Origin of the sequence: Photobacterium gaetbulicola, from assembly GCF_003025515.1 — a bacterium.
Lineage (GTDB): Bacteria > Pseudomonadota > Gammaproteobacteria > Enterobacterales > Vibrionaceae > Photobacterium > Photobacterium gaetbulicola.
Map to the genome: position 1 here is coordinate 57672 of NZ_PYME01000013.1, position 57671 is coordinate 115342.

Annotated in this window: 49 protein-coding genes and 1 pseudogene (2 of these 50 cut by a window edge); 22 read left to right on the forward strand and 28 right to left on the reverse strand. The window is 48.8% G+C overall.

Annotation, left to right across the window (positions count from 1 at the left end; translation table 11 throughout):
- From C9J03_RS12890 to C9J03_RS12905, 4 genes are all read right to left on the reverse strand, one after another.
- A protein-coding gene (locus C9J03_RS12890) for an efflux RND transporter permease subunit (protein ID WP_044623075.1) crosses the window boundary here: on the reverse strand, positions 1–3194 show its 5' portion. The gene continues 241 nt to the left of window position 1, outside the view; 3194 of the gene's 3435 nt are visible here — the first part of the coding sequence; it begins with the start codon at positions 3192–3194; its stop codon lies beyond the left edge, outside the window.
- A gap of 118 nt (positions 3195–3312) precedes the next feature.
- Positions 3313–3774, reverse strand: coding sequence for a YeeE/YedE family protein (locus tag C9J03_RS12895; RefSeq protein WP_044623074.1), 462 nt, complete (start codon positions 3772–3774; stop codon positions 3313–3315).
- A 9-nt stretch (positions 3775–3783) separates the two neighbouring features.
- Positions 3784–4200, reverse strand: a complete 417-nt coding sequence (locus C9J03_RS12900; protein ID WP_044623073.1) for a YeeE/YedE family protein — start codon at positions 4198–4200, stop codon at positions 3784–3786.
- Entirely contained in the window at positions 4197–4520 is a 324-nt protein-coding gene (locus tag C9J03_RS12905) for an ArsR/SmtB family transcription factor (protein WP_044623072.1), read from the reverse strand. Before C9J03_RS12905 ends, C9J03_RS12900 begins: the two co-directional genes overlap by 4 nt.
- Before the next feature lie 164 nt (positions 4521–4684).
- Between C9J03_RS12905 and C9J03_RS12910 the strand changes: the two genes are divergently transcribed.
- Positions 4685–4870, forward strand: a complete 186-nt coding sequence (locus C9J03_RS12910; RefSeq protein WP_044623071.1) for a YgaP family membrane protein — start codon at positions 4685–4687, stop codon at positions 4868–4870.
- A gap of 77 nt (positions 4871–4947) precedes the next feature.
- Positions 4948–6651 carry an FAD-dependent oxidoreductase gene (locus C9J03_RS12915; RefSeq protein WP_044623070.1) on the forward strand — a complete coding sequence of 568 codons (1704 nt, stop codon included), beginning with the start codon at positions 4948–4950 and terminating at the stop codon, positions 6649–6651.
- Positions 6652–6739: 88 nt separating this feature from the next.
- Here C9J03_RS12915 and C9J03_RS26895 read toward each other — a convergent pair whose 3' ends face one another.
- Entirely contained in the window at positions 6740–7699 is a 960-nt protein-coding gene (locus C9J03_RS26895; RefSeq protein ID WP_197078621.1) for a hypothetical protein, read from the reverse strand.
- Between the two features lie 315 nt (positions 7700–8014).
- On the reverse strand, positions 8015–8401 hold the full coding sequence (locus C9J03_RS12925; RefSeq protein WP_044623069.1) for a DUF805 domain-containing protein: 387 nt from the start codon (positions 8399–8401) through the stop codon (positions 8015–8017).
- Positions 8402–8560: 159 nt separating this feature from the next.
- On the opposite strand from C9J03_RS12925, the gene C9J03_RS12930 reads away from it, so the two are divergent.
- Positions 8561–8917 (forward strand): YcgJ family protein, encoded by a 357-nt coding sequence (locus C9J03_RS12930; protein WP_082060591.1) that lies wholly within the window; start codon positions 8561–8563, stop codon positions 8915–8917.
- A gap of 29 nt (positions 8918–8946) precedes the next feature.
- Here the strand turns inward: C9J03_RS12930 and C9J03_RS12935 are convergent, their stop codons facing one another.
- Entirely contained in the window at positions 8947–9849 is a 903-nt protein-coding gene (locus C9J03_RS12935) for a LysR family transcriptional regulator (RefSeq protein WP_044623068.1), read from the reverse strand.
- 167 nt (positions 9850–10016) lie between these two features.
- On the opposite strand from C9J03_RS12935, the gene C9J03_RS12940 reads away from it, so the two are divergent.
- Positions 10017–11705, forward strand: coding sequence for an L-lactate permease (locus C9J03_RS12940; protein ID WP_044623067.1), 1689 nt, complete (start codon positions 10017–10019; stop codon positions 11703–11705).
- Positions 11706–11908: 203 nt separating this feature from the next.
- A complete protein-coding gene (locus C9J03_RS12945) occupies positions 11909–14758 on the forward strand; it encodes an FAD-binding and (Fe-S)-binding domain-containing protein (protein WP_044623066.1) in 2850 nt (949 codons plus the stop codon).
- Between the two features lie 84 nt (positions 14759–14842).
- On the opposite strand, the gene C9J03_RS12950 is transcribed toward C9J03_RS12945, so the two are convergent.
- The 12 genes from C9J03_RS12950 to C9J03_RS13005 all read right to left on the reverse strand — a co-directional run bounded on the left by C9J03_RS12950 (position 14843) and on the right by C9J03_RS13005 (position 30614).
- Complete coding sequence (locus tag C9J03_RS12950; RefSeq protein ID WP_249031110.1) at positions 14843–15856, reverse strand: glycosyltransferase; 1014 nt, start codon at positions 15854–15856, stop codon at positions 14843–14845.
- 474 nt (positions 15857–16330) lie between these two features.
- Positions 16331–17557 (reverse strand): hypothetical protein, encoded by a 1227-nt coding sequence (locus C9J03_RS12955; protein ID WP_052829742.1) that lies wholly within the window; start codon positions 17555–17557, stop codon positions 16331–16333.
- Complete coding sequence (locus tag C9J03_RS12960) at positions 17554–18936, reverse strand: DUF3131 domain-containing protein (RefSeq protein ID WP_044623064.1); 1383 nt, start codon at positions 18934–18936, stop codon at positions 17554–17556. The genes C9J03_RS12955 and C9J03_RS12960 overlap by 4 nt, the downstream gene beginning before the upstream one ends.
- Positions 18937–18953: 17 nt before the next feature.
- Positions 18954–20360 (reverse strand): DUF3131 domain-containing protein, encoded by a 1407-nt coding sequence (locus C9J03_RS12965; protein WP_039462535.1) that lies wholly within the window; start codon positions 20358–20360, stop codon positions 18954–18956.
- 26 nt (positions 20361–20386) lie between these two features.
- Positions 20387–21709, reverse strand: coding sequence for a DUF3131 domain-containing protein (locus C9J03_RS12970; RefSeq protein ID WP_044623063.1), 1323 nt, complete (start codon positions 21707–21709; stop codon positions 20387–20389).
- A complete protein-coding gene (locus tag C9J03_RS12975; protein WP_044623062.1) occupies positions 21699–23564 on the reverse strand; it encodes a glycosyltransferase family 2 protein in 1866 nt (621 codons plus the stop codon). The genes C9J03_RS12970 and C9J03_RS12975 overlap by 11 nt, the downstream gene beginning before the upstream one ends.
- Positions 23565–23579: 15 nt before the next feature.
- Positions 23580–25247, reverse strand: coding sequence for a glycoside hydrolase family 9 protein (locus C9J03_RS12980; protein WP_044623061.1), 1668 nt, complete (start codon positions 25245–25247; stop codon positions 23580–23582).
- A 3-nt stretch (positions 25248–25250) separates the two neighbouring features.
- Positions 25251–27383, reverse strand: a complete 2133-nt coding sequence (locus tag C9J03_RS12985; protein WP_249031111.1) for a glycoside hydrolase family 2 protein — start codon at positions 27381–27383, stop codon at positions 25251–25253.
- 26 nt (positions 27384–27409) lie between these two features.
- On the reverse strand, positions 27410–27859 hold the full coding sequence (locus tag C9J03_RS12990; RefSeq protein WP_044623059.1) for an ATP-binding protein: 450 nt from the start codon (positions 27857–27859) through the stop codon (positions 27410–27412).
- Positions 27860–27877: 18 nt separating this feature from the next.
- Entirely contained in the window at positions 27878–29059 is a 1182-nt protein-coding gene (locus C9J03_RS12995) for a nucleotidyltransferase family protein (protein WP_082060590.1), read from the reverse strand.
- 11 nt (positions 29060–29070) lie between these two features.
- Complete coding sequence (locus C9J03_RS13000; RefSeq protein WP_039462549.1) at positions 29071–29403, reverse strand: STAS domain-containing protein; 333 nt, start codon at positions 29401–29403, stop codon at positions 29071–29073.
- Positions 29355–30614, reverse strand: coding sequence for a SpoIIE family protein phosphatase (locus tag C9J03_RS13005; RefSeq protein ID WP_044623058.1), 1260 nt, complete (start codon positions 30612–30614; stop codon positions 29355–29357). Before C9J03_RS13005 ends, C9J03_RS13000 begins: the two co-directional genes overlap by 49 nt.
- Before the next feature lie 309 nt (positions 30615–30923).
- Between C9J03_RS13005 and C9J03_RS13010 the strand changes: the two genes are divergently transcribed.
- Both C9J03_RS13010 and C9J03_RS13015 read left to right on the forward strand, forming a co-directional pair.
- On the forward strand, positions 30924–31853 hold the full coding sequence (locus C9J03_RS13010) for a hypothetical protein (protein ID WP_231580716.1): 930 nt from the start codon (positions 30924–30926) through the stop codon (positions 31851–31853).
- 77 nt (positions 31854–31930) lie between these two features.
- Positions 31931–32812, forward strand: a complete 882-nt coding sequence (locus C9J03_RS13015) for an EamA family transporter (RefSeq protein WP_039462553.1) — start codon at positions 31931–31933, stop codon at positions 32810–32812.
- 211 nt (positions 32813–33023) lie between these two features.
- On the opposite strand, the gene C9J03_RS13020 is transcribed toward C9J03_RS13015, so the two are convergent.
- Positions 33024–33944, reverse strand: coding sequence for a hypothetical protein (locus tag C9J03_RS13020; protein WP_044623056.1), 921 nt, complete (start codon positions 33942–33944; stop codon positions 33024–33026).
- Position 33945: 1 nt separating this feature from the next.
- Complete coding sequence (locus C9J03_RS13025; protein WP_039462560.1) at positions 33946–34215, reverse strand: hypothetical protein; 270 nt, start codon at positions 34213–34215, stop codon at positions 33946–33948.
- 264 nt (positions 34216–34479) lie between these two features.
- Between C9J03_RS13025 and C9J03_RS13030 the strand changes: the two genes are divergently transcribed.
- Together C9J03_RS13030 and C9J03_RS13035 are read left to right on the forward strand one after the other, a co-directional pair.
- Entirely contained in the window at positions 34480–35937 is a 1458-nt protein-coding gene (locus tag C9J03_RS13030) for a DUF3131 domain-containing protein (protein ID WP_107291716.1), read from the forward strand.
- Between the two features lie 128 nt (positions 35938–36065).
- On the forward strand, positions 36066–36863 hold the full coding sequence (locus C9J03_RS13035; RefSeq protein ID WP_052829741.1) for a family 16 glycosylhydrolase: 798 nt from the start codon (positions 36066–36068) through the stop codon (positions 36861–36863).
- 19 nt (positions 36864–36882) lie between these two features.
- On the opposite strand, the gene C9J03_RS13040 is transcribed toward C9J03_RS13035, so the two are convergent.
- From C9J03_RS13040 to C9J03_RS13050, 3 genes are all read right to left on the reverse strand, one after another.
- Positions 36883–37158, reverse strand: a complete 276-nt coding sequence (locus C9J03_RS13040) for a hypothetical protein (protein WP_044623054.1) — start codon at positions 37156–37158, stop codon at positions 36883–36885.
- A gap of 185 nt (positions 37159–37343) precedes the next feature.
- Complete coding sequence (locus C9J03_RS13045) at positions 37344–38561, reverse strand: NupC/NupG family nucleoside CNT transporter (RefSeq protein WP_039462568.1); 1218 nt, start codon at positions 38559–38561, stop codon at positions 37344–37346.
- Positions 38562–38813: 252 nt separating this feature from the next.
- The gene (locus C9J03_RS13050) at positions 38814–39731 is read right to left on the reverse strand and encodes a LysR family transcriptional regulator (RefSeq protein ID WP_044623053.1); all 918 of its coding nucleotides are present in this window, start codon (positions 39729–39731) and stop codon (positions 38814–38816) included.
- Between the two features lie 491 nt (positions 39732–40222).
- On the opposite strand from C9J03_RS13050, the gene C9J03_RS13055 reads away from it, so the two are divergent.
- The 8 genes from C9J03_RS13055 to C9J03_RS13090 all read left to right on the forward strand — a co-directional run bounded on the left by C9J03_RS13055 (position 40223) and on the right by C9J03_RS13090 (position 47769).
- Positions 40223–41041: a phosphate ABC transporter substrate-binding protein gene (locus C9J03_RS13055; RefSeq protein ID WP_044623052.1), complete on the forward strand. Its 819-nt coding sequence runs from the start codon at positions 40223–40225 to the stop codon at positions 41039–41041.
- A 102-nt stretch (positions 41042–41143) separates the two neighbouring features.
- Positions 41144–42055, forward strand: a complete 912-nt coding sequence (gene pstC, locus C9J03_RS13060) for a phosphate ABC transporter permease subunit PstC (RefSeq protein ID WP_044623051.1) — start codon at positions 41144–41146, stop codon at positions 42053–42055.
- Between the two features lie 5 nt (positions 42056–42060).
- Positions 42061–42927 carry a phosphate ABC transporter permease PstA gene (gene pstA, locus C9J03_RS13065; protein ID WP_044623050.1) on the forward strand — a complete coding sequence of 289 codons (867 nt, stop codon included), beginning with the start codon at positions 42061–42063 and terminating at the stop codon, positions 42925–42927.
- A gap of 18 nt (positions 42928–42945) precedes the next feature.
- On the forward strand, positions 42946–43695 hold the full coding sequence (gene pstB, locus C9J03_RS13070) for a phosphate ABC transporter ATP-binding protein PstB (protein WP_044623049.1): 750 nt from the start codon (positions 42946–42948) through the stop codon (positions 43693–43695).
- 199 nt (positions 43696–43894) lie between these two features.
- Positions 43895–45541: a mechanosensitive ion channel family protein gene (locus tag C9J03_RS13075; protein WP_044623048.1), complete on the forward strand. Its 1647-nt coding sequence runs from the start codon at positions 43895–43897 to the stop codon at positions 45539–45541.
- A 311-nt stretch (positions 45542–45852) separates the two neighbouring features.
- The gene (locus tag C9J03_RS13080; RefSeq protein ID WP_044623047.1) at positions 45853–46296 is read left to right on the forward strand and encodes an META domain-containing protein; all 444 of its coding nucleotides are present in this window, start codon (positions 45853–45855) and stop codon (positions 46294–46296) included.
- Positions 46297–46440: 144 nt separating this feature from the next.
- Entirely contained in the window at positions 46441–47184 is a 744-nt protein-coding gene (locus C9J03_RS13085) for a ParA family protein (protein ID WP_231580730.1), read from the forward strand.
- A gap of 333 nt (positions 47185–47517) precedes the next feature.
- Positions 47518–47769: a hypothetical protein gene (locus C9J03_RS13090; protein ID WP_107291717.1), complete on the forward strand. Its 252-nt coding sequence runs from the start codon at positions 47518–47520 to the stop codon at positions 47767–47769.
- Between the two features lie 33 nt (positions 47770–47802).
- Here C9J03_RS13090 and metE read toward each other — a convergent pair.
- Positions 47803–49878: pseudogene (gene metE / locus C9J03_RS13095) on the reverse strand (5-methyltetrahydropteroyltriglutamate--homocysteine S-methyltransferase); the annotation flags it as partial.
- Between the two features lie 234 nt (positions 49879–50112).
- Between metE and metR the strand changes: the two are divergent.
- Positions 50113–51024 carry an HTH-type transcriptional regulator MetR gene (metR, locus tag C9J03_RS13100; protein WP_044623046.1) on the forward strand — a complete coding sequence of 304 codons (912 nt, stop codon included), beginning with the start codon at positions 50113–50115 and terminating at the stop codon, positions 51022–51024.
- 44 nt (positions 51025–51068) lie between these two features.
- Here the strand turns inward: metR and C9J03_RS13105 are convergent, their stop codons facing one another.
- Positions 51069–51257 carry a DUF4250 domain-containing protein gene (locus tag C9J03_RS13105; RefSeq protein WP_044623045.1) on the reverse strand — a complete coding sequence of 63 codons (189 nt, stop codon included), beginning with the start codon at positions 51255–51257 and terminating at the stop codon, positions 51069–51071.
- A 115-nt stretch (positions 51258–51372) separates the two neighbouring features.
- Positions 51373–52041: a hypothetical protein gene (locus C9J03_RS13110; protein ID WP_044623044.1), complete on the reverse strand. Its 669-nt coding sequence runs from the start codon at positions 52039–52041 to the stop codon at positions 51373–51375.
- A gap of 260 nt (positions 52042–52301) precedes the next feature.
- Between C9J03_RS13110 and C9J03_RS13115 the strand changes: the two genes are divergently transcribed.
- Positions 52302–53474 carry a GGDEF domain-containing protein gene (locus C9J03_RS13115; RefSeq protein WP_044623043.1) on the forward strand — a complete coding sequence of 391 codons (1173 nt, stop codon included), beginning with the start codon at positions 52302–52304 and terminating at the stop codon, positions 53472–53474.
- A gap of 70 nt (positions 53475–53544) precedes the next feature.
- Here the strand turns inward: C9J03_RS13115 and C9J03_RS13120 are convergent, their stop codons facing one another.
- A complete protein-coding gene (locus tag C9J03_RS13120) occupies positions 53545–53727 on the reverse strand; it encodes a hypothetical protein (protein ID WP_146149082.1) in 183 nt (60 codons plus the stop codon).
- 40 nt (positions 53728–53767) lie between these two features.
- Here C9J03_RS13120 and glpA point away from each other — a divergent pair, with 40 nt between their 5' ends.
- The 3 genes in view from glpA to glpC are tightly spaced (each overlapping or abutting the next) and all read left to right on the forward strand, a layout consistent with a single transcriptional unit that may run on beyond the window.
- Positions 53768–55447 (forward strand): anaerobic glycerol-3-phosphate dehydrogenase subunit A, encoded by a 1680-nt coding sequence (gene glpA / locus C9J03_RS13125; protein WP_044623041.1) that lies wholly within the window; start codon positions 53768–53770, stop codon positions 55445–55447.
- Positions 55444–56778: a glycerol-3-phosphate dehydrogenase subunit GlpB gene (gene glpB, locus C9J03_RS13130; protein WP_044623040.1), complete on the forward strand. Its 1335-nt coding sequence runs from the start codon at positions 55444–55446 to the stop codon at positions 56776–56778. Before glpA ends, glpB begins: the two co-directional genes overlap by 4 nt.
- Positions 56775–57671, forward strand: partial view of an anaerobic glycerol-3-phosphate dehydrogenase subunit GlpC gene (gene glpC / locus C9J03_RS13135; RefSeq protein ID WP_044623039.1) — the 5' portion only. Its footprint extends 315 nt past the window's final position; only the first 897 of its 1212 coding nucleotides appear in the window; the start codon lies at positions 56775–56777; the stop codon falls past the right edge of the window. The genes glpB and glpC overlap by 4 nt, the downstream gene beginning before the upstream one ends.

Genomic DNA, 57671 nt, shown 5'->3' on the forward strand with positions numbered 1-57671 from the left:
ATCACCACGTTACCCAGCAACGTGGTACCGGCCGTAAGCAAGATAGGCCGCATTCTCACAGCGCCCGCTTTGACCAACGCGGGTTTCAGCGACTCGCCGTCACGCAGCGACTGATGTATAAACTGGATCAGCACCAATGAATTGCGTACCACAATCCCGGCCAGGGCAATCATGCCGATCATGGCCGTGGCGGTGAACAGCGACGGATTGGGTATCCCGTTGATTTCTGTTGTTCCAACCACATTAAGTAGCCAGAAGCCGGGCATGATCCCAATCACCGTCAGCGGGATCGCCAACATAATGATACCGGAGACCGCAGGCAAGCCGGTTTGCAGTATCATCACCACAAACACCCCGAGCAAGGCTGCACCGTAAGCAATCCCGAGATCGCGAAATACATCCAGGGTGATCTTCCACTCTCCTTCACCGCTCCAGACAACATTGATGCCCGGCGGCAGATGCCAGGGATCCCCTCCGCCGTTGTTGAGGTAAGTACGCCCACTTAGCGGCCTGACCTGACCAGTTTGCCTCGCACCATCCCACTGGCTGGCCTGTAGATCAGCAGCGACATCGGCAATCACCTCAGCAGGAACGCGCCCCGTCGCCTCGGCAAAGACGTACACCACTTGGCGCAAGTTCTTGCGCATGATCGGTTGCGGCGCATCGATTAGTTCAAAGCGTCCCAGCTCAGACAACGGCACCAACGGCTGGCCGGCATCAACAACCCGCCCTTGCTCAACCCGCTTAGCGATCCCTGGCATGCCGCGGACATACAAATTCTCCAGCGCCGCCAGATCATCTCGCTGCTGACTTGGCAAACGAATGGTTATTGGCAAAGGATTAAGTTCATGCTCATCGTATAAGTAGCTAACGACCAGACCTTGGTTTGCTGCCGCCAGGGTGTGGTTAATATCCTGAACCGATATCCCTGACAACGCCGCTTTTTCACTGTCCACCACAAACCGCCAGCTGTGCCGTCCCCCCTCTTGGGAGGTATCGGTTTCCGCCACGAAGGGCTCCCGTCGCAAACGTTGCGCCACCTTATCGGCCGCCTGTTGTAACTGGTGGTAAGGGGTCTGCGGCTGGCCGTAGACTTCGGCCACTATAGTGGCAATAACAGGTGGCCCCGGCGGCGTTTCCACCAGCTGAATATCTGCGCCCACCCCTTCCGCTATGCGAGTGAGATCAGCCCGAAGCCGAGTAACCATCTCGTGTGACTGTTGCTGACGTTGATCCTTTTGCGCCAGAACGACCCGAAGCTCTCCCTGATACGGCATCGAGCGCATAAAGTAATGCCTGACCATCCCGTTGAAATCCATGGGCGAAGCAATGCCGGCAAAGCCGGAAACCGAGACCACCTCGGGCACACGCTGCAGGTAATCGGCAAAGCTACTCAACGCATTTGACGTCTGCTCGACACTACTGGTCTCAGGCATGTTCAGCACCAGCTGGAACTCATTTTTGTTGTCATAAGGCAGCAGTTTCAGCGGTACAATCCGCAAGGCTGGCAGCATTGCCGCGGCAACAAAAGCCAGTGCGACTACTGACAGAAAAATCACACTATTGCGCTTGCGTGCCAGCAGCGGCGTCAGCATTTTATTGTAGATTTTATACAGCAGTGACTGCTCGACCCGGTAATGCCCGGAGCCATCAGCCCGCTTAAGGATTTTCTTGGCAAGCCAGGGAGTAATGAGGAAAGCCACAACCGTACTGAATACCACACTGACCGGCACGTTAAATGCCAACGGTGCCATATAGGGTCCCATCATCCCGGTGATGAAAAACATCGGCGTAAAGACAATCACAATCGCTACGGTCGACATCAGCAGCGCGCTGCGGATTTCTGCCATTGCCATGACGATAGCCGTCGAAGTGGACATGCCCTTGCGCTTTAGAAAGCGCTCTATGTTATCGATACTGGCGATGGGATCATCGACGATCAGGCCCAGCGCCAAGATCAAGGCAAACAGTGTTACCCTGTTAATCGTATAGCCAAAGGCGAAGTCCATCCCCAACGCCGCACCGTAGCTGATTGGAATAGCGATCCCAACCACCAGCGCCGCACGCCAGTTTAGAAAGACCCCGACAAAAACCACCACCGTCAGGATCGACAGACCGAGGCTGGAAACCAGATTGCCCACTTTCTCGTTGGCGGTTTCGCCATAGTTACGGATCACTGTCATTTTGACATGCGGCGGAAACTGGTTCTGTACCATCTCGTCCAGCAACGCAATAGCATCATTGGCAACCCAAACCGCATTGCTGCCTTTTTGTTTTGCAACCGAGAGAAACACCGCGGGATAGGGTTCGCGGGCTTGTTGGTTGCCAGCACCGGCTGCCGCCCCCCAACGGAACCATGTCTGGTCGGATGCTTCATCGGGGCCGTCGGTCACCGTGGCAATATCTTGCAAATAGACAGGCTGGCCATTGACCACATTCACCACAGTATGTGCCACTTCCTGGGCGTTACGGAAAAACTGGCCGCTTTCCAGCTGGAAAACCTGCCCTTGCTGGTGAATATCGCCCAATTGGCGGTGCTGGTTAGTCAGGGAGAAAGCCTGTTGGATATCATCCACCGTGGTCATGCGACTTGCCATCGCCACGGTATCGAGGGAAATTTGGATCAACCGGGGATTGCCCCCGACAACCGCTACCTTGTTGGTATTATCCAGCGCCTGTAGCTGGTTCACCGCCTGCTCGGCAATGCGCCGCAACTGCGCATTACCGGTCAGTTCAGGATCTGTACTGTAGAGCGCGGCAACCACTATCGGCACGTCATCAATTTCAACCGGCTTGACAGCCCATTGCGTCACCGAGGCAGGTACCAGATCCAGGTTCGAGTAGATCTTGTTGTACAGTTTGATCAGGGCATCTTCACGCTGCTCTCCGACATAAAAACGTACGATGACCTGAGCCGCGCCTTTCATCGACGTCGAGTAGACATCTTCCACGCCATCGATCTGGGTCAGCAATTTTTCCAGCGGCTGGGTAACCTGATTTTCGACTTGCCTGGGTGACAAACCCGGAGCCTGAATCAGCACATCAGCCATAGGTACGATGATTTGGGGATCTTCTTCCCTCGGGGTCAGGAGCAGAGCAGACATCCCAACCGCCAAGGCCAAAAAGATAAGCACTGGCGGGAAAAAACTGTTGAGGAATTTTGCTACCAAGCCCTGTCTGACGTTCGCTGTCATAACACTCCCCCCTTTCCTGTTGTTAAGCAACAGAATCACATATGCGCAAGTTTATTCAGGGTGCTGGATAATGGCGGCAGGCTCTTACCTGCCGCCGTGCTGAGGTTCGCTATCCAGATTAGTTCATCTGCGCATGACTAACTTTGAGCTGGTCATCACTTTCTAGCTTGCTCTGGAGCTGGCAGCCAAGCCAAATTCCTGCCAGCATGCTAGCCACAAACAACAGCAGGCCAAAGTTGCCTCCAGACAACGAGGTGACAGCGGGTCCCGGACAGATCCCAGCCATCCCCCAGCCGATACCAAACAAAATCGAACCGCCAACTAAAGGCGCATCGATCGATTTCTTCTGGCTCAAGCGAAAATCCGTCTCACAAACCGGCTTTTCCATCTTGCGTACCACCAACAAATACACCGGCATAAACACCGCGATGGCTCCGCCCATCACAAAGGCAAGGCTTGGATCCCATTGGCCGGCAAAATCAAGAAAGCCTATCACCCTGACAGGATCTACCATCCCGGACACCATCATGCCAAGACCAAACAACAATCCAGAAATTAAAGCTACAACACGAGTTATCATTTTTGCCTCTTAAACATGAAGACGGATAAAGACAGTAATAATGGCAGAGGCCATAAAAATGCAGGTTGCAACAATCGAGCGCTTGGACAAACGCCCCATTCCGCAAATGCCGTGGCCACTGGTGCACCCGTTAGCCAACTTGGTGCCAATCCCGACCAGCAACCCTGCCAAGCTCAACCACACCGCTCCATTTACCGGTAGCGTTTGAGGCAGTTCAAAACCCAGCCAAGGGGCTACCAGGCTCGCGGCCACCATGCCGACAACAAACAAGAGACGCCAGGTAAACTCCCCCTTGATAGGTTTGAGCAACCCGGCCAGTACCCCGCTAATTCCGGCCACTCGGCCGTTAACCGCCAGTAGCAATGAAGCGGATAACCCCAGCAACACACCGCCAAGCAAAGCATCCCATGGAATTACAAACATTATTTTTTCATCTCCGTTTTCTTCTCATCGGCACAGCAAATATTCTGCAATGCCTCAATTAACCGTTGGACTTTTTCATCAGCCAATGAATAAAACACTTGTTGCGACTGCTTGCGAAAACTGACGAGCTGGTGGGCCTTCAGGATAGCAAGATGCTGCGAAAGGGCTGACTGGCCCAGACTGGAGTTCTGCTGTAGCAACTTCAACGGCAGCTCACCTTGCGTTAACTGACAAAGCACCATTAAGCGTTCAGGGTGTGCCAGCATCTTCAACCAATTCGCAACCTCATCGGCCTGACAATGCATTTTTTGAACATCAATCATCACCCCTCCTATGCTTTACTGCCCCGGCTCTATATTAGAGATTACTAAACAAAAGAATTAAGTCAATACTAATTTAGCAAAAAATACATTAGACAATACTAAAATATATATTTATAGTTTGAGTAAGTTAATGAGGTTGATAAAACCAGCCCGGGAGAAAAGTTATGACATTAGAAAATGCAGTACGCGTATTTGCCGGCATCATGATTTTCGTCTCTGTCGCACTGACTATCTGGGTTCACCCCAGCTTTTACTGGTTCACGCTATTTATTGGCGCCAACCTGATCCAAAGTGCGTTTACCGGCTTTTGTCCAGCCGCCAACATACTTGGAAAGTTCGGATTCAAGTGATTCGTCACTGGCAATAATCTCAAAAGCTCGTTAATTAATACTCTTTCTAGCTTGAAAAACATTTTGTGGAGATATCAATGACCAAGATTTTGATTGTCGGCGGTGTGGCAGGCGGAGCCTCCGCTGCCGCACGTGCCCGCCGCTTGAGCGAAGATGCTGAAATCATCATGTTCGAGCGCGGTGAATTTGTCTCGTTTGCCAACTGCGGCCTTCCCTACCATATCGGAGGCGACATCACCGAGCGCAGCAAATTGCTGCTACAGACTCCTGAAAGCTTCCTGGCCCGTTTCAATGTCGATGTCAGAGTCATGAATGAAGTCATCGCTATTGATCGCGAGGAGAAAAGCGTGACCGTCAAGAATATGCTCGACGGCAGCGTGTACCAAGAGTCCTACGATTACCTGCTGCTGAGCCCAGGGGCTGCGCCAATTGTTCCGCCTATCTCTGGTATTGATAATCCGCTGACGCACTCGCTGCGTAATATTCCTGATATGGATAAGATCCTCAAAACGATCGAAATGAACCAGCCAGAACATGCCACAGTCGTCGGCGGTGGTTTTATTGGCCTGGAAATGATGGAAGCCTTCCACCAGCTTGGCATCAAAACCACCCTGGTAGAGATGGCAGATCAGGTCATGACGCCGGTTGATCGCGAAATGGCCGGCTTTGTCCACCAAGAGATCCGGGACAAGGGCGTTGATCTACGCCTCGGTGTGGCGCTGGAATCTGTCAAATACCACCCGAATGACTCTGTCGTCAACGAAGATGCGGGAGAGAGTGCCGAGCACCAGCACCTATGCGGAGCGCTGAGCCTTCATCTTAACAACGGCGACACCTTCAATACCGATATCCTCATTATGGCAATCGGTGTACGTCCGGAAACGGCACTCGCTACTCAAGCCGGCTTGAAAATTGGTGAGCTTGGCGGCATCTACACCAACGATAAGATGCAGACCAGTGATCCGGCTATTTACGCTGTGGGCGATGCTGTCGAGGAAGCCGACTTCGTCACCGGCCACCAAACACTGGTGCCGCTTGCAGGACCGGCCAACCGCCAGGGCCGTATGGCCGCCGACAACATGCTTGGCCGCGACGAGTCCTACCAAGGCACACAAGGCACAGCAATTTGCAAAGTCTTCGATCTTGCCGTCGCCTCAACCGGCAAAAACGAGAAGCAGCTAATACGCGAGGGTATCGACTACGAAAAAGTCTATGTCCATACCGCAAGCCATGCCAGCTACTACCCTGGTGCTGAAATCGTGTCGTTCAAAATGCTGTTCGAACCACAGTCAGGCAAAATCCTTGGTGCACAGGCCGTTGGCAAAGATGGGGTTGATAAGCGTATCGACGTCATGGCGGTCGCCCAGCGAGCAGGCTTGACGGTTGAACAGCTGCAGCACCTCGAGCTGACCTATGCCCCACCTTACGGCAGTGCCAAGGATGTGATCAACCAAGCGGCGTTTGTGGCAAGCAACATTATCAAAGGTGATGCGAAGCCAATCCACTTCGATAAGATTGATAACCTAACAGATGACCAGTTGCTGCTTGATGTGCGTAATCCCGGCGAGCTGAAAAATGTGGGCTACCTGGAAGGCGCAATCAACATTCCTGTCGACCAGCTCCGCCAGCGCATGGGCGAGCTGCCAAAAGACAAAGAAATTGTGATTTACTGCCAAGTCGGGTTACGCGGAAACGTCGCCTACCGCCAGTTGGTCAATAACGGTTTCAAAGCCCGTAACCTGATTGGTGGCTACCGAACATACACCTTTGCTCGCAAGTAGTTACCAGTCACATAACCACACTAATGATAAAGCCTGAATCACTTCAGGCTTCAATTTTTATTCAGGCGTTAAGCTGTATGACAGCCAATTAATAGCCACTGCCTTTATGGCTGTAATCTTGACCTTGGTTATAGCTCTTATCGCGATTGTATCCCTTGTTTTTATAGCCTTTATAGCGTTCGCCACCCGAGCCATAATGACTATCATCGTCTTCACCGTAATACATGTCTGAATGGTACTCCTCGTAGAAGCTCTCTTGGTAGTACCGGTAGCGATACCAGTCATACCATGACTTGAACTCCGGTTGGTATTCTTCTAGTTCAATGATGAACAAGCAATCAAAGAACATTGGTGAACCTTCTGTGCCATCAAAGTTGGTTAGATCGACCATGCCAGAAAGACGAACGGTTCCTTTGTGCCAGCGATATTCACCGTAGCCTTTAACGACGGCATTTTCATCACTCGATGCGCCGGTAATATGAGAAATATACTGGCCGCCTGGGGTGGTTGTAGGTTGTAGCACCGGTTGAACCGTCGTATTCCCCCGGGTTATCAACAGACCATCTGGCAAATAAAAAAAGGTGGTTCCGATAAGTTGAATGCCTGTTTCTGGTGCCCCTTGTATCTCAGACAAACAGTCTGTCGCCCAACCTATGAGTTGATTGTCATGGATGTTTTTCAATTCGACATCGAAGCAAATCGCATCCAACGGAGGGCCATATTTTTCTAACGGTGGGACAGTCATCGGGTACATCTCGCCGGTGCCCACAAGATTGAGAGCCAGGCGCTGTTTAGTACCATCATCGTCGCCGTAGCCATCTGAACTGTCATCATCGGAATAGCCACCGCCCCCCGAATAACTTCCCCCATCGTTAGAATAATCAGAGTGACTATAACTACCTGAAGATGAATTGCCTTCACTCTCATAGGACGATGAATACTTATCATCATCGTCATAGTCGTCATACTTTCCTGAGGCCAAGCTCCCCACAGAATACCCAACACAAACCGCCAAAATCGAGAGCGCGATCTTGTTCATTTTCATCATGCTACTCCACGTATGCTGTCGTACTAGTTAATCAGTTTGCCAACCGAACTATCCCTATTCGCCACGAATGTCCAAAAAAAGAGGGCACCACAGACTAAATCACTGGATAGTGGCTTTAATTGTAGATGATGCAACAGGGTGGATTGGGAGGATGCATAACAGATGAATTGCTATATCTTCCTTAATAATAAGAGAGTTAAGCAAAAATGAGAGGTATTTGGGATAGTAGAAAACTGTATCAATTCTTAAAAATAATACAGGGACGAACGCAGTGGAAGCCAAGTCTCCCGACAGGCTGCCACGCTTATACCCAAGTTACATGGTAAGGTTAATCGATGTCGGATCCTTTGGGTTCGGACCGTATTCGTTAGCCGCCTGCTGGCTGTCCTGCACGAAGAAATACAGCAAGACCAGCAGGCCAATTAACGGGATCAAGCCAATCAGCATCCACCAACCTGTTCGACCGATATCATGCAAGCGGCGCACGCCAACAGCGATGCTAGGAACAAGCACGGCGAGTGAGTAAATAGTTCCGATAATCCCCGCTCCTTCACCCGCTCCCGGATTACCCAGCGCCGAGTCAAGCATCGACAGCGCGATACTGATAATGATGTTGAACAAGAAGAAATACCAATACTCTTGCCGCCGCGCCCTCCCTTTGAAGACCGCGTAGTTTTTCAATACATGAAGATACCAGTTCATAACAGACCTAATTGAATCAGAATAAATAAAAGACCTAACTATATATTATTGTGTTAAAAAGTAATTTTCTGCCAACCCAAACAAAGATCTTGTATCACTTCGTATTAAATTCATTTTTGATCAATACTAGTGGAAACCCATTACCGCAAGGTACCCGCCATGAAACCGCTATTGCTTTCCCTCGGCTTGTTCCTCTTCAGCCCTGCATCCTTCAGTGAAAGCCATACGATCCATGAACCACTGTTCTCTCCCGACAACGGTGTGATCTGCGACCGGCAAGCCGGTTTTTGCGTCGACAGCTATGGCATTTCGATGGCATTCACCAAAGAGTTCCTGGGCCAAGAGGCCGAGGACAAAATGCTGGAACTGATCAACCGAGTTGGCAGTGAAAACTTCGACACCACCCGCTATTCATTCAGCAATAAGGTCTATTGCGATTCAGAACAAAAAGCCTGTTTTGTTGACCGATTCTCCGAACAACAGATGACAGACTACACCAGCATCTTATTTGATTAGACTCAACCGGTATGCTGATTGCCCCGAGGTTAAAAGTAATGCTTGATAGCCAAATACCGCGACCGAATGTGCTCAATCAGCAACCTGATTTTCTGCGATGGTTGGCGAGTATAGGGATAGACCGCGTAAATACCCAGCCTCTTGCCCACTTGGTCAGGAAAGAGATCGACCAGTTTCCCTTCCATAATATCGTGGTAAACCAGACAGCGCGGCATGTAGGCAATTCCATAACCGCCCAATGCCGCCTTTCTCAGTGCCGCCGCATTATCGGTCGAGAAGTTCCCGCTCACCCGCAGGATATAGTTACCCTGCTCGCCAATGAATTGCCAGTCTGACGCCCCTGTGGTCTGGTAGGCATACTGCAGACAGTTATGATCGACCAGCTCTTGAGGCACTTCCGGCCTGCCATTTAGGGCAATGTATCGAGGTGCGGCACAAATCACCCATTGTGAATCGAGAATATGCCTAGCGATAAGACTCGAGTCTTCCAGATAGCCCGTTCGGATCACCAAATCGTAACCATCTTCAATCAGGTCAACAAAACGATTATCCAGTGACATATCGACCGTAAAGCCGGGATGCTCGGCACAAAACTCCGCCACTGCATCCGCCAGCAGCAAGTCGCCAGATATCGTGGGTACAGACATCTTGACGTGGCCGCTGACTTTCTCGCCAAACCCACTAACGGCATCCACCGCCTCCATCGCGGCCTGCTTCACATTTTTAGAACCCAGGTATAACACCTTCCCCGCCTCACTAACCGTGAGTTTTCGGGTAGTACGATAGAGTAGTTGTACCCCCAGATCATCCTCCAGGCGGGCAATTCTTTTGCTAACTACCGAGTTAGTAAGAGAATTCAACTCTGCCACCTTGCTAAATGAGCCATGTTCCACTACCTGAGCAAACAAGATCAAGTCATCTGCCTTCGCCATTATTAGTCCATTTTTGGAAGAAATATTTTTCATTATTTCCCTATACCAAATAAAAATAAAGCGATATCGTCACACCCAGTTAACAAAACCAACTACAAAAACAACATTTATGTTCATTGATGCATAGGTTATGCATTACAAAACAGCACTCCGAAGGACTGATAATCATGAACGACACCCTACTTGCACTCGTTGCCTTCTCGCCGATAGTGGTTGCCGCTATTCTGCTGGTCGGACTGAACTGGCCCGCAAAGAAAGCCATGCCGGTGGCTTTCTTTCTGACCGTTGCCATCGCCCTGCTCTGCTGGGATATGTCAGCAACCCGCGTCTTGGCCTCCTCGCTACAGGGGCTAACCATCACTGTTTCGGTACTCTGGATCGTGTTTGGAGCAATATTCCTGCTCAATACCCTAAAACATACTGGAGCCATCACCACCATACGAAACGGCTTTACAGATATCTCCGGTGACCGCCGGATACAGGCCATCATCATCGCCTGGTGTTTTGGCTCCTTTATCGAAGGCGCTTCCGGCTTTGGTACCCCAGCAGCAATCGCAGCCCCTCTTTTGGTTGCTATCGGTTTCCCTGCACTTGCTGCCGTTTTGATGGGCATGATGATCCAATCCACGCCGGTTTCTTTCGGTGCGGTCGGTACCCCGATTATTGTCGGTGTCAACAAAGGACTGGATACCCACAACATTGGTGAAACACTGCTCAGCCAAGGTTCGAGCTGGGATATCTACCTACAGCAGATCACCACCAATGTCGCGTTGATCCACGCTACGATCGGCACCTTGATGCCGGTTCTGATGGCGATGATGCTGACCCGCTTTTTCGGCAAGAACAAAAGCTGGACCGAGGGCCTGGATATCTTGCCGTTTGCCCTTTTCGCCGGCGTCGCCTTCACGGTGCCATATGCTTTGACAGGTATGCTGCTTGGTCCTGAGTTCCCATCCTTGATTGGTGGCTTATTGGGTCTAGCCATCGTGGTTTCCGCAGCCAAGAAAGGCTTCCTTGTGCCTCAAAAACAATGGGATTTTGAAAGCGAAGACAAATGGCCTTCAGAGTGGTTGGGGTCACTGAAAATCGACCTCAAAGCGGCTGACAAGCCAATGAACCTGGCGCTGGCATGGGCACCCTATGTGCTACTTGCCGTGGTATTGGTCGCCAGCCGTGTCAGTGCCGACTTCAAGGCGCTGCTGGTCAGTGTCAGTCTTTCATTTTCGAACATCCTAGGTGAAGCGGGGATCAGCGCCTCTATCCAGCCGCTATACCTGCCGGGCGGGATCCTAGTATTTGTCGCAATTGTGGCTGTACTACTTCAATCACGTAAGCTTAGCCCTTTGACCGAGGCCTTCAAGGAATCAAGCAAGACCCTTATTGGTGCGGGTTTCGTATTGGTCTTCACTATTCCTATGGTACGTATCTTTATCAACTCAGGCGTCAACACTGCTGACTTGGCCAGTATGCCGGTCACGACGGCTAACTTTGTCTCCGGATTGGTGGGGGATTTCTTCCCGGCATTGAGTGCAACCATCGGTGCCTTGGGGGCGTTCATCGCCGGCTCGAATACGGTGTCCAACATGATGTTCAGCCAGTTCCAGTTTGAAGTCGCCCAGACGCTGACCGTATCCAGTGCCGCGATTGTTGCCTTGCAAGCGGTAGGCGCAGCGGCCGGTAACATGATTGCCATCCATAACGTCGTTGCCGCCTCTGCCACGGTCGGCCTGCTTGGCCGCGAAGGCGCCACGTTGCGCAAAACCATTATCCCTACGCTCTACTACCTGGTGATGAGCGGCATTATCGGTCTCACAATCATCTATGGCCTGCATATCACAGATGTCTTGATGGGTTAACTCCAGCGCATTATCAATACAATAGGCCAGCCGCTTTGCTGGCCTTTACCACCCGCAGCAATTCACTGTTCTAATGGAACCACAGAAAATATTTATAGTCCTGACTCTCAATCCCAGCCAAGCATTCCAACAATAATCATTGAGATCAGTAATATGAATACAGCATTCAACAATTCAGTCATACGACTGGTGCAGGATGAGCAATGGAAAACAAATACCGACAGCTAGAAGCCCTACTCGCTACCCAGATTGATGAGGCACGGATCATCACCGAAGAAGCCAAGCGGTTGGCTTACGGCACAGACGCCAGTTTCTACCGCCTCATACCCAAACTGGTTCTGCGCCTCAACAACCTAGATGAAGTCATCTTCACCATTCAGTCCTGCTGCCAGTTGAGCATCCCCTTCACTTTCCGTGCTGCGGGAACCAGTTTATCCGGCCAGGCCATCTCAGACTCAGTCCTCATTACCCTGAGCGACAAATGGCGCGGCCATTGCATCCTTGACCAAGGGGAGAAAATCCGCCTCCAGCCTGGCGTTATCGGCGCTGATGCCAACCGCTACCTTGCCCCTTACCAGCGAAAAATCGGGCCAGATCCTGCGTCGATCAATACCTGTAAAATCGGTGGTATCGCAGCCAACAACGCCAGCGGGATGTGCTGCGGCACAGCACAGAACTCATACAACACCGTTAATAGCATGACCATCGTCTTCACCGATGGTACCGTGCTCGATACCGCCAGCGAAGCTAGCATAGAGGCGTTCAAAAACAAGCGACCAGATTTGATTGAAGGACTCGCTCAACTGGTCGAGGAAACCCAACAAAATACTGAATTGTCAGAAAAAATCCGCCACAAATACCGCCTGAAAAACACCACCGGTTATGCCCTCAATGCGCTGGTCGACTACCACGACCCAGTTGATGTCATTGAGCACCTGATGATTGGCTCTGAGGGCACCTTGGGCTTTATTGCCGACATTACCTACAACACGGTTATCGAGCATCCCCACAAGGCCTCTACCCTACTGGTTTTTGGTGACATCGAAACCGCCAGCCAAGCGGTGTCAGTTCTGGCCAACACCCATGTTTCTGCTGTCGAGATGATGGACGGAAGAGCGCTACGCTCAGTCGCTGACAAACCGGGTATGCCGGACTATATCCAAGCGCTTGATCTCGAATCGGCAGCTCTGCTGATCGAAACCCGTGCCAGCTGCAGCCACCAGCTAGGGCAGCAATGCGTCGAGGTCATGTCGGCGCTGGAAGACTTCACCATCACCCACTCGACACCGTTTACCACCGATGCCACTACCATCGCCAGCCTGTGGGCGATCCGCAAAGGCATGTTTCCGGCAGTCGGTGCCGTGCGGGAAACGGGAACAACGGTGATCATCGAAGATGTGGCTTTCCCGGTCGAGCACCTAGCCATGGGTGTGCGCGAGCTTCAGCAGCTGTTTGACAAATACCACTACGGCGAAGCGATCATTTTCGGCCATGCCCTGGAAGGCAACCTGCACTTTGTCTTTACCCAAGGTTTCGAGGATGGGGCAGAAGTGAACCGCTATGGCAGCTTTATGGATGATGTGGCCGAACTCGTCGCGGTCAAATATCAAGGTTCACTAAAAGCCGAGCACGGCACCGGCCGCAATATGGCGCCTTATGTCGAGCTCGAGTGGGGCCATGATGGCTATCGCCTGATGAAACAAATCAAAGCCCTGTTTGATCCCGAAGGTTTGTTGAACCCGGGAGTGATCATCAATGACGATACACGGGCGCATATTTCCCACCTCAAGCCGATGCCGGCAGCCGATGAATTGATTGATCGCTGTATTGAATGTGGCTTTTGCGAGCCTGTCTGTCCCTCAAGAACACTGACGCTATCGCCGCGCCAGCGGATTGTGCTTTACCGCGAGCTGCAACACCGCGAACGGCAATACCTGGCGGGTAACAGCAGACGCCCACCCGTCGATGAGCTGAAGCAAATTTTTGAGTACCAAGGCATCGACACCTGCGCCGCGACCGGCCTGTGCGCCGACCGTTGCCCGGTTGGCATTAATACCGGTGATCTGGTTAAGAAACTGCGGGTAGATAAATACCAGCGCTTTACTCCCATCGCCCGCTGGACCGCTGATCATTTCGGTGCCACCACAACCATGGTCAAAGCCGGCCTCAAGAGCAATCAGCTAGCCCGCAAACTGGTCGGCGATAAGGTGGTCGGCACCATTACCAATGGCCTGAGGAAAATGACCAAAGGTGCAACCCCCATTTGGATACCGGAATATCCGCAATCTAACCCGCATAAGCTCAGTCAGTCGCTCTCAACTACGGCACATCGGGTACAGGCTGAAAACTCAGACAAGAGAGTGGTATATCTACCCTCTTGTGCCAGCCGAGCTATGGGCCAACAGGATTCAGCCAAAGACAGCCGTCCGCTAACGGAAGTGACGCTTTCGCTTCTCAAAAAAGCTGGCTTTGAGGTGATCACCCCAGAAAAGCTCAGTAGCCAATGTTGTGGTATGCCCTATGACAGCAAAGGAATGAACGATATTGCCAATCAGAAAGCCAAAGAGTTGGAATCCTTGCTCTGGGAGGCAAGCAAGGAAGGCGCCTATCCGGTATTGATGGATACCAGCCCCTGTGCCAAACGCAGTATCGAAAACTTTACCCAGCCTTTGGAAGTGCTCGAACCGGTTGGTTTTGTATCACGCTATTTGCTGCCGCACCTTTCTCTTTCTCCAATAAAAGAGACGGTTATGCTTCACGTTACCTGTAGCTCTCGCCGGATGGGGCTGGAGGCCGACATGCTTTCACTGGCTAAAGCGTGTGCCGAAACGGTCGTTCTTCCTGAACATATCCAGTGCTGCGGCTGGGCGGGAGACAAAGGCTTTACCACACCAGAATTGAATGAGGCCGCAGTTGCACCACTAAAAGAGCAAGTCCCGGCAAACTGCACCCGAGGCTTTAGCAACAGCAGAACCTGTGAAATTGGTTTATCTCACCACAGTGGCATTCCGTACCAATCTATTCTCTATCTTGTAGACGAAGCCGCGATCTAGCTTTCCACAATAACAAAGCCCAAACTACCTATTTCAGTTTGGGCTTTATTGACTATCCGCTATGCTCCATTCAACCCCAAGAGATTAGGATAGCGTTTCCACATCAACCTGTTTTTTTTCCACCAACCAATGTTCAATTTCTCGAGGTGCGAAAATAAGCGGATCACCGATGTCGACCTCTTCAATATCCCGAAGTTGCTCAGGCAAATCATCAATGATCAACTCAAGATCTGCATGACTATGGATGTGGTCCTCAAAGATCCTCACCATCTCATGATTATGGTCAATATCCCGAGCCTTAGCCGCTGTCGCCAACCCTCTTAATAAGGTATACCAAGTCGTCATTGGCCCCTGGGTTAGCGATGCTGACTCTTCATCGGAATCAATAAAAGCAAATGGCACGGTCAACAATGGGTATTCCCCTTTCATTGCCGCAAAGATCCAATCGGTATCAAAGGAAAAATCATAGACTGATGGTTCGGCCAGAATATACTTGATAACTTCACGATCATAGAGCTTGAACGCGGCTTGGGTGTCTTGAATATTATTGCTGAATATTGCGCGGCCAATCATCCGCTGCATATGACGCAATGTTTTGATCCCCACTCCCCAGCGCTCCTCTTGCTTAACCAAAATAGAATCAGGGTGCTTGCGATTACCCAGTACCACTTTGACACTTTCGGAGACATACGGCTTGAGTAATAAGCCTAACTGACCAAGGTGTACGGAGTTATCGGCATCGGTATACATGACGCAATCGACGTTGTCCGTTAATGCTTGCTGACAACCTAGGATAATCGCGCCCCCTTTTCGGGAATCATCTGCCGACGCCAGGTTTTTCAGTGGACCTTCGGAAACAGGCAATGCATCAACAAGGCGTAGTACAGACACTTTATTTTTGTCTGGATGATCAGCGAGAATTTGCTCGGCGATACCCGCACTATTGTCGGGGCAGCCATCATCGACCGGATATAAATGCCAGTCCACCATCGAGCCCATGGTGATCCAGTTGAGCTGTTCAATTTTAACCCGTAGTGAATCTTCTCCATTTGGATTCAACGGAGATTTCTTCTTTAGACGGTTATGTTCTCCCCACATGGCAAATACAACACCGACTAACACAGGTCGATTTAATTTGAGCACATAACGTTTAGACTCAACTAATTTCACAGCCAAACGAAATTCGAGAGGGCAATTATCTGAAGATGCCAGCTGTTTATAATAATCCGTTGTGAGATCAGTTAAGCAATATAATATATTGGCAAGTCTCAATAGCCGTTGTTGATGCTGCTTTTCGGTTAAATCAAAAAAATCACTGGCGTCTTCAAAAGCTTGTTGAGCAATTATTTCTGATGCTGTCATTGCTTATCCCTCTTGGCTACTCCTTTACGTAATCACCCACAACGACAACAGGGCTTAGAATAAGATTAGTAACGAGCGGAGTAATGACAAAACTTTTAAGCAACATTTTTCATTGATGAGCAGTTAAGTAGCTTTATTTCACATAGTGTATGAATGTGTTATTCACCCTAGTCGCAACTGATAAAGGTAAAAACTCATCATGGAGAGCCTTTATTGAGATGTCGGAGCAAAGCTTCTTCGTTGCAAAGGAGCGACCGATATTTTTTCTGGTTGCTCGAAATGCCCTATAGGAATAATCATTTGCTGACTGTCCGCACGCTGTGGATTATTTAGGCTTTGCTTTTTCGGAGTTGCAAGCTGCTTTAAGTCCTGCTCCTCGTATTCAATTTCTTCAACCGGTGTAACAAGGACTTTGCCGTTAGTTTCTTGGGCATCCGTTTCAGAAGTATCAGCAGGCGAAATGACCTTTTTTACTTCTTTTCCTGTATTTAGTTTTACTTCAGGATCAGAGGCGCGCACCGACTTTTGAGGCCCTGAGATAACAATCCCTTTACTCATGACTGGGGCAGTTTGTAATTTAACCTCGGCATCAGAAACCACCAAATGGCGGCTGACTGATGTTTCCGTGGAAATAGGTACTGGTTTTGCTTCATCAGGCTCGAAGTCCGTTTCAATAACACTAGGTAATTGGACTTCCTTACCCGCACTTTCAGAAGTTTGCACAGGTTGAGTATTGGCCGAGCTTCCCCCTTGCACTGGTTCAACCGGAGCACCTGAAGGTATAACATGTTGCCCCTTACTGTATGACGTATTTAAGCCGCTTAATTTCTTACCACCCTGTGGTGGTTGGTAAGCAGGGATCACTTTCGGTGTGGCCGTCACAGGCTGAATTGCTGCGCCTCTATCTTGGCCGTCAGCCAGACCCAACTTCGGGCTTTCAAAACTAAATAGTGAAAGCTTTTCATCCCAACTCTGCAGCACAGCCAGCTCATTTTCCCATTCACTATCAATACTCGAGGCTAAATCGGCCACCTGCAGTTGGGTGGAAAGCAAGGTATTGGCGTGTTCATAGCGGCGGTGAAGCTTCTTTTTCATCTGCTTCCAGTTCGTCCCGCCGGTCATTAGATAACGGGTACTGTCGGCCCAATATTGATAAGCCATGGCATCATTAGCCTTATCCGCCGAAATAGCAGCCAGCGCCTCCGACAATCCGGCATATTGCCACATCCGCTTACGACCTAACTTGGCTTCGGAGCTCAAAAACAAAATCGTCAACCTGTGCCATTGCTCTGAGGCCTGCTGGTAACGCCCTGCACTCACCAAATAATTTGCTTTCGTATAGTAATTCAGCTCCACATCCACCGTAGAAGCAATTCCCTTCAATGGCGCAAAAGCAAAAACACCAACAACAATAGCTAACCGGAAAATCCTATTCATCGGAATGTCTCCACCAAGCATTTTTGAGGATGGTAAAAACGGGAATCAAATTGGACGTCGCGGTATTCACGGTTCTTGGTCGGCTGATACAACTTACCGTTTGCTTTATACAACAATGCTTCAAGCACCCCGGCATTGGTCTGTAGGGAAATACTCTTCTCATAACTGCTGGTCAGCTCGTAGCGCCCTTCATACCAGCCTCGCTCTGGGTCGTATAACTCACGCACGAGTGTCAATAACCGTTCAGTGTAATCTGTTTTCCACAAGGCCCACATTTGGAAGGCCACCCGGGTAGACACCAGCGCCTTGTCATCATGGGAACTCCCATCCTCAGCCACGGTGATCCAAGGCGTCCCCAGCGCATAGATACTGTCGTAGACAAAATAGGGCTCCCCGGTCACGACATGATCCCCGCGGGCGGTATAGATACGATCAACATCCCAACGGGACTCCTGAATGCGGTATACCGAATCAGCCATCGCCGCCAATACCTCATTGGTATGCTTGGCATCTGACGAGCGCATGTCATCAATCTCATCCCAGTTAAACTCCAGGCCCAGCAGCAAATAGGGCGTGCTGTAGACGGGACGAAGCACATCATAATCCCGGGGATCACGGCCATCAAACAACAGATCAATACCGTTTATTGTGACCACTTCGTAGGGATCGAGCATCATGGCTTTTTCTGGCACGATGTGCCAATCAAGATAGCCGTAGGCGGTATACTCTTCGATACCCAAGCGCCCTTCTTTATAACGATGGACATAGCCGTTATTGATCGCACCACCGTATAGCTCACCGTCTTCAGTGACTAACTCACAGAAGTTCCAGCGCAAGACAGCCTTATCGACATATTCGGAAAATTCAGGATTACGCTGTTTGACCATCGCCAAGGCAATCAGCAATCGTCCAATATCTATTGAGGACCAACCAAGCTCACCAGGTTGATTGGCGTAATCAACCATCATCCCGGTGCCCGTGCTGTAGACCTTATTGGGGACACCAGTTAGGCCCAAGGGCATTTTGTTAAGAAAACTGAGCACCAGCGTCAGGCGTTCATCGTGCTCTTTGCTGGTGATAAACTCAAATTCACGGGCTGCCATCAGGGCAATCAGGTAATCAGCAAGATTTGACAAATTGGTTGTCGGATAGTTATCGAGAGCATTGACCAACCCCGTGGTCAGGTTGGTGTTGTTCTCTACATAGGTCCAGGCAATTTGCGCCCATTCCAGCTCCTGCTCGGTTAACGAACCATACCTGCCCTGCCGCAGCATCTGCGACTCATTGACCGAGGTTATTCCGTCCTGGACACCTCGATAGACCACTCCACAGGATGTCAGGCAGAATAAACAGGCTGCAATCACCGTATTTCTCAACATCTATTCCCTTACTACGGCTATTTGAGCTTACTATTGAAAGCCCCTCTGCGAGGCAAGCACTGCCCCTCATAACCAAATGGTGATTCAAGCGCTTTTTCCCACAGGCTTGGTGCAACATTGTCTTTATAGGTAAGCAGCTTACCCTGTTGTTTATATAGCAAGATTTCTAAGGTGATACCGTTATTGTTTGAGGTAAAGGTATTGATCAAGCCGGTACCGTTTTCAAATATCCCCTCATAAAACCCTTTTTCGCGGTCGTACAAATGCGCAACGTGATCAAACAACAAGTCGGTATATTCGGTATCCCACAACACCCACATCCCCATTGCCCCCTTGATGGCTACCGCAGAGTATTGTGGAAGGTACTCACCGACTTCCGAGATGGTATTCCACGCGAAGCCATCGGTATATATGGTGTCGTACACGAAGTAAGGAGGCCCTGCTAACTGGTGCTCGGTACGGGCTGTAATAATACCAGTTTGCTTATAGCGCTCTTCCTGGACCCGGTATATCTGCAGGGCAAATTCCGCAATCCAGTCATTGGAATAGTTGTAGTCATGGGCTGAGCGGTCATCCGCCAAGTCCCACCCCAATTCGATACCATCAAGAACATAGCTCTCAGTGACCACGTAGCTGTGTGCTTTGAGCTTACGAGGATCACGGGTGTCGTATGGTACATCGTAGCCATAGAGGTTAATAGTGCTGTAAGGCTCCGCCATTGCCGCCTGCGTGGTATCAAAGCCCCATAGTTCAAACCCTTTTGCGGCATACTCTTCATAACCCAAGCGACCTTCCTGTAAGTACTGAACAGGTTTGTCTTTCTCCAGCAACGCACCGAACATGGTGCCGTTTTCATCGACGACATTGCAAAAATTCCAACGCAATACCGCCGAGTCGATGCTGGTCGCATACTCTGGGTAACGGTGCTTGATAATATGCAGCCAAATCAGCAAGCGACCAAGGTCAAGCGCCGAATAACCAATCTCGCCAGGTTGGTTGCCGTAGTCCACTTTAGCCGCCGTTTGAGTGTTATACGCCTTGTTGGGTAGCTCATTCATAAACAGATCAAGCGTGTTCAAGGTGGTCAAAATACGAATAAGACGACGATTGAACTCTTCCTTTTCGATGATCCCCAATTCATAGGCACTTACCATGCCGGCCATGTAAGAGGCCGCATCCCACCAAGTCACAGAAGGATAGTTATTTACCGCATTGACCAGACCCGTTGACTCCTGGTAGTTATTCTCAAAATACTTCCAGGCAATGCGGGCCATGTCCATTTCTTGCTCCGTCAGTTGCCCCTGACGGGCTTTCGGAATCGTCCAATGGCTTTTCCTGTCCACCACATCATCGGAAAAACTGCTGTATTTGTTACCGCAACCGGTAGCCAAAGCCCCTAACAGGCAAACAATGATATAACGCATTCGATACTCCCTATCACAGTTGCGCTTTACCTAACGCCAACACTCAGCAAGGCTCCATTTTCGATATACGCCAACGACTCCAAAACTATCCCATTGGTATTGGCAGTAATTGCTTTATTCACCCGGCCATCGACTTCATAACGGCCTGAATACCAACCTTTCTCTTCTGAGAATAAATTTTTGGCATCTTCAATCAACAAATCAGTATACGGGGTGTCATAGAGGGCATACCAGCCAAATGCCGCCTTAGTCGACAGCGTTTTGAGGTGTGAAGCATCTTCACCTTGGTCTGTTATCGCATTCCACTCTTTGCCATCGGAAAATACGGTGTTGTAGACAAAGTAAGGCGCTTCATCGACGTTATCCTCACTCACCGCGGTTAAAATCCCAGTACGGTTGTAACGGTTTTCCTGTGCTTTATAGACACGGTGAGCAAAAATCTTCGACACGCTATCCGCTCCAAACTCCAGGCTGTCAAGGATGTAAGATTCACTGACCACATAGTTATGGGCATGGAATTTCGCCGGATCGCGCAAGTCAGTCGGAATATCAACGCCATCGATATTACGCATTTCAAGATAATCGATATACTTCATTGCATTAAATACATCGCGTCCCATCAGTGACATGGCTTTTGATGCATACTCTTCATAACCGATTCGGCCTTCCTGAACCAACTCCATCTCAGTACCACCGTCCTGGTGCGGGCGAGAGCCATACAGATAACCGTCTTTGATCATGACGCCCACATCCCAATGATTGAGCACAGCGTTTACATGGCTGTTAAATTGCGGGTACTGCCACACCAGAATGTTCAATGGCACCAAGATCCGACCGATATCGATGGCCGACCAACCGATACCGTTCGCTACAGGATTATTTTGGTAGTCCACCATTTCAATGGATTGGGTGTTGTAAGCTTTGTTCGGCAGCTTGCCATCTATCAGCGGAAGGCGAGCAAGGGTATGTAGCGCTTTTTCCATCCGTAGTTCAAACTTGCTCTGGCTGATAATATTGAGTTTTTCGGCGGCTAATAGACCCATCAGGTAAGACGCGGTATCCCACATAGTAGTTGATGGATAGCCATCCACCGAATTTACTAGTCCGGTATTTTCCTGGTAATTATTTTCGAAATAAGTCCAAGCGGTGTTGGCCCATCCAAACTCTTGCTCGGAAAGTACACGGCTCTCTCGGACTGGGATCTCTTCAGTGGCCTCGAACGTAATGTTGCCTAAAATACGGCCATAATCACGGGTTTCAATATTGAACGCAATGACGAGTGCAGTAAAAAGCCCCAGCAAAAAGACAATATGATGCCGTGCATTGACGACTGCTTGCTTAAATTCCATATTCTAATTCCTCAGATTCCTGTTCCTGCGTCTTATTTACTGGTGGTGGCGTCCAATAAGCGGCAGCAATCATCCCCCACATCGCCATCATGTTGTTGATTGTCCAAAAACTGTTGAATATCAAACCACCAATAGAATAGCTGCCAAACATGCCGGTAAAATAACTGAACCATGCGAAGCACATACTAAATAAGCTCAGACCAAAGACCAGCTTCTGCGGTATGACCAAATGGCCAAAGGTACCGTCCTGCCTTTCTTTCGGCGTCGCCGGAAAACTGATCTTACGCCCGCGCAGAACGGTCCACAGCGCCCGCATATTGACCGGAAAGAAGGAGAGGAAATTGGTTTTTCCTTTATAGCCCGCCACTCCCCACGTACCGACCATCATGGCCAGCTCCGCCGTCAGGACAAACGGAATGAAGTGCAAGTAGAAGGTCACGTCATAGGCACTGACCGGCGCAATACTGGTCAGGAAGTAAATGATCGGACAGGTAAGAAATATAATGTTCCAGATCGCCGATAAATTTGACCAGAAGCTGGCACCGTACATCATCTTCTGCTTGAGGCTCATCCCCTTCCGAAACAATGGGTTGTCATTCATAAAGATATCAATCGAACCGCCGGAATATTTGAATCGCTGCACTGTCCATGTCTGCAGATCCTGCGGTGACAGCATCTTGCTCTCGACTTCGGGGTGCATGACCGAGCGCCAGTTCCTTTCGGTATCCGAATGCAACACGATAGAGGTGTAGATATCTTCCGATACATGGAATTTATAAGGGGTGAACTCAGTATCGAAAATGATCTCCTGGCGCAGGTTATCAGAAACATCCCGATCAACTGTTTTCTCTTTAGTGATCTTACGGATCTGCTTTTCGATTTCTTTGTGCTCTTTGCTGATCTGCTCGCTGTAGCTGCGGAGCGCCGCTTCCATGACCGCTTCGCGGCGGTGGATCGACCCCGCACCACAACAAAAGGAGGCATTCACCCAGTTACGGCGGCGCTGGATGACGTCGTAGAACATCTGGGGATCATTAACGTACGGGTCTTCACCTATTTTGACCGGCCCATAGAGCTTCTCCACCCCACGGCCTAACGGTACTGCCCATTTACCCAACTTACGCTGCAGCCAATGTGGCAGGCGCTCTCCCTCAGGTAAGTCAAAAAACCATTGTGGAGTCTGCACCCAAGCGACATCCGGGTCACGGAAGTAGCCCATGGTATGCTCAAGAATGGTCGGAAACGGTCGAGTGTCAGCATCACAAATCACAATGAAGTCACCATACGTCTGCTCCAAGGCATTACGCAGGTTTCCCGCCTTAAAGCCAATGTTGCTTTCCCTTGTGATGTACTCGACACCCATCTCTTCAGCCAACGCCTTCATCGACGAGCGCTTGCCATCATCGAGAATAAAAATCCTGATATCAATATCATGGGGATAGCGGATCTTCTGGGCATCCTCGATACTCAACCTGACCAGCTCTGGCTCCTCATCATAACTCGGGAAAAACACATCAATACTGATCGGTCTGGTTTCGCCGGCCTCTGGGCTGTCTTTTGCCACGCATTCATTGATGGTATGGGGTGGGGCTTTCTTCGGCTCATCCTTGGTCTTCCACAAATTGAAGGTAAAGAGTATCGAACCAATAAAGGCACAAGACTCGGCAAAAACCAACGGGAAGGAAAACCACATAGCGTCGTAGTTCAGCGCATAAGTCCAGCGCCACCACAAATACCATATACCCAAAGTGAGATTACAGGTGGCAAGGTACTGGTAGAGCAGTTCTCTCGACATGCTATAAGGCACCGGCTCTGGTGGCTTACGATGTTCGAATTCCTTGAAATAAAAATCCATGAGCTTTCACTCCGGTTAATAATGATTAAAGTAAGCGTGATGCACGGCAATCAAACCAATCAGACTGGCGTTGTAATCAATAGCGAACTCATTAACTGCATAGGACTTCTCGCTATCCACATAACTCAGCATTCCCATATTTTTTGGCGCAACCCCGGCTTGTGCCATCTCATTCGGTCCACCAACGAGGTAGCCAGGTAAACTGACTCCTGTCGCAATTCGGTATAGGTGATGAAGATTGCGAACCGAATAGGTACCACTGTGGGTTACAAAACTCATATCGAAGGCATTGGCGCCCAGAAGGTAGTCAATTTGAGACTGAACCGAGGCACGGTTTTCTAAGTGCCCTTGGGCAAAGTCTGCCCAGGCAATCAAAATTCCCGCTTCTGCCGTCATCTTGTTAGACCCCCAGATGAAACGCTGGTTGGCCACCCTAAAGGGGGACTGGTTTACCTGCTCAATATAGCGAGATGCGACTTGGTCTAAGTCGTTAGCCAATTGATCTCTAAACTCACCTTTTTCCTCTGCCAAAATGAGGTGCCATACCCCCATTGCTGCCGGGTTCTTCCACTCGAAAATCTCTATCCATTGCGGGTCATACCTTTCTTTAAAGGCACGTTTGAACTTCGCTTGGCCTGTGGTGATATAGAGTTCGGCATATGCCCAAAGCCGATCATCGACATCGGTCTCCAGGGATAGCTCCTTATCAAACTGGCTCTTCATGTATGGGCCGGAGCCACTGTCATCCCCTTCTTGCCAATCGATATATTGCTCTTCTTGGCTTGAGAGGTAGTTAGCGGCATGGATTGCCGCACTGAGATATTGGCGCGATAGGTCAGCGTCGTATGGTTTGATAACTCGTGCGGCAAAGGCCATGGTCGCAGCGAATTTAGCGGTTTCAGGCGTACTAACGCCATATATAAAGCGGGGTTGGTTATCCTGCCAAGGACCAATTTTAGCCGGCCAACTAGCACCTGATACCTTACGATACACAGCACCGTCTTCGCGCTGCATTTTCAATAGCCAGTCCAGTGCATAGATGGACTCATCAATAATGGCAGGCCTCTCACTTCCCGGTAGTTTGGTTTGGGCATACAGCTGAGGGGATTGCCGGTATGCCTCTAGCAATCTCGCAACGGTAATGGTCGTTGTCGCCACATACTTACCAAAATCGCCGGCATCATACCAGCCACCGACAACATCCAACTGGGTACCGGCTTTATGGAAAGCATCAGTTCGAAATATCTGGCCATCTAGCATATGGCTTTCTGGGCGGTTCATACCTGTAGAAATGTCTTGTACTGCCATTCCTGAACGCTGTAGATAGAGTGCGTGAACCAAGCGCTCATTAAGCGGAAGGTAGGCATCGGCACCAATTTGAAAAGGCACAGATTGGCCACTGCCGGTCACCAATTGATACCAACCCGAGCGGTTTACCTGCGAAAAATCAACTGAAGTGACCTTACGCTCATCAGGCAAGATGACCTCGTCTGATCGTTCCAGTTCGGCAACGACACGACCATCTGCGACAGATATTAATTGCACGTCATTGGCCTGCTCTGCCAATACATAGGCAAACTTATCCCCTGCCGGTAGGTACCCTGACTGGTTTACCATTATATCTGCGCTCTGTGCCGAGAAGGCAACCGTTGCTCCCATGATATAACTAAGCACCTTTGTCATAATCTAGCCTTCCAAATCCTGTGCAAGGTAGCGGTTAATACTCACTGTTTCGCCCTTGTTATCCCTAAGCTCCAACGTCAAATAAGAAGCCAAACCGTCTATAGGCTGCTGATTTGCAACCTCAACCAACGAATTAGCAGCAATGTTAAGCCCTTCGAATTTCCAGCTCTGCTGGTTATAGCTGTTAGTCACCACCAATGAGGCATCATTAAAACTGATGAGAGAGTCATTAATCACGCTCAACGTCAGCGAGGGCTGCAAGGCTGTCAGGTCAACTTGCGCAATAGCCAATACTGGCTGATATGACTCCTTCAAAGCGTCATAACCCGGCTTAGGTACCCTATCGACATCCAATACGGACCAAGTAACCGATGGCCAGCTATCGACAAACATAAATTGATATATCGCGGCAACCCCCTCCTCTTTATTCAACCTTAGGTGCTCGGCAGCAAATTTGGTTACTAGCCTTTGATATTCCTGTGAATTATTCCAGAACTGTGATAGCGATTCACCTTGTTGAATATGAGCAATATTCACTGTTTCATGATGCTGGTAATTATGGTAGCCAAGGGTGTTCAACATATCGTTACTCATAGGCCAATCCGCTTGCCCATCGAGGATTTCTTGCATCATTGCCCAATTCGGCATTGCCTGTGCGCCAAACTCACTGACAATCATCGAGGGTTGGTAAGTCCGGTAATCTTTATAGGAACCCGAGTACCAACCTAACCACGGGTGTTCATGGGTATAGGAGGCCTTGCGCACTACCCTGCCGTCTTCTGCATTCAAAAGCGCTTGGTATACTCTCTCTGACAACAGCTTATTCTGTTCCGGTTGATATGAGGGATACTTGTACTGCATCCAGGAGGCATCCCACGGCGGTTCGTTGTGACCCGCCCAAAATGCAATCGAAGGGTGGTTAAACAATAAGTCTGTCATCGCTCTAGCTTGTCGGGCCGCCTCAATTGCAAAACTGGGCGTGTCGCTATATCCCCATTGCAATGGAAAATCCTGCCAAACCACCAAGCCGGCTTGATCTGCCAACTCATAAAATGCCTTACCAGCCACATGGGCGTGGACACGAACACCATTGATATTGGCCTCTTTCATCAAGTCGAGATCTTGCCGATACTGTTCGACAGCTACCTCACCCAGCCATTGACTGGCGATATAATTGGTTCCCCTGATAAAATAGGGTTTCCCATTCACCAGAAACTGTTTCGTTTCACTGTCTAGCGCTATCTCCCTAAAGCCAAAAGCAACGGTTTTTTTATCCGACAATTGGCCATCAATGAAAACAGAAACGGTAAGATCATAAAGCGTTGGCTGACCCCAATCCCACGGCCACCAAAGCTCCCGGGCCGCTTTTGGAATATTAAGCACAAGCGAGTTTTGACCCGCTGTAACCTCTTGTTCAACGGTATATCTTTCAGATTGAAAGTCTCCCTGCCGCTTTAGCACCATTTCTACTGTTGCTATCGCCACGTGGGTCGAGTCTACCGCCAGCTCGACCCTTGCCGAAGTAATGTAATTATCGATATGGTGAACCTTCGACCTAACCTTAAGCGTATCTAGCGCTATTGGGCCAGTTTGCCTCAAAATGACATCCCCCCATATACCTCCAGAGTTCCAGTCTTGCCCTCGTTCGGACCAAGCCCCCCCCGGACGGGTGTCATGATGATTCAGCACTCCCTTGATCAAGGATTTACGCAAAGACCAATCTTTTGTTTGCGGCTCATTCGGGCTATTGACCCATACACTTAGAGCATTCCCACCACGCTGAACGAGGCCGGTGACTTCCATATGGTGGGGAACAAAATAACCCGTTTGGCGTGAAACGTATTTTCCATTAACAGTAACAACAGACTCATAATCAACACCATCAAACTCAAGCCAATACCGGCTTAATTTACCTAGGTTATCCAGTTCAAACTGCCTGTCATAGTAAGCGGCGCCTGCATAATTGAATCCTGATGTCTTCCAATGTCCAGGTACAGAAACACTGAACTGTCTGACCCTGTTTTCATCATCAATTATCTCTAGGCGCCAGTTTCCATTTAATGATTCATTATTAACAAACCAATCATTATTTAATGAAAAAGAAGCACAAGAAGATAATGAGAATAACGTCAGCAACAGTATTATTCTCATATTCCACCTATTTATAGAGCGCGTTTAAATATTTTAAATGTGTTTTTATTACCATTTTTAATATATTCAAGATTGTCAGTAAGTTGAACGACAATAATGAATCCCCGTCCCGATGTGGTCCATGTTTCAGGATCATCAGGATCAGGTTCAATAAACTCACCACTAACTGCGCGGTTAAACTCCTCCTTGCTCATTGACTTGCCATAGTCTGATACTTCAAAGACCAACTCGTTATCGGAGTTAAAAAAGCATGAGCATTCTATTGGTTGTTCATTGGAATACTGATAAGCATGCTCGTAGGCATTATTCACCACTTCCACAAGGCATAGTTCAACTTGATCAATGATTGCTTGCGAGATTTGGTTTCCTCGCAAGTATTCCTGCATATCTTCAGCAATATCACGTGATACATCCGGAGAACTGCTGTACAGCTTACTAAACCGCTCAGTAACTATATCCATTGATAAGCCCTTAATTATTTAGTTAAGAATTTCATCCTCTTTATCGGATCCTGAGGGGACATAAGTAGAAATGCTTCCCAAAGTTCCCATCATAGGCTGTACTTGGCGCCGATCATTGAGAATATTGACCGCCTTGAGTTCATTCAAAGACTGGGTATAACCATCATGACTGATGAAGTAATCGCCGAACACGGTTTTATCTTGAACATAGGCAGCTGAGGCAACATGGATATATTCACTCACTAAGCTCTGCTTTATCACTGCGCCCGATTCCACTTTGCAATTTGCCCCAATAACAACAGGGCCTTCAATGATCGCTCCGGGCTGGATTTCGCAACCACTGCTGACAATCACCGGAGGCGTAATATCACAGCTATCAATATCAAAAACCGTGTTGATACCCACCCAAATACCCGGTTTGACTTGTGTCCCAGGTACGGGATAGCCAGGCACTTTCCCTTTCATGATATCGCTAGTTACGGCCCAGATATCACTGATATTACCGACATCCAACCATTGGAACTCCATACTAGTCGCATAAAAGTCGACGTTACTTTCCACCAGCTTGGGGAATAGCTCACTGCCGATATCGTATTCCTGTTCGGCAGGGATATAATCGAAGATTGCTGGCTCAAAGATATAGATACCGGTATTAATTTGGGTCGACAGCGCTTCTTCTACCAACGGTTTTTCTTGGAAACTGGTCACTTTCCCGTAATTATCCGTTACCACCACGCCATACTTAGACACTTCTTCCGGCGCAACATCACGGGTCACAATCGTCGCAATACCACCGTGTTGTTTATGGCGGCGAACTGCTTCGGTGAGATCCAAGTCAATCCATGCATCGCCACAGACAACGACAAAGGTCTCATCAAAAAATCCTGAAAAATCCTGGATCTTTCGCATCCCACCAGCGGAGCCGAGTGCCTTGCTGACAAAGTGGCCGTCAACAATTTCACCTTCGTAGGAAAATGAAAGCTGGACATTGAAATGATGGCCATCGCCAAAATAATTCTCGATAACTTCGGCCAAATGGCTGGTGTTAACTACAATCTTATCAATGCCGTGTGATGCAAACAGCTGAATCATGGATTCCATCACGGGCTTACCCAAAATCGGGATCATTGGCTTGGGGATAATTTGGGTAATCGGCCTAACACGTGTTCCTTTCCCTGCGGCGAGGATCATTCCTTTCATGCCATACTCCTTTATGCCATGGTTGCGACAGCATCTTCTATCGTGTCAAAGCTGGTGATCAGCTTGTCCATACGGGTTAATTTAAGTAACTCCTTAACAGCACGCTGTGGATTTACTACGCTGATCTTCTTCCCTCGCAGCATTTTATATACGGCCATCACAGCACCGAGCCCACTGCTATCCATAAAACGGACTTCTGACAAATCTAGCACGAGATGGCCACCAATACCCGATGACAGTTTCTCGACTTCTTCCCTAAAACTTGGTGCTAACTTGGCATCAAAACGTTCTTCTTTTATTTGAAGAATCGTGCATTGACCTTGGTGGAAAGTTTCATATCGCATAGCTGCTCCCTCTCTGGATTGCCCTTCCATTCAACAACAAGCACACTAACATCATCATCAAACTGTTCAGCCTGCTGCCATTTTCTTACACTGTTAACTAACAACTCTGTTTGTAACGTCGTCGGCTGCTCATTCACTTCAACAACCGCTTTACGAAACCCCTCTTCCGAAAACATTTCGTCACCTTTTTCCGCTTCAGTGATGCCGTCGGAGTACATCCAGACTTTGTCGCCTGGCTCTAGCTGAATATATAATGTCTCGTATTCGACGAAATCAAACGCGCCAATGACAAAGCTTTCCTGGCCAACCAACTCAGCATCCCCTAGCCTTGAGTGCATCCAAACCAAAGGGGGATGACCTGCGATAGAAAAATCCATTCTCCCAGTCTTAATGTTCAGCACGGCATAGACCATTGTAAAATAGAGTAAGTTCTGATCGTTGCTTATGTATCGCTCATTGAGACGCCTTAAGACCTCGTGGGGTTCATTTAGCCGGTAATAAGGAGGCTCATCCAGTGTCGTTTTCACTATTGAGCTATGGCCAGAATTCACCGAAAGACTTTGCTGAACAGAAAAAGACAGCAGTGCCGAAGATACGCCGTGCCCAGCGACATCTAGCAAATAAATAGCGACGTGATCTTCATCAAGCTTCATGTAGCCAAGCATATCCCCGCCAATTTGTGCACTAGGAATAGACTCATAACTTAACTCTACCCCAGACATGGTGTTTTCTGTTGGCAATAAGCGTTTAAGTAACTCACCCGCCGAATCCAAATCCTTTTTCATGGTAGCGTAAGCCGCGTCTAGGGCTTCATTTTTGGCGGTGATTTCATTGTGCAATGCCAATGTCCGAAAGCCAGCCTGGATACGCGCCTCCAGTTCATCGACGTGAGTATCTTTAACCACGAAGTCATCGGCACCAGCATTGATCCCGCTGACAATGGATTCTTTGTCATCTTTGCCTGACAACAGCATGAAAAATAGATAACGGCCATAATTAGCCGACTTCACTCTAGAGCAAAGCTCAATCCCATCCATCTCCGGCATCATCCAGTCGCTAAGGACAAATTGAATATCAGGGCGCTCCTCAAGCACCTGTAATGCATGCATGCCATCGTTCGCGGTTATGACATCAAAACCACGCTTGGATAGGACTTTCTCCATGAATAAAAGCATGGTTCTGTTATCATCGACCAGTAAGATTTTCTTCATCCAATCACCTACAAACCATGCCTCCCAAACATAAAATATATGCTTGCACATCAATTATTTTCACCAAACGATATGCAATTACTTTTATGTACAGCTTCATTCTAGTAAGGTTTATTAGACACAACAAAAAATTGTTCATTTTCTGTTCGTTACCTCAAATATTTACTGGTAGTTGATTTTCGTTGCTATTACGGCAAGCTACTACTCGTGATTGTTAACTCCTCAGTACATAAGGAGATGGGCTTGCGTTGCTTCGGTTATTTAATTTGGCTTTTGTACTCTGCCATGCCTTGCATGGCCGATGAGTATATGAGCGAATCTCGCAAGCATGCTCCAAGCCCATCCTCCCCACCCCTAACGCCAGCAAGCAAGATCCCAAGCTTTGGAACAGATGAGGAGGAAACTGAAGCCGATTTGATCTGGAAAGGGGTATCCAGCTCTTTTCATTTTCCTTTCGAGGAGTGGGAGGAAAATAAGGACAAGTCATTCTTGCACGGGCTCAGTGGCAACCTGGGGTTTGGTTATCCGCTGCTGGAAACACCTGCGGCAAATATTCCGGCCAATGCCACCAACGGCCCAGCCAATACCAACATGACCACGACCCTGTCGCTCAAGTACACTATTTTGGGCAACTGGTTTGTGTCAGGCACCCTCTATTACTATTGGGATGGTGATCAACAGCAGCCTTGGAATCCAGACTTTACCTATGTGTTTGGCTACAGTGACTGGCGCCCTTATACCTTCAGCCTGATGTACGCCAACTATGGCGGAAATCGGTTTAAAGCCACCGATGAGCAACCTATTACCAACTTCGATCAGGGAACGTGGTCGCTGGGCTGGAAGTTTCCTGTCGTCGACCCAGTAAAAAGCTGGCTGACCTTTACCGATGAAGGGGCCATTGGCTGTCAAATTGATTTCAACTACACGCCTGAATATTTCGACCTAGCAACCACTTCTTATATGACAGGGCACAAAACCCTCAGTCTGGGCTGCAAATACTCCATATTTGGCAACTGGTATGTCAACGGCACCGCTTTTTATTACTTCGACAGTTCACAACAGCAACCTTGGAATCCGGACTACACCTACGGTTTTGGCTATTTTGACTGGCGCCCGGGTACCATCACGATTCAATACAACAACTACTCTGGAAACCGCTGGAACTCATCTGATCGTGGCGAAGATACTGGGCGATTTAAAGATGGTTCTATCACCATCGCTTACTCTTTTTCTTTCTGATTAATAACCAATTATTTTCCATCTTCAATACATGTCCGCTACACTGACCAGCCGCTCTTCAACACGATGGAATCGTAATGTCATTTAGCTGGATTGCTTTTACTCTCCTCGCCGCTCTTAGCCAGTCTTGGCGCAATGCCTTTCAAAGCAAATTAAGCAAAGATTTGAGTGTGGCGGGTACAACCTTGGCACGCTTTATTTTTGCTAGCCCACTTGCTTTGATGTATTTAATCGCACTGTATCAATGGCAAAGTGCACCGATGCCAAAGTTTAGTGGCGAGTTCTGCTTTTATATCATCGGCGCAGCTGTCATGCAGATAATCGCTACTGGCCTGATGGTATTGCTGTTCAAACTAGAAAACTATGCCATTGGTGCAGGGCTGGCAAAATGTGAAGCGCCGGTCTCAGCGGTACTTGGCGTGTTATTTTTCGGGACAGTTTTAACCTTTACGGGTTGGATAGGCGTATTGCTGGGGACACTAGGTGTGCTGTTGCTGAGCAGCTCGTCAGGGTGGCGCAGGCTATCACTGAAAACCCTACTGCTTGGGGTGAGTTGCAGTTCAGCCTTTGCCCTCACGTCATTGTGGATCAGAGAAGCCAGCCTGAGCTTACAACTTCCCTTTCCTTTCAGCGCCGCTTGGGTACTCTTTTTAGTCATACTGCTCCAAACCTTGCTGATCACTGCCTATTTGTTAGTGAAAGAGCGCCATACTTTAGCCGCTATGTACGTAAGGCCTAAGCTCGTCATCATGACAAGTTTAACCAGTGTGATCGGCTCTCTTGGCTGGTTCAGTGCCATGTCACTGCAAACAGTACCCTATGTAAAAACACTTGGCCAGGTCGAAATCATTTTTATGATCTTCATTTCATACTTCTGGCTTAGTCAGCGTATCAGCTCCAAGGAAATCCTGGCACTGGTGCTGCTTTCTTTAGCCGCTATTCTGGTAATGTGGCAATAAGCCCCTTGTACACCCAGCAGGATGCAACGCCCTCTCGTGAAATGAAATAATGAGCCTGTATAAATTGCAAAGCAGCCAATCGAGCGTTTTGATAATACTCAACAGTAATATTCACGACTTTGCCAGTTATTTACTGGTATGCCGTTCGACAATTAAAGTTCCCCGCCCACGTTGTCTTTTTCTGTCCTAGAAGCACTATCTATCACTACCATTAGTCAACCACACACAGTTTGCGATTTTGCGAATTAATCATACTGTCATTAGAAATAACATAATAATAAAACTCCTCACGCATTTTATACTTCTGGATAAAGGTTCTAATGTGATTAAGCAGACTTTTTGCCTCATTGTAGCGATATAGGTAGTCTTTATCACACTCGTTCACGACATCCAGATCAACCCGAAGCTCATTGAATTGATCCATTAGTTTACTAACCCGCTCTTCGTTTTGCTTTTCAAGTGCAGAACTGGCATACAGCTTCTCAAATTCAGCCCGCTTTCTCTCCCATTCATCAACACTGGAGATCTTGGCGCTAATTTCAGCTTCTTGAGATTGTAGTTGGGCAAGCTCTTGATCCACCATCAATTGCGATTCCGTCAACTTCCTCCGCTCTTTAGCTATTGCAATATTTACTTCTCTGTCAAAACGCCGCTGTAGACTATAGAGCTGAGAGCTTTTCTTCTTCAGGGCTTGCTGTGAATCAATATACTGTTGTTCAAGCAACGCAATCTCGCTATTTTTATCAACGAGTAGAGTACTGGTGGCATTAATTTCCTGTTTGAGGAAAACATATTGCTCATCCAGCTTGAGCAGCCGATCATCCAGCTCATCAATCACCCGTTGCTGCTCTTCCAACTGGGCTTGTTTTGAGGCAAGCTGCTGCTGAAACTCATCAATTAGCGTTTGTTTCTCCACCAGCTGCTGTTCGTATTCATCAAACATATTCTGGACTAATGAATAGTCCATTTGCCCTTGGTCATATTGCCAATAGAAGTACCCTACCTGAACCAAAAGCATAGCGATAATGATACCGGCAAGAACGGCTAACCGGCGCGGAAAAAACATGAATTTCTGCTTATGCTGAACTAAAGGTGATGACGATACGTTTGCGCTGTTTTTACTACGTTTCATATCAACCCTCATGAGCGGTTTTTGTACTGACTCCTACTTTCACCCGGCACTTGGGGCAGATGTATGACCGTTTATGAATTTCGGCATGACAGGACGGGCAAGTGATGTGCTTTCTGTCCTTACTCAGGTAAATCAGCAAAGCGCCAATCGGCCCCAAGACATAGCCCAACAAAATACCGGCGATTAAATTCCCTTTCTGGTAACCCAGGTAGGTCGACAAGCAGAAAAACACCAAATAAAAGAAGAACCAGAATACGATACCAAATTCCATATGATCACCGCTTTTTATGATTAAAGTAAGCCCATCACCACGTTGCTAACGTATCCTTAAGCCCCCATACGCCACTAGCAGTATATTAATTATAGGGCAAGCACAAAAAATACAATGAAGAATTTGGAGATAATTAACTAAACTTCAAACAGTTAACTACGAGAGCAGCGTCACACTTTTTCTCTACGCCAGTACCAAACTATCCCAACTTGTGGGCTAAACCGATATAACTAACTAAGTAGATAGACAAGGAATGCCGACTTAATGCCAAAAGCAGTTATGCGAGCGACAACAGCACTACGAACAACAGCATTGTATACTGCTCTGTGTACTGCACTGTTGATGTCGTTTTCAGTGATGGCTGCTTTTAATACCGAAACAGAAGAGCCCTACCCTAGTTTTTATGGCGCGCGCAGTGTAATCTCCAACCAGCAGAGCATCACAGACAATGATGTCCAGTTCCAGCGACGAGCTATAGCCCCCGAGGTGACAAACGAAGAAGAAGCTTCGGAGAATAAAGCCGCACCTCCAGTGCTTGCCACTCCCTCCCGTACGGAGCTAACAACTTTCCCTCTTTCTGCTGTCACCCTTAGCCGAAACGAAGGGCTGCTTGCCAAAAAAGCCTATTACTATTTCGAACAAAATTGGAATGAGCAAACAGGCTTTTTCGATTCTGTACAGGGCTACCATCACACGACAATGTGGGATGTCGCCAGTGGTATTGCCGCCATACTTTCGGCCGAAGGACTGGCTCTCATCACAACCGAACAAGCCAATGACAAACTGACAAAAACCCTGGCTACCCTGCAGGCACTCCCGCTCTACGAACAGTCTTTACCTAACCGGGAATACAGCACCCGTACGGCTACCCCCTCAGGGAGATATAGTACTGACAGTTCCAATGGCAATGGCTGGTCGGCTTTGGACATAGGCAGGCTTTTAATCTGGCTTGAAATAGTCCGAACTCACAAACCAAAATTCAATCCCGCTATCCAGCGTATTGTCGATAAGTGGCAATTAGAGAAAGCGGTATTCCAGGGTACATTGTACGGCGAGCTCAAAACGGGCCAAAAGAGTTACTACCGCCAAGAGGGCCGGCTTGGCTATCTGCAATATGCCGCGTACGGCTATAAACTGTTCGGCTTTGATGTCAGTACAGCCTACAAGCAGCAAGACATCGCCCAAGTGACCGTCGAGGGGATCCCACTTGTGGTTGATCAGAGAAACCTCGCTTATTTCACTACGGATCCCTATGTGCTGTTGGGCATTGAAATCGGCAATCAGAAGCAATGGTGGAACCAACTCAATGCCCTATTCGAATTACATAAATTAAAATCAACCAAGGAAGCAAGCTATTGGGTCTTTGCCGAAGATGCCATGAGCCGAGCGCCGTGGTTTTCTTACAACAATATGTATATCTATGGCAAGGCGTGGGTCAGTATCGCACCAGGTGGTCAACCGATCGAAAACCCGCAAATTTTTAGCAATAAAGCGGCCTTTGCTCTGAGTGTACTATTTGATGGTGATGATTTCGGGTACGAACTTGCCGAACAGGTGGTCGCTAACAGTCTGCCACATCGAGCGGTCCCCACCGGCGTCTATCTAAATGGCGGTCCAAACACCGCCTACAACATTAACACCAACTCACTGATATTAAGTGCATTATGGTATAAAAAACGTCACTATACTCCACTCATTAAGCCAAGCAATGCCGTACTTTAGTGCCCGCTAAAGGCATTGTCGCACAATTTTAAATTTCGTCTCAAATCCAAGACGGCCCTCCAGCTATAGAGCAAAAAAATCCTGCTACATTTAGTTCTGGCACTTTTATTTCTCATGGATCAGTCTTTATGTCGTTACGATCTCTACTCCATACAGCAGGCTTATTCAATATGCTAACAATGTCGCCGTTTTTGCTGGCTGGTAACTCAATAACAGATCCCCTTACCGCACTCAATACTGAGCTTTGGTGGAAATCCGATGGCTGGTGCAATGGTTTTCCGTTTGACAGCCGCTGGGAAGGTGAAGCCATTTCTCATTCGGCAGACGGCATGGCAATTACCTTAAGTCACGCGCCCAACGGCGAGGATGCGTTTGAGTTTCAATCTGGTGAATTAAGAAGCCATGATTTTTATGGATATGGCTGCTACGAAGTGGAAATAAAACCAATCGCGGAACCTGGAGTGATCAGCTCATTCTTCCTGTTTGCCGGCCCTTATGACAAGCCAGAAGATGGCAATGGCAAGCACAACGAAATCGATATCGAGTTCTTGGGCCACAATACCAGTGTCATGCAAGTCAACTACTGGACCAACCATGACAGCCACGCCCGCAGCCACGAACACCTTATCTACTTGGATTTCGATGCCTCGCAAGATTTTCACCGCTACGGCATCAAATGGACCAAAGACGCCATCAACTGGTATGTTGATGGCAAGCTAGTCCACAGCGTACAGAGCACTGGCGATGATCCCACCCCTTCAGTAACAGATAGCCGGCTTAGGATAATGGCCAATGTATGGGCAACCAGCCATCAGATTTCGAACTGGGCTGGCGAATTCAGCCAAGACCCTGCCACTACCGTAACGGCCGAGTACAAGAACTTCCGCTTTGTGTCCGACCCAACATGCGCGCAAGGAAACGAGTAATGGCTTTGCTTTATTCCCGTCAGGCGCGTTTGATCCGTACCACTTTCATCACTTCAAAGCTCAATCCGGCCACCACCTCAGAAGCCGGATAATAGGTCAGATTAACCTTTGCCCCCGTCAATGATTGGTACTTTTTCTTGCGCTTGAATTTAAATGGAACATCATACCCTTCAAGCATTAGGGAGTGCATTATCCAATCACCGTCCTCGCGTTGACGGTGTGATACCACTTTCTTATCTTCCGAATGAATAAGTTCGCAATGTTGATTGAGTAGCCTATCGACGTCTGATTTCATCATATCGCCTATATCGGGTCCATATATCACTAGTGAGACAGACACTACCGGATTGCCCACTTATACTCAAATGGTCCTTAGGTCTTACATTGCAGTTCGTATGTTCCCCGAGAGCATACTATTGATAATAAAACAGAGTGCGTTGCACTCTGTTTTCTTTTGTATGCTGATTGCCTAGCTAGTTATTAGAAAGACAAGAACACGCCGGCGATTGTTGCACTCATCAGGTTTGCTAAGGTTGCAGCAAAGATTGCCTTGAACCCCAGGCGGGCAATATCAGGACGTCGGCTTGGTACAACACCACCCAGGCCTCCCATCAGCATGGCAATAGAAGTCAGGTTGGCAAAACCGCACAAGGCAAATGTTACGATAGCCTGCGAGTGGCTACTGAGCTGATCCTTCACGGCAATCAGATCGGCAAACGCAACAAATTCGTTAACGGCAATCTTCTTACCAATCAAGCTTGCTGCTACCGTGGCTTCTGACCAAGGCACACCAATCAACCATGCCACTGGCGCGAACAGGTAACCAAAAATCAACTCAAGGCTCAGGTTGTCGATCCCCGTCCAGTCACCCACGTGAGCCAGACCGCCATTGATCAACGCAATCAAGCTGATAATCGCCAACAAGCTGGCACCAACGGCCATCACAATTTGCAGGCCGCTCAATGCACCCTGCGTAGCCGCATCGATAATGTTAACTGGCTCGTCTTCACCGCCTTCATCGGCCGCGTCGTCATCGTTGATCACTTCTGTCTGAGGCACCAAGATTTTTGCCATCATCAAACCTGCTGGGGCAGACATGAAGCTAGCAGCAATCAAGTAGCTGATATCAACACCCAGGCCCGCATAGCCAACCAAAGTACCGCCAGCCACAGAGGCCAGGCCGCCTACCATCACGGCAAACAGTTCCGAGCGGCTCATCTTGGCTAGGTAAGGACGCACAACCAAAGGTGCCTCTACCGAGCCGACAAAGATATTCGCGGTCGCCGACATCGATTCGGTACGGCTAGTGCCCAGCATACGCTGCAGCAAACCACCGATGCTGCGAATGATAAAGCCCATAACGCCGAGGTAGTACAGCACCGAGATCAGCGCTGAGAAGAAAACGATCGTTGGTAGGACATTCACCGCGAAAATAAAGCCTAGTTTGAACTGAGCCAGTTCGCCAAACAGGAATTCAGTGCCCACACGGCCGTAATCGATAATTCCTGAAACCGCCGAGGACACAGAGTTGAGGATCTCGCGACCTACCGGGACATATAAGATAAAGCCGGCAAAAACTAGCTGAATGGCAAAGGCACCACCCACGGTACGCCAGTTGATTTCACGACGATTTTCAGAGAATAGAACTGCAACCGCAAAAAGCGTCATCACGCCTAGTGCACTGACCAGATAGCTCATGGCCAAACTCCACAAATTTGTTAGTAAACGATTGCGGAGGCATTCTATTCAGAATTAAAACTGTGACAAGGATCAACTTGTTACACATATTTACACTTTAGCCACATCAGCCTTGGATTTTGCTTATAGAAACGGCAAATCATGCTGTTTAGTCATGATTGGTGCATATACGGGATACTATTGTCACTATAGTTGACAATTCTCTCCTCGATTCAGACGAAAACGATACCGTATTCGGTGGCCGGTTGATGATTAAAGCACCTTGTCCCAGTACACTGGCTCACCAATTTTCCCCCTGACAAAATCCAGGAAGGCCTGCACCTTCTTTGGCAGGTACTGATAACGGGGATATACAGCATACAGCGGCATATATTGGGAGAGCTGCCAATCAGGCAGTAAACGGACCAGCCGCCCTTCCTGAAACTCCTTATCCAATAGGTAGGTTGCCAAGTACCCCACCCCATGGCCTGACAAGGTCGCATCAAGGATCGCATCCGCCGAATCGACCCGGTAATTTCCCGATACCTTGATATTTTGCTGCTCGCCGCCTTGCTCGAAACTCCAAATATTATCTTTGCGCTCCCGGCTGTAATAAGTAATACAGTTATGGCTCGCCAAATCTTCAGGTCGATAAGGCACACCACGTCGGGCCAGATAGTCAGGGCTGGCGGCGAGGACGAAATGACAATCGGCCAAATGCCGTGCCACGAACCCTTCCGGGGGCGAATCCGTCATGCCGATCCACAAATCCAGCTGCTCGGCGATAAGATCAACCTTGTGATCAAATAAGCTCATCTCAACATCTAACTGAGGGTATTGCTGATGAAAAGCCGCCAGGTATGGCGCAATGTGATGGCGGGCGAATGATTGGGCGCTGCCAACCCGCAAAATCCCCTGCATGCTATCACTGCTCTGAACAAGCTCGCTTTCCGCTTCGTTTATTTCAGCCACAATATTGGCACAGTGCACTGCAAAGCGCTCACCCGCTTCGGTCAAGGCAAATGAACGGGTCGTGCGCTGCACCAACTGTACCCCGAGCCTTTGCTCCAGTTGCTGGACCTGCTTACTGACCTGGGTGCGGGATATATCGAGCAGTTGTGCGGCTTTAGTAAAGCTGCGCTGATGGGTCAGAGCATTAAATACCACCATCTGTTGGGCTTTTTTAATCATCATGATGCTTTTATTGAACTTGGAGTGGGGGTAATTGTATCAGAGCCAACATCAAAGATTGATTTCATCTGGCCAATCCCCCCCAGTTACAGCGCGCAAACTTTGTCCAATTGGGCATAACAGCAACAGCTGATGAAGCAAAAAGGCGATAATCAGAAAAAAAAGGGTAACTTCGACAGGTCTTTTTACAGTGGTAAAACCAGGTGGATTTCGGCGCCAATTTCAGCCTGCTCCATCGCGGCCACTCTCATCCCCCCGCCATATCATGGCCATACTATCTGTCTGATTAGTGGGTAAATTACTTGTATTCCCCCATACAGGTTGCAGCAATAACTGGAACAGAGATCAAATTGGACAGGTATTAAACATTTATGAACAGCGTCATAGAGTGTTCAAAGTACTGAAACAATACTGTCATACTTCTTCCCTAATCTTGGCCTCGTTCATTCAAACCTATTGGCAATAAGGCCAGCTTTTTAAGGATTAGGAAAATGAAAACAAAGGTTATTGGTGCACTAGCCCTAGCAGGTTCAATGGTTATCAACCCAGCAATCGCAACTGAAACTGTTTCTGTTGTAGGCTCGAACTCTGTTACACCTATCATGGAAGTTCTAGGTGAGACCTACGCACAATCTCATGATGTCACTATCGAGGTTCAGGGCCCAGGTTCATCTGCCGGCGTTCGTGCTGCCCACGATGGTTCTTCTGATCTAGGTATGAGCTCTCGCGATCTGAAAGATTCTGAGAAAGCAGACAACATCAAAGAAGTTGTTATCGCTCGTGACGGTATCGCGGTCGTTGCACACACAAGCAACCCAGTATCTAACCTTTCTAAAGAAGAAGTGACCAAAATCTACAAAGGCGAAATCACCAACTGGAAAGAAGTTGGTGGTGAAGACAAGCCAATCGTTGTTGCAACTCGTGACACCGCATCTGGTACCCGTGGTGCTTTCGAAGACATCATGAACCTGAAAATGAAAGTCAACGATATTTCAGTATCAGCTATCTCTCAGCGTGCACAAGTAGCAAGCGGCAACGGCCAGCTAAAAACTATCGTTGCTAACAACCCATTCGCTATTGGCTACATCTCTCTAGGTTCTGTTGATGGTTCTGTTAAACCGCTATCAATCGACAACCACAAGCCATCAGTTGAAGCTATCCAAGCGGGTGAGTACGGTGTACAGCGTCCATTCCTAGTACTTTACAAAGAAGGCCGCCCATCTGCAGAAGCACTTGAGTTCCTTAAGTGGATTAAGAGTGCTGAAGGCCAGAAGATTGTTGCTGACAAAGGCTACATCGCTGTTAACTAAGTAAACGTTTTATTTTCCGGTCATCATCTGATGGTGGTGGCCGGTTTGTTGATTCCTCGGTATTCGGATAAACCTTGTTTAGCCAATATCTGGAGTAAAAATATGACCATCGCAAATAACATTGAAAGTTCAGCCAAAGGCTCATCGCTGAAAGCTAAAGATAAAGTCGACTGGCGCGAACTGTTTTTTAAATACCTATTTTTATCGAGTGCCGCACTTGGCATTCTCTCGCTAATCTTAATTGGCTACTTTATTTTCCGCGAAGGCTACGATGCCTTTGCCCAAGCCGGTGTGGGTTCTATCGTATTCGGCACCAACTGGCTTCCACCAGCGCTTTACGGTATCGCTCCGATGATCGTGGCGTCTGTAGTCTCTACTGCAGGTGCGGTTGTTCTGGGTGTGCCAATCGGCGTACTGACGGCGATTTTCATTGCCGAGGTTGCTCCTAAGCGCCTTGCCAATACAATCCGTCCGATGATTGAACTACTGGCAGGTATCCCGTCTGTTGTATACGGTTTCTTCGGCTTGGTTATCATCGTCCCCCTGATTCAAGATGTCTTCGCCGTACCTGCGGGTAACACCATCTTGGCCGGTATCATCGTGCTTGCGGTGATGATCCTGCCAACGGTTATCACAGTATCTGAAACATCAATTCGCGCTGTACCCCGTACTTACAAAGAAGGTTCGTACGCTCTGGGGGCCTCGCAAATGTTCACTATCTTTAAGCTGCTTGTACCAGCTGCCCGCTCAGGCATCATGACCGGCGTTATCCTGGGTGTTGCTCGTGCTCTGGGTGAAACCATGGCGATTATCATGGTTATGGGTAACTCTCCGGCAATGCCACAAGGTCTGTTGGATTCGGCCCGTACCCTGACGGCCAACATTGCGATTGAAATGTCATACGCAACTGGCTTGCACGCAAGTGCACTTTACGCAACGGGTATCGTTCTTCTGGTCTTCATCATGGTACTGAACGGTGCGCTTCTTTATCTGAACCGTGAGCGTGCGAGGTAATCACAATGGCTCTTAAAGGTACAAATACACAAAAGCAGCAGATGAAAGACAAAATTTCTCTGGCGCTTATCTGGTCGGCAGCCTCTATCACTGTAGGCTTCCTAGTGTGGGTAGTTTGGTACATCCTAAGCAATGGCCTGTCTTATGTAGACTGGTCGTTCATCACCAACAACTACACCACCATCGGTCAAGAGTCAGGGATCTGGCCAATGATCGTATCAACCCTATACATGGTTGCCGCTTCAATCGGTGTGGCTGCGCCACTGGGTATCATGACTGCTATCTACCTGACAGAATATGCAAAAGTGGGTAGTAAGCTAGTTAAAGTGATCCGTTTCTGTACTGAATCACTGGCCGGTATTCCGTCGATTATCTACGGTCTGTTCGGTATGACATTCTTCGTTGTCGTAATGGGCTTTGGTTACTCTATCCTGTCAGGTGCCCTGACCCTGAGTATCCTGATCCTCCCTGTTATTATCCGCACAACGGAAGAAGCACTAATGGCTGTTCCTCAGACTTACCGTGAAGGTTCATATGGTCTGGGTGCATCAAAGATTTACACCATCTGGAGACTAATCCTACCAAGCGCTATGCCAGGTATTGTTACCTCCATCATCCTCAGTGTAGGTCGTGTTATCGGTGAATCCGCACCGGTCTTCATGACAGCAGGTATGGTTGCCCGTATCCCAGAGAGCATGTTCGACTCTGGCCGTACGCTAACCGTTCACCTGTACAAACTAACGCAGGAGCTATACACAATTCACGAATGGAACCAGGCATACGCAACCGCCACCATTCTAATCATTGTTGTTCTTGTTATTAACTTGCTAACGAAGCTCATCGCTAGCCGATTCAATACTGCGACTTACTAATTTTTGAGGAAGAGAACCATGAACAAATTTAATATTGAAAATCTAGACCTTTACTACGGCGAGAACCAGGCACTGAAGAAAATCAACCTGCCAATTCCTAACCGCAAGGTTACCGCACTAATCGGTCCGTCGGGCTGCGGTAAATCGACACTGCTGCGCTGCCTTAACCGTATGAACGACCTGATCGAAGGCGTGAAAATCGACGGCAAGCTGACTATGGATGGTGAAGATGTTTACGGCAACATCGACGTAGCTCAGCTTCGCATTAAAGTCGGTATGGTATTCCAGAAACCGAACCCGTTTCCAATGAGCATCTACGAGAACATTGCCTACGGCCTTCGTGCCCAGGGTGTTAAAGACAAGAAGATCCTCGATGAAGTGGTCGAGCGCTCGCTACGTGGTGCTGCCCTGTGGGATGAAGTGAAAGACCGTTTGAAATCACACGCATTCGGCCTGTCGGGTGGTCAGCAGCAGCGTCTGTGTATTGCCCGTACCATCGCAATGGAACCAGAAGTGATCCTGATGGACGAACCAACATCAGCACTTGACCCTATTGCGACCAAGAAAATTGAAGATTTGATGGAATCGCTGAAGAAAGACTTCACCATCGTTATCGTTACCCACTCGATGCAGCAGGCCCGCCGTATCTCTGACCGCACGGCCTTCTTCCTGATGGGTGAGCTGGTCGAACACGACTCAACAGACGTGCTGTTCAACCAACCAGCTGATGACCGTACCCGCGGTTATGTAAACGGTGACTTCGGTTAATAGCCTTTTGCTCGCTTCCTCAAATCGTATGCAGAATTTTGACGAATAATAATAGCGATGGTAAATATTGCCCCCTCAAGTAGGGGGCCTTTTTTTCTCAGTCAACATTTTTCTTCCTTCCTTTCCTGAAATTAAGCCAGCACCAACGCAATGGATTTCTATGTTTATTGATACTTAGGTATCGCTCGGAGTCCGATTCATGCGCTGGCTAGTTATCTTCGCCCTCTTCTTCTCCCTCTTGTCTTTTGCCGAGGAAACCGAACAAGCCTCGGATCAAAAAAAGGATGAATTTGCCAAGATAGAACAGTTAGACGCCGAAATGGCTGAGCTTTACAAGGACTCTCAGGGAAAAGTCGGCACAGCAAAAAACATCATCGATATGCAGGTGCTAAAGAAAAATGAGGATATCCGGGCTGAACTGCAAAACCTAATCAAGAATCGGACCGAAGAGAACACCCCAAAAGTCACGAAGTTTGTCAATGAACAGGTCGAGTACCTTAACCTAGCGATTGATTTTCTGTTCAAACGGATCGCCATACTGCAAAACGATCTCGATGATGTGGATCTTGAACAGAAGCTCATTACCCAAAAAACACTCAACGAAACTACCGCGTTCTACCACACTATTTTGAGTGAACAGTGGGTCAATTTCGGCTGGCTGGAGTTATTGGGCACCCCGGCCGACAAGAGCAAGCTGGCTCTGATCAAAGACATCGAGCAGCGACTCGATTTTTTATCCGCCAAGCTATCATTTGACCACCAGCAGGAAAGCGTGCTATCGGGCCAGATCAGATCTGCCGCCGATGAAGAAAAGGCCTCATTGCAACTGCAGTACATCTTCGCCCAGCGTGAAGTCGCCAGTGATATCGACAACCTGCAGTTTATCGTCGATCTTGCTAACAAAATGAAAATCGATACCACCGATTTCACCAAGCAGTTGTTCGTGATCTCCGGTAACCTGACCAATGAGATATTAGACTACAAGGTCATCCTGTCATTGCTGTCCGACTGGCTAGAAGATTTTCGTGACTGGCTAGCACAAAACACACCGCAGGCCCTGTTCAAAATATTCATCTTCCTGCTCATCATTTTCATCTTTAAAATCTTGAAAAACATCACCCGGCATATCGTCACCCGGGCGGTCTCGGCTCCGACCCTGCGGATGTCGCAACTGATGAAGGACTTTTTCATCTCTATCAGTGGCAACACGGTATTGTGCATAGGTATCTTGATTGCCCTGTCGCAAATAGGCCTGAATCTTGCTCCGGTCCTGACCGGTTTCGGTGTCGCCGGGGTGATCATCGGCTTTGCCTTGCAGGACACGCTGTCGAACTTTGCATCCGGTATGATGCTGCTGATCTACCGCCCTTTCGACGTCGACGACTTTGTCGAAGCCGGTGGCACCTCGGGCAAAGTAAGCCATATGAGTCTAGTCAGCACCACAATCAAGACTTTTGATAACCAGATCCTCATCGTACCCAACAGCAAGATCTGGGGTGATACCATCAAAAATATCACTCATGAAAAGGTGCGCCGGGTCGATATGGTCTTTGGCGTTAGCTATAGTGATGATATCGAAAAGACCGAGAAAGTGCTTGAGGCAATCATCACAGAGCACCCGATGGTACTCCGCTCGCCCGAGCCTACGATCAAGCTACATACCCTCAATTCATCTTCTGTCGATTTTATCGTGCGTCCCTGGGTCAAGACCGAGGATTATTGGGACGTCTACTGGGATATCACCAGAGAAGTCAAAATGCGCTTCGACCGAGAAGGGATTTCTATTCCATTCCCGCAACAAGATGTTCATCTGCACATGATAAACAAGGCAGCCCCCCCCAAATAACACCAAGGTAACAGGCTCAGCGAAATTAATTGGACTATGAATAAATGACGCGGGCTTAACATTTTTTCTTTTAGAGTTATTTAAACTACTATCTCTATATCCAAGTGCGATAAACTGCTTGGATATAGGTTAAAACCTAACCAAACCTGAATATTGCAGTGTTAAGTGTGTTTTTTATTTTCTCTCACACGAAAATCTGATATATATTGTAAAACAAGATAAAAAACAGCGTACAATTGATTACCAACAATAGTATTCAGCAAAATAATACTTTGCCCAGTAATCATCTGTACTTCTAGGGATTAATGATAATGAAGAAACGTTTCCTTGCTGCACTGGCAGTACCTGCTCTCCTTGCCGCCTGTGCCTCTAACACTGATAGCAAGCCGACCACCGCTATGATTAGTCAAACAGACCTTGCCACATTTAACTGGGTACTGAACAAAGTTGATGGTAACGAGCTTCAGCTTGCGGAACCTTTCAAAGCACCAAATCTGCAGTTATCTGCAGATCTAGGTGCTAATGGTCATGCTGGCTGTAACCGTTACTTTGGCCAAGCCGAGCTCAATGAGGGCAAGCTTCGCATCGAGAAAATGGGGATGACCATGATGGCTTGTCCCGAGCCTGCAATGGAATTGGAACGTGTCATGAGCACTACGCTTATGGATTGGAGCACGGCCACAGTGGCGGGTAACCAGCTGACTCTAACAGGTACAGAGCATACGCTGACCTTTACTCGTACCGACGCTGAGTAACCGTTTAATACCGCGATTCCCCTAAAAAAGGCGCCAGAGGCGCCTTTTGTCATTTTTATCTTGTTCTTATTTATTTTTTGGGCGATGTCGTCGCTTATTAGCGATAAGTACTAAAAAAAGCTGGAGAACAACTAAGTGAGTTCTGTGCGAAAACTCTGTGGGCTCAAGTCATCTCGGGCACAAAAAATACTGGTCCTGAACAAGAAAGGAGGAGCTGGAAAATCCACGCTTGCCATCTCACTCTCTAGTGTACTCAGTCGCCACTGCCGAACAGAGTTACTCGATCTCGATAAGCAACGAACTTCGCACTACTGGAGCCACAACAACGATCGGGTTAAAGGTCATCACTTCAACTTCGACCGCGGACAGCTGTTTTCTCTTGCGGTCAAGGTCGATACCGAATGCGAGGTCATCGTCATTGATACCCCATCCAATTTTAGCGCCGTCGAACTTGAACGTTACATCGCACTTGCCGATCGCATCGTGATCCCGGTACAGCCCACCCCCGTCGATATCCATGCGATGCTCAATTTTACCCAACAACTCATAAATACCACTGCCGGCAAGCATAGACGCATACCGGTGGCTATCGTCGCCACCCGAAACGAGAAGGGACCCCAAGGAATCGAATTGCTCAAACGGGTATTAGGTCACCTGCGTTTTCCGTTGCTCGGTTCCATGAGCAACTCCCCAGTTTATCCGCAGGCGTTTGAGGAAGGCTGTAACTTTATGGATATCGATCCATCTATTGACGCCCAGCTATGGTCGAGAGCCTGTAACTGGCTAAAGCTACCGCGCTATCCGGAGCCACAAACCGAAAGGCAGAAAAGACCAAGTATCCTTCCGGATGCTTTCAAGCTGGCTATCGAGCACCCAAACCAACTCTAAGCCGTCAATGGTCCACATTAGTCTTTCACTCACGAAACTTTCATATTTCGTGCAAATTAAGGCCACGACCGCTTGTCAGCGCATAATTATATTTATTACGCAATTATTCAATACGTTAGATATACCTTCTGATACCGCAAAATAAAATATTATGCCAGCAATCCGGTTTTATTGACTATTCGATAACTTAAAGTTTTGTAAATCATCATAGTAATGATTTTTTATCAGCTAAGCTAAATATACCCAAGCAACATTAAGATATGCACCCCGAGAATATCGCTTGGGCAAGAAGGCAATTCGGTATCCCTTTAAATCTTGCTAAGGTAGGCTGTTATGAAAAATGTCGCGTTCATTATTATTGCAGGGTTATGCTTTGCTAATTCTGCCGTCGCTTACGAGCTGCAAGGCCGCAATGACAACAGTGTGGTTTCTCCTCAGACAGTAAAATACCAACCCTCCAATTATGCCCCCTCCAGCAAAGAGCTACAGGGGCAAAAGGAAAGAACTCAATTTCCAGCTCTAAAGACCAAATACACCAAGTCAGACTATAAGCCTAGTTTTGACGATATCAAAGGTCGTTCCTAGACGACACCGGAGCCCCTGGGCCATTTCGGCAGGGGGCCCAGTTTCATTGGGATAGTCAAACGCTTCAAAAGCTTCAAGCAATTCCATGTCGGAGCGAGAGGTTTCGATGGTGATCACATCAGCATCTAGTAAGGCCACCGATTCAATCATATCGTTGAACTCGCTATAGCACATGTGGGTATGGATTTGGGTTTGCGGCTCGGCACTGGCGGCGGAAATCTTAAACGCTTTCACTGCCCAATCCAAATAGGCTTGCCATTGGCTTGCCTTGAGAGGCATCCCTTCGCGGATCGCAGGCTCATCAATCTGGATGATATTGATCCCCTTATCTTGCAAGTCCGCCACCTCATCCCGCAGCGCCAGTGCTATCTGGTTAGCAATCGCCTCACGGCTGAGATCTTCGCGCGGGAACGTCCAGCCCAAAATGGTAACGGGACCGGTGAGCATCCCCTTAACAGGTTTGTCCGTCAGCGACTGGGCATAGTGCGCCCAAGACACGGTCATCGGTGCCGAACGGTAGATGTCTGACACAATAATCGCAGGCTTGACGCAGCGGGAGCCATAGCTCTGTACCCAGCCAAAGCGGGTGGCTGCAAAGCCTTCGAGTAACTCGGCAAAATATTCCACCATATCATTTCGCTCAGCCTCTCCGTGCACCAAGACATCAAGCCCCAACTTGCTCTGGCGCTCAACCGCATCCTTGATATGCCCCTGCATTGCGGTAATGTAGTCATGCTCTGCCAACCGGCCCGCTTTGAAGTCCCGGCGCTGGGAACGGATTTCAGTGGTTTGAGGAAATGACCCAATGGTTGTCGTCGGCAGCAGGGGCAGCCCCAATGATTGACGCTGTACACGGGCGCGCTCGACGTAAGGTAGCTTTCTTGTCGCCAACGCATCGGTGATCGCCGCTGTTCGTTGACGCACCTGCTCGTTATTCACCAGGCTACTGGTTGCCCGGGCCTTAATCGGCGCACTGTAGCGAGCACATTCTTCGAGCGCAATATCGTTACCATCTAAGGCTTGGGACAATAAGGTTAGCTCACGGCATTTCTGCTTGGCAAAAGCCAGCCACTGGCGAACATCGGGATGAAGCTCTGTTTCCAAGTCCAAATCCATCGGGCTGTGAAGCAATGAACACGAAGACGCAAGCCACAACCGCTCGCCCAGTTTCGCTTTGACCGGTTTCAGCTTTTCGACCAAAGCGGTTAGATCCGCGCGCCAGACGTTACGGCCGTTGACGACCCCGGCAGACAATACCCAATCTTCAGGCAAGCGCTCAACCACCTCGTCGAACTGCTCCGGTGCTGCAGTGAGATCGACATGGAGCCCATCGATACTGAGTGCGGTAATCGTATCGAGTTGATGAGTAATACTGTCGAAGTAAGTGGTCAACAGCAGCTTGGGCGAGCCGTGGAGCACCTGATAGGCGAGCTTGAATGAATCAACCCACTCTTTGGGTAACTCTACACCAAGGGCAGGTTCATCGATTTGAACCCACTCAACACCCAGCTTTGCCAATTTGTTGAGAATTTGCTGATATGCAGCCAGCAACCTTGGCAGCAATGTGCGCCTATCGAATCCAGCATCTTTCTCCTTCCCCAGCCAAAGGTAGGAAACCGGCCCCAGCAGTACTGGCTTCACCTTGTGGCCCGCTTTTTTCGCCTCAGCAATTTCTTCAAACAGCTGTGGCCAGCTGACGGTGAACTCATCATCTTGGCTAAATTCCGGCACGATATAGTGATAATTGGTGTTGAACCACTTGGTCATATCCGAAGCCGCACATCCGCAGCCCGTCGGCGCCTTGCCTCTGGCGACTCGGAACAAGGTATCTAAATCCGGGAAACCGCTGCGGTGGCGCTTGGGTAAATGGCCAAGTAGCATACTGGTACCCAAGACATGATCGTACCAGGCAAAATCACCCACGGTGACCAAATCTAGGCCAGCCCCCGATTGCTCCCCCCAATGACGGTGACGCAGCAAGCTGCCAACCTCGTTCAGTTCGGCCTGCGACATGTCGCCACGCCAGTACTTTTCCAGGGCAAACTTCAGCTCGCGCTGGCTGCCGATTCGCGGGTATCCCAAAATATGTGTTGTTGTTTTTAAAATCATTATTGCTCCGTCCATGCATTCTCTTCTTTGTTGGACTAACAATGACCCACGCTCGGACCATGAGCAATTTCTTATCATTAATGTTTATCTTGAATAAAATTCATAAGAATTTACTTGTGTATTTTTAGATACAATTGCATTTAGCCGTCTAGATGTTTACACCGCTATATTTTCTCGCTACATTAAAAAGCGTTTCAGGGATAGCACCAAAGTAGAAAAGTAAGAGGAAGCGATTTGATTGAAATTAAACACTTAAAAACACTCACTGTGTTGAGAGATACCGGATCGCTAACCGCGACAGCCAATACACTCTGTCTAACCCAATCTGCTTTGTCGCATCAACTGAAAGATTTGGAACAGCGATTAGGCAGCCAGCTTTTCCTGCGTAAAACCCGCCCCGTGAAGTTTACGGCTGAGGGCGATATCTTATTGCGGCTTGCCGATGATCTGTTTCCAAGACTGGCGCAGGCCGAGCATGAGCTAGCCAGCCTGAAAGAAGATACCAATGGCCGCCTTCACATGGCGATCGAGTGCCACTCCTGCTTCCAGTGGCTGATGCCGGCCCTCAAGGAATACCAAATTCACTGGCCCAATGTTGCACTCGACTTTTCATCCGGCTTTGGCTTCGAGCCCCTGCCCGCTCTGGGCGCGGGTGAACTCGATCTGGTTATTACCTCAGATATCCAGCCCCGCAGTGACATCCATTTTGAACCCCTATTTGATTTTGAGATGCGTCTGATCGTTTCTCCGCAGTCCCCACTGGCTACCAAAAGCATTATCTTGCCTGAAGATTTGGCCCAAGAAACCATGCTGAGCTATCCGGTACAACGAAACCGGCTTGATGTCGTGAAGCATTTTATGCAACCAGCTGGCGTAGAGCCAGCCAACTGGAAGCAAGCGGATAATACCCTGATGCTGATACAGATGGTATCTGCTGGACTGGGTGTTGCCGCACTGCCAAACTGGGCAGTTTATGACTTTGCCCGTCAGGGGCTGATTATCAGCAAGCCATTGGGTGATGGGTTGTGGCGACGCTTGTTTGCAGCCATTAGGGCGCAAGAACGCGAACGGCATTATTTATCTGCGTTTTTTGCGACGGCCAAACAACAATGCCAGACTCATTTAGAAGGAATTAAGGCTGCATGATAGCGGTTGACGCCGATGCAGCCAGGACAAAAGGTGAGGTGGAATTATTTGAATTGGTTGTTGATAGGATCGTAATGGTAACCCAAGTCTTCCATTTTTTGATTTAACTCGTTGAAGTCCAGTTCGTAGCGACTGACCAACTCTTCGACGGTCGAACACTCAAGGCGTAATCGCTCGTTCACGATACCGAGAACGATGTTGCCATCCATGTTCAAAAGATTATTAATCTCCATACTGCCTGCCCCTCGGTAAGTATTCACTCATGAGTAAGCATAGACAGAATGAGGCGGAAAGAGAAAGCGCCGCCTCACATTTCACCGATATTGCCGAGGCTAAACAGCCTTAAAATTACATTAATGCGACCTGCATGTTGGCTGAGATCACTAAAATGCCAGCAGCGACAACCAATTGCCAACGGTTAACCGTTTTGCCAGTCAACAGATGCATCGACCACACAAGCAAACCTGCTACAAGCAAAACCAAAGCCGCAACCACATTATTAGTCAATAACGCCAATTGAGCCTCATCAAGCTGGTAAGCAAGCCATAGCAGGCAAAGAACACTTACCATCGCACTGACAAACCCTGCAAACGGCAGCAAGCGGTGAAACGCCTGTAGACGGGTTCGCGCCTGTGTCAGCAGGATGTGAGCAGCCAGTGACCCAAATAGTGCAATACTGAACAAACTCAAAATGGCCACGGGTAGAGTCAACGTCGGTAGCAGAGAAAACCAGACAAAAAACGCCAGTACATTAGCCGCATAAAAGACATTGAGAGGGCCCGCATCGCGGGTTTTGCCTGTTTTGACTTTGAGGGTGAAGTAGCCCAGAGCGACCAGCGGCAAGAAAGCATACGGTTGGGCCAGTGCTACGACTAACCAACCCACAAGAAGAGCAGGCAACGTTTTATGGACCCTTCCCCGCTGACCAGGGCAAATCTCACCTTTGGTAAGGACCAAACTCAGAATCAACTGGGCACCAAGCAAAGCAGGGATCAGAAAAATTAAAGCAGTGTTCATGGGATTATCTAGATAGGCCTAACAAAGTGGATGGATGATAGCAATTCCTCCCTTTGATACCAACAGTGAAACAACCGTTCCTAGCGGAAGCTAGGCTTATCGTTCTTATTTTGTTAACAAAGTTAGGCAATTGTGGCTTGTATTTTGGATCAATATCACTGAACAATGTGCGCCAGCGTGAAATAATAGCAATTACTCGCCAGTAAAGATCAATAGCGGTTTAGATCTAGGACTAACAGACATTAGCAAGGATAATCGCTATGACCTCTTCACTGCTGTCACTGTTCAAATCACTCAAGTTATACATCCCCGATCTTTGGAGTGCCCGCGCTCATTCCACCAGCTTCAGAAATACCCGTAGCGGATATCTTCGCAGCCGGGTCACCATGCTCTCTTCGGTCTGGGGGATATTGGTTATTCTCTGGCTCCCCTTTGATTTGATATTGCTCACTGACCCAGTCAACCATCAGATAGCGGCATCTAGGCTGCTGCTTGGTGGCGTACTGTTGATGATTGCGTGGGAAAACCACCAGTATACGACGTTAAAACGAGCCCAATGGTATATGGCCTTGATGGTCGGCAGTATTAACCTGTTTTACCTCTATACCGCTTGGGTTCTGGATTTTCCAACGGTCTATAGTGGCTTTGTCTATGGCTATACCCTGTTGCCGATTGTGCATGTCGCTATCTTAACCATCCTGCCAGTAACCTTAAAAGAAAGCCTCTGCATGCTGGCGGTGACGGCTATCACACAGCTCTTGGTCGATTACTTGGCCGGTCATCTGCTAAACCCTGAAAATATCGCCAGCTACTGGTTACAGAACGTATTGGCCCTGATGGTTGTTTGGTCTCAACTCTCCAAATTGCACATGTTGATGCGGCTCTACCGTCAGGCCACACTCGACCCACTTACGGGGGTATACAACCGCCGGATGCTATTGCAGCTGGCTGACAAGTACCTCGCTAGCTGTGCGCAAAAAGGCCAGCCCTTTTCTGTTCTGCTGTTTGATATCGACCGCTTCAAGCGGATCAACGATTCATGGGGACACGGTGTTGGTGATAAAGTACTGAAAGAATTTGCCCATTTTATGCAGCAACACATCCGCAAATCCGATCTGTTTGGCCGCTTTGGCGGCGAAGAGTTTATCCTCTTCCTGCCACAATGTAGCTCTTGCGACGCAGAGAGAATGGCCGTTCGAATGCTATCGCGCATCCGCGCATTGGAAATCGAAACAGGTATAGATAACACCACGATTCGCTTCACGACAAGTATTGGTATTTCCAACTATGCTAACGGCGACTCTCTTTCATCCTTGATAGATCGCGCCGACAGAGCGCTGTACGATTGCAAAGATGCCGGCCGTGACTGCACCCGCTTCCACCCCGTCGGCTATACACCTATTTCAAGCGAGCGACGCAAAGCTATCGCCTAACCGGCCCTCTATACCCCGATACCTCTGGCAATCATATAGGTGCCTTCAGTTTCGTTTATCCATAAAACGTCTAATTAGGCGCTTTTCCAGCCAGAAGAAGGGCTGATCGCCCTACAAACTGTTTCTTTTTCAGCCAAACAATCATAAATAAGCGCGTTCGAATGCGCGAACGCTCATAAATGTGTAGCCGATCAAATATTACCCCTACAAAAAATGGCATATTAAAGCGCATAAAGTCGAAGGAATTTTCCATTTCCTGATCCACGGACCAAAGACAATAAGCGAAAACGAACATGAATAGTTGGTTTGAAACAGATGTTGTGATTATAGGCGGCGGCGCAACCGGTACAGGTATTATGCGTGACTGTGCCTTGCGCGGAATCCCATGCATCCTAGTTGAAAAAGATGATCTCGCATCTGGGACAACAGGAAGAAACCACGGTCTGCTCCACTCGGGAGCCAGATACGCCGTAACCGATCAGGAATCGGCCAAAGAATGCATCCAGGAAAACCGCATTCTGAAAAACATTGCACGCCATTGTGTTGAAGATACCCAAGGGCTATTCATTTCCCTGCCTGATGATGATCTCGATTTCCAGAAAACCTTTATTTCATCTTGTCAGGCTGCTGATATCGATGTTGAACAACTTTCACCTCAAGATGCACTTCGCCTCGAACCCAACTGTAACCCTGCACTGATTGGCGCAGTAAAAGTCCCCGATGGCACCTTGGATCCGTTCCGCTTGTCAGCATCAAATGTCCTGGATGCCGTTGAACATGGTGCCCGCCTGTTTAACCACACCCATGTCACCGGCCTGATCCGAGACGGGGCAACGGTCCGTGGTGTCTACTGCCTGGACATGAAAACAGGTCAATCATTCGAAATCCGCGCCAAGCAAGTGATAAATGCTGCAGGGATCTGGGGCCAGCAAATTTGTGAATATGGGGATTTATCGATCAAGATGTTCCCGGCCAAGGGCTCATTGCTGATCCTTGATTACCGTATCAACAACCTGGTGATCAACCGCTGCCGTAAACCGTCCGATGCGGACATCCTGGTGCCTGGCGATACCATCTCGCTGATCGGTACCACCTCTGAGCGGATCGATTACGACAAGATTGATGATCTTCATGTCACTAGCAAAGAAATCGACATCCTACTCGAGGAAGGCACCAAGCTCGCCCCGATCATGGCCAATACCAGGGTATTGCGCGCTTATGCAGGCGTCAGGCCGTTGGTCGCTGTCGATGGCGACACCAGCGGTCGAAATATCAGCCGTGGCATTGTCCTGCTCGATCACGCCGAACGTGACGGCCTGGACGGCTTTGTAACCATCACCGGCGGTAAGTTGATGACCTACCGGATGATGGCCGAATGGACTACCGACATGGTGGCGAAAAAACTTGGCAACACCGCCCCGTGCATTACCCATGAAAAGCCACTTCCTGGCTCTGAGCAAGCCCAGCCGAAAAAACTGGCAACGGCAAGCCTTGCCAAGCCGGTTTACCAATCGGCCTTCTACCGACATGGCGAGCGCGCAGAGAAGTTCCTCGGCGATGACAAGAAAAGCCAAGCGGTGATCTGTGAGTGCGAAATGGTGACTTGCGGTGAAGTGGAATATGCCATTAAAGACTTGGATGTTCACAACCTTGTCGACCTTCGTCGCCGTACCCGTATTGGCATGGGCCCGTGCCAAGGTGAGCTCTGCTCCTACCGTGCCGCAGGCCTGTTTTCTGAGTACGGAAAAACATCAGGCAATGCAGCCAGCCACTTGTTGGAGGAGTTTCTAGAAGAGCGCTGGAAAGGGATCAAACCCGTTTTCTGGGGCGATGCTTTGCGTGAAGGCGAGTTCACCTACTGGATCTATGAAGGGCTGTTTGGCGTTAGCGATCTTCCTGAGCAACAAGCAGCCGTGACAACCGAACAACCTACTGCTGCCACAACCCAGCCTGCTGACGAGGTAACACAATGAAATTTGATAGCATCATCATCGGCGGCGGTGTCGCAGGGCTAAGTTGCGCCATCCGCTGTGCTGAAGCAGGGCTGAAAACAGCAGTCATCGCAGCCGGTCAGAGCGCCCTGCACTTCTCTTCAGGCTCGGTTGACGTGCTCAGCCGCCTGCCCAATGGTGAGAACGTCGGTGCACCTTTCTCTGCATTTGCCGATCTGAAAAAGCAATCTCCATCCCACCCCTACAGCAAGCTGGGGGAGCTGCAATGCCGTGAAGCCATTAACTGGTATCAGGATGTGATGGCCGACTGCGGGGTATACCTCACAGCGCAACCTGATGAGATGAACCATTACCGAGTCACCCCGATGGGTACCTTCCGTTCCACCTGGCTGTCACAGCAAACTGTCCACCAGTTCCCGCACCACCAGCTGGCGCAAGGGCTAGCGGAGATTGCCCTGGTCACGGTCGATGGCTTCCGGGATTTCCAGCCCCAACTGGCGGCAGATAACCTGGCCAAGCTCAGCGCCTTCGAGAGCGTTAAGATCAAGACGGCTGCGGTCGAGCTCCCTGATTTCGACAACATGCAGCGCAATCCCTGCGAATTCCGCTCGATTGATATCTCCCGGGTTCTGCGCGACGAGACCAAGCTGCATGCTTTTGCCAAATCCATGATCCAGCAGGTCGGCAAGGCCGATCTTGTGGTATTGCCAGCCATCTTCGGCAACGGCGATGGCGCGGCAACCATCAAGCTACTGGAAGGGCTGACCGGGTTTAAAATTTGTGAGCTGCCAACCATGCCACCTTCGCTGCTGGGGATCCGCCTCGAAGAAGCGATGAAGTCACACTACAAGCGCTTGGGCGGCTTGCTACTGGCTGGTGATGAAGTACGCAAGGGCGAATTCAGCAATGGCCGCCTGATGAAGATTTTCACCCGCAACCATGAAGACATTCCACTGGTTGCTGATCACTTCCTACTGGCAAGCGGTAGCTTTTTCAGCAAAGGGCTATCAGCACAGCGCCATGCAGTGAGCGAACCCATCTTTGGCTTGGATATGGCCCAAAGCGCCCATCGGGATCATTGGTATCAACCACAGTTTTTCACCCCGCAGAGCCACCCGTTCATGAAGATGGGCGTTGAGTGCAATAACCGGCTGAACCCGACAATCAACCAGCAAGTGATCAGCAACCTATACTGTGCCGGGGCCATTTTGGCCCACTACGATCCGGTCCAGGAAGGCTCTGGCTCCGGGGTCGCCATTTCCACCGGATATTTTGTTGCCCAACAGATGATTACTGCCCATCAGCAACAGCAAACAGATACACAGCCAAAACAAGAAAGGACTACCGCATGAGCCTTCTGCAAAAAGATACCAGCTTCGACCAATGTATCAAATGTACAGTCTGTACAGTCTACTGCCCGGTCGCCAAAGCGAACCCGCAATACCCTGGCCCTAAGCAATGCGGCCCAGACGGTGAGCGCCTGCGGATCAAAAGCCCTGACTTTTACGATGAGACACTAAAGCTGTGTACCAACTGCAAGCGCTGTGAAACCGCCTGTCCATCCGGTGTGAAAATCGGCGATATGATAGCCGTCGCCCGCGATGAGCATGCCAAGTTACCGATGAACATCAAGACTATCCGTGACTTTGTGTTAAGCCACACCGACTTAATGGGCTCGGCAGCCACCCCGTTTGCACCGATCGTCAACACCATCACAGGGTTGAAACCGGTCAAGAAAATCATGCACAAGACCATTGGCGTGCATGATCACAAGAGCTTGCCAAAATACTCGCATGGCACATTCCGCCGCTGGTACAAACAAAACTGTACCAGCCAAGCGCTTTATCCCAAGCAAGTGCATTATTTCCATGGCTGTTATGTGAACTATAACCACCCGCAGCTAGGCAAAGACTTTGTCAGTGTCATGAATGCGATGAGCATTGGTGTGCAGCTGATGGACAAGGAAAAGTGCTGTGGCGTACCTTTGATTGCCAATGGCTTTTTCGACAAGGCGAAGAAAAATGCCAAGCTCAACATCGACAATTTTTCCGCTGCGGTTGAGAAGCATGATGCCCCTATTCTCTCTACGTCTTCGACGTGCTCTTTCACACTGAAAGAGGAATACCCGAATGTCCTAAAAGTCGATAACAGCAAAGTCGCTAACAAGATAGAGTACGTGACCCGCTTCTTGCTCAAGGAATTCATGAACGGACGCGCCCCGAAGATGAAACCACTGAACAAGAAG

Coding starts and splice junctions, on each gene's coding strand:
- C9J03_RS12895 (WP_044623074.1), bottom strand. CDS start 3,774: ATGATAACTCGTGTTGTAGCTTTAATTTCTGGATTGTTGTTTGGTCTT.
- C9J03_RS12905 (WP_044623072.1), bottom strand. CDS start 4,520: ATGATTGATGTTCAAAAAATGCATTGTCAGGCCGATGAGGTTGCGAAT.
- C9J03_RS12910 (WP_044623071.1), top strand. CDS start 4,685: ATGACATTAGAAAATGCAGTACGCGTATTTGCCGGCATCATGATTTTC.
- C9J03_RS12915 (WP_044623070.1), top strand. CDS start 4,948: ATGACCAAGATTTTGATTGTCGGCGGTGTGGCAGGCGGAGCCTCCGCT.
- C9J03_RS26895 (WP_197078621.1), bottom strand. CDS start 7,699: ATGATGAAAATGAACAAGATCGCGCTCTCGATTTTGGCGGTTTGTGTT.
- C9J03_RS12925 (WP_044623069.1), bottom strand. CDS start 8,401: ATGAACTGGTATCTTCATGTATTGAAAAACTACGCGGTCTTCAAAGGG.
- C9J03_RS12930 (WP_082060591.1), top strand. CDS start 8,561: ATGAAACCGCTATTGCTTTCCCTCGGCTTGTTCCTCTTCAGCCCTGCA.
- C9J03_RS12935 (WP_044623068.1), bottom strand. CDS start 9,849: ATGGCGAAGGCAGATGACTTGATCTTGTTTGCTCAGGTAGTGGAACAT.
- C9J03_RS12940 (WP_044623067.1), top strand. CDS start 10,017: ATGAACGACACCCTACTTGCACTCGTTGCCTTCTCGCCGATAGTGGTT.
- C9J03_RS12945 (WP_044623066.1), top strand. CDS start 11,909: ATGGAAAACAAATACCGACAGCTAGAAGCCCTACTCGCTACCCAGATT.
- C9J03_RS12950 (WP_249031110.1), bottom strand. CDS start 15,856: ATGTGGGGAGAACATAACCGTCTAAAGAAGAAATCTCCGTTGAATCCA.
- C9J03_RS12955 (WP_052829742.1), bottom strand. CDS start 17,557: ATGAATAGGATTTTCCGGTTAGCTATTGTTGTTGGTGTTTTTGCTTTT.
- C9J03_RS12960 (WP_044623064.1), bottom strand. CDS start 18,936: ATGTTGAGAAATACGGTGATTGCAGCCTGTTTATTCTGCCTGACATCC.
- C9J03_RS12965 (WP_039462535.1), bottom strand. CDS start 20,360: ATGCGTTATATCATTGTTTGCCTGTTAGGGGCTTTGGCTACCGGTTGC.
- C9J03_RS12970 (WP_044623063.1), bottom strand. CDS start 21,709: ATGGAATTTAAGCAAGCAGTCGTCAATGCACGGCATCATATTGTCTTT.
- C9J03_RS12975 (WP_044623062.1), bottom strand. CDS start 23,564: ATGGATTTTTATTTCAAGGAATTCGAACATCGTAAGCCACCAGAGCCG.
- C9J03_RS12980 (WP_044623061.1), bottom strand. CDS start 25,247: ATGACAAAGGTGCTTAGTTATATCATGGGAGCAACGGTTGCCTTCTCG.
- C9J03_RS12990 (WP_044623059.1), bottom strand. CDS start 27,859: ATGGATATAGTTACTGAGCGGTTTAGTAAGCTGTACAGCAGTTCTCCG.
- C9J03_RS12995 (WP_082060590.1), bottom strand. CDS start 29,059: ATGAAAGGAATGATCCTCGCCGCAGGGAAAGGAACACGTGTTAGGCCG.
- C9J03_RS13000 (WP_039462549.1), bottom strand. CDS start 29,403: ATGCGATATGAAACTTTCCACCAAGGTCAATGCACGATTCTTCAAATA.
- C9J03_RS13005 (WP_044623058.1), bottom strand. CDS start 30,614: ATGAAGAAAATCTTACTGGTCGATGATAACAGAACCATGCTTTTATTC.
- C9J03_RS13010 (WP_231580716.1), top strand. CDS start 30,924: ATGAGCGAATCTCGCAAGCATGCTCCAAGCCCATCCTCCCCACCCCTA.
- C9J03_RS13015 (WP_039462553.1), top strand. CDS start 31,931: ATGTCATTTAGCTGGATTGCTTTTACTCTCCTCGCCGCTCTTAGCCAG.
- C9J03_RS13020 (WP_044623056.1), bottom strand. CDS start 33,944: ATGAAACGTAGTAAAAACAGCGCAAACGTATCGTCATCACCTTTAGTT.
- C9J03_RS13025 (WP_039462560.1), bottom strand. CDS start 34,215: ATGGAATTTGGTATCGTATTCTGGTTCTTCTTTTATTTGGTGTTTTTC.
- C9J03_RS13030 (WP_107291716.1), top strand. CDS start 34,480: ATGCCAAAAGCAGTTATGCGAGCGACAACAGCACTACGAACAACAGCA.
- C9J03_RS13035 (WP_052829741.1), top strand. CDS start 36,066: ATGTCGTTACGATCTCTACTCCATACAGCAGGCTTATTCAATATGCTA.
- C9J03_RS13040 (WP_044623054.1), bottom strand. CDS start 37,158: ATGAAATCAGACGTCGATAGGCTACTCAATCAACATTGCGAACTTATT.
- C9J03_RS13045 (WP_039462568.1), bottom strand. CDS start 38,561: ATGAGCTATCTGGTCAGTGCACTAGGCGTGATGACGCTTTTTGCGGTT.
- C9J03_RS13050 (WP_044623053.1), bottom strand. CDS start 39,731: ATGATTAAAAAAGCCCAACAGATGGTGGTATTTAATGCTCTGACCCAT.
- C9J03_RS13055 (WP_044623052.1), top strand. CDS start 40,223: ATGAAAACAAAGGTTATTGGTGCACTAGCCCTAGCAGGTTCAATGGTT.
- pstC (WP_044623051.1), top strand. CDS start 41,144: ATGACCATCGCAAATAACATTGAAAGTTCAGCCAAAGGCTCATCGCTG.
- pstA (WP_044623050.1), top strand. CDS start 42,061: ATGGCTCTTAAAGGTACAAATACACAAAAGCAGCAGATGAAAGACAAA.
- pstB (WP_044623049.1), top strand. CDS start 42,946: ATGAACAAATTTAATATTGAAAATCTAGACCTTTACTACGGCGAGAAC.
- C9J03_RS13075 (WP_044623048.1), top strand. CDS start 43,895: ATGCGCTGGCTAGTTATCTTCGCCCTCTTCTTCTCCCTCTTGTCTTTT.
- C9J03_RS13080 (WP_044623047.1), top strand. CDS start 45,853: ATGAAGAAACGTTTCCTTGCTGCACTGGCAGTACCTGCTCTCCTTGCC.
- C9J03_RS13090 (WP_107291717.1), top strand. CDS start 47,518: ATGAAAAATGTCGCGTTCATTATTATTGCAGGGTTATGCTTTGCTAAT.
- C9J03_RS13105 (WP_044623045.1), bottom strand. CDS start 51,257: ATGGAGATTAATAATCTTTTGAACATGGATGGCAACATCGTTCTCGGT.
- C9J03_RS13110 (WP_044623044.1), bottom strand. CDS start 52,041: ATGAACACTGCTTTAATTTTTCTGATCCCTGCTTTGCTTGGTGCCCAG.
- C9J03_RS13115 (WP_044623043.1), top strand. CDS start 52,302: ATGACCTCTTCACTGCTGTCACTGTTCAAATCACTCAAGTTATACATC.
- C9J03_RS13120 (WP_146149082.1), bottom strand. CDS start 53,727: ATGGAAAATTCCTTCGACTTTATGCGCTTTAATATGCCATTTTTTGTA.
- glpA (WP_044623041.1), top strand. CDS start 53,768: ATGAATAGTTGGTTTGAAACAGATGTTGTGATTATAGGCGGCGGCGCA.
- glpB (WP_044623040.1), top strand. CDS start 55,444: ATGAAATTTGATAGCATCATCATCGGCGGCGGTGTCGCAGGGCTAAGT.